54 protein-coding genes and 2 pseudogenes (1 of these 56 running past the window's edge) are annotated in these 54,899 nt (G+C 74.0%); 25 read left to right on the forward strand and 31 right to left on the reverse strand.

Going from position 1 to position 54,899, the window contains the following annotated elements; genetic code table 11:
* Positions 1 to 154: 154 nt before the first annotated feature.
* Positions 155 to 640 (forward strand): hypothetical protein, encoded by a 486-nt coding sequence (locus ACIRD3_RS12780; protein ID WP_402214761.1) that lies wholly within the window; start codon positions 155 to 157, stop codon positions 638 to 640.
* Between the two features lie 72 nt (positions 641 to 712).
* Complete coding sequence (locus ACIRD3_RS12785) at positions 713 to 979, forward strand: DUF2087 domain-containing protein (RefSeq protein ID WP_402214763.1); 267 nt, start codon at positions 713 to 715, stop codon at positions 977 to 979.
* Between the two features lie 239 nt (positions 980 to 1,218).
* On the opposite strand, the gene ACIRD3_RS12790 is transcribed toward ACIRD3_RS12785, so the two are convergent.
* Together ACIRD3_RS12790 and ACIRD3_RS12795 are read right to left on the reverse strand one after the other, a co-directional pair.
* On the reverse strand, positions 1,219 to 1,935 hold the full coding sequence (locus tag ACIRD3_RS12790) for a flavodoxin family protein (RefSeq protein ID WP_402214765.1): 717 nt from the start codon (positions 1,933 to 1,935) through the stop codon (positions 1,219 to 1,221).
* A gap of 547 nt (positions 1,936 to 2,482) precedes the next feature.
* Complete coding sequence (locus tag ACIRD3_RS12795; RefSeq protein WP_402214767.1) at positions 2,483 to 3,031, reverse strand: hypothetical protein; 549 nt, start codon at positions 3,029 to 3,031, stop codon at positions 2,483 to 2,485.
* A 134-nt stretch (positions 3,032 to 3,165) separates the two neighbouring features.
* Between ACIRD3_RS12795 and ACIRD3_RS12800 the strand changes: the two genes are divergently transcribed.
* Positions 3,166 to 4,071: an endonuclease/exonuclease/phosphatase family protein gene (locus ACIRD3_RS12800; protein WP_402214768.1), complete on the forward strand. Its 906-nt coding sequence runs from the start codon at positions 3,166 to 3,168 to the stop codon at positions 4,069 to 4,071.
* A 213-nt stretch (positions 4,072 to 4,284) separates the two neighbouring features.
* Here ACIRD3_RS12800 and ACIRD3_RS12805 read toward each other — a convergent pair whose 3' ends face one another.
* From ACIRD3_RS12805 to ACIRD3_RS12850, 10 genes are all read right to left on the reverse strand, one after another.
* The gene (locus tag ACIRD3_RS12805) at positions 4,285 to 6,603 is read right to left on the reverse strand and encodes an arylsulfatase (RefSeq protein WP_402214770.1); all 2,319 of its coding nucleotides are present in this window, start codon (positions 6,601 to 6,603) and stop codon (positions 4,285 to 4,287) included.
* Positions 6,600 to 8,198 carry an ABC transporter ATP-binding protein gene (locus ACIRD3_RS12810; RefSeq protein WP_402215546.1) on the reverse strand — a complete coding sequence of 533 codons (1,599 nt, stop codon included), beginning with the start codon at positions 8,196 to 8,198 and terminating at the stop codon, positions 6,600 to 6,602. The genes ACIRD3_RS12805 and ACIRD3_RS12810 overlap by 4 nt, the downstream gene beginning before the upstream one ends.
* 104 nt (positions 8,199 to 8,302) lie before the next feature.
* Positions 8,303 to 9,130 (reverse strand): ABC transporter permease, encoded by an 828-nt coding sequence (locus ACIRD3_RS12815; protein ID WP_402214772.1) that lies wholly within the window; start codon positions 9,128 to 9,130, stop codon positions 8,303 to 8,305.
* 1 nt (position 9,131) lies between these two features.
* A complete protein-coding gene (locus tag ACIRD3_RS12820) occupies positions 9,132 to 10,076 on the reverse strand; it encodes an ABC transporter permease (protein ID WP_402214774.1) in 945 nt (314 codons plus the stop codon).
* A gap of 4 nt (positions 10,077 to 10,080) precedes the next feature.
* Positions 10,081 to 11,649, reverse strand: coding sequence for an ABC transporter substrate-binding protein (locus ACIRD3_RS12825; protein ID WP_402214775.1), 1,569 nt, complete (start codon positions 11,647 to 11,649; stop codon positions 10,081 to 10,083).
* Between the two features lie 125 nt (positions 11,650 to 11,774).
* Entirely contained in the window at positions 11,775 to 12,734 is a 960-nt protein-coding gene (locus ACIRD3_RS12830; protein WP_402214777.1) for a TauD/TfdA dioxygenase family protein, read from the reverse strand.
* A 441-nt stretch (positions 12,735 to 13,175) separates the two neighbouring features.
* Positions 13,176 to 14,285, reverse strand: a complete 1,110-nt coding sequence (locus tag ACIRD3_RS12835) for an aryl-sulfate sulfotransferase (protein WP_402214779.1) — start codon at positions 14,283 to 14,285, stop codon at positions 13,176 to 13,178.
* 29 nt (positions 14,286 to 14,314) lie between these two features.
* A complete protein-coding gene (locus ACIRD3_RS12840; RefSeq protein ID WP_402214781.1) occupies positions 14,315 to 15,304 on the reverse strand; it encodes an ABC transporter substrate-binding protein in 990 nt (329 codons plus the stop codon).
* Positions 15,305 to 15,362: 58 nt separating this feature from the next.
* The gene (locus ACIRD3_RS12845; RefSeq protein ID WP_402214783.1) at positions 15,363 to 16,091 is read right to left on the reverse strand and encodes an ABC transporter ATP-binding protein; all 729 of its coding nucleotides are present in this window, start codon (positions 16,089 to 16,091) and stop codon (positions 15,363 to 15,365) included.
* Entirely contained in the window at positions 16,088 to 16,867 is a 780-nt protein-coding gene (locus ACIRD3_RS12850; protein ID WP_402214785.1) for an ABC transporter permease, read from the reverse strand. Before ACIRD3_RS12850 ends, ACIRD3_RS12845 begins: the two co-directional genes overlap by 4 nt.
* 150 nt (positions 16,868 to 17,017) lie before the next feature.
* On the opposite strand from ACIRD3_RS12850, the gene ACIRD3_RS12855 reads away from it, so the two are divergent.
* Positions 17,018 to 17,587, forward strand: coding sequence for a helix-turn-helix domain-containing protein (locus ACIRD3_RS12855; protein ID WP_402214787.1), 570 nt, complete (start codon positions 17,018 to 17,020; stop codon positions 17,585 to 17,587).
* Positions 17,588 to 17,651: 64 nt separating this feature from the next.
* Here ACIRD3_RS12855 and ACIRD3_RS12860 read toward each other — a convergent pair whose 3' ends face one another.
* Positions 17,652 to 18,116, reverse strand: a complete 465-nt coding sequence (locus ACIRD3_RS12860; protein ID WP_402214789.1) for a phage tail protein — start codon at positions 18,114 to 18,116, stop codon at positions 17,652 to 17,654.
* Positions 18,117 to 18,161: 45 nt separating this feature from the next.
* Complete coding sequence (locus tag ACIRD3_RS12865) at positions 18,162 to 18,947, reverse strand: class I SAM-dependent methyltransferase (protein ID WP_402214791.1); 786 nt, start codon at positions 18,945 to 18,947, stop codon at positions 18,162 to 18,164.
* Positions 18,948 to 19,249: 302 nt separating this feature from the next.
* Between ACIRD3_RS12865 and ACIRD3_RS12870 the strand changes: the two genes are divergently transcribed.
* The 3 genes from ACIRD3_RS12870 (at position 19,250) to ACIRD3_RS12880 (ending at position 24,899) form a co-directional block, all read left to right on the forward strand.
* Positions 19,250 to 21,010 (forward strand): RNA ligase family protein, encoded by a 1,761-nt coding sequence (locus ACIRD3_RS12870; RefSeq protein WP_402214793.1) that lies wholly within the window; start codon positions 19,250 to 19,252, stop codon positions 21,008 to 21,010.
* A complete protein-coding gene (locus ACIRD3_RS12875; protein WP_402214795.1) occupies positions 21,010 to 23,907 on the forward strand; it encodes an RNA repair domain-containing protein in 2,898 nt (965 codons plus the stop codon). Before ACIRD3_RS12870 ends, ACIRD3_RS12875 begins: the two co-directional genes overlap by 1 nt.
* Before the next feature lie 200 nt (positions 23,908 to 24,107).
* Positions 24,108 to 24,899, forward strand: a complete 792-nt coding sequence (locus ACIRD3_RS12880; RefSeq protein ID WP_402214796.1) for an isoprenyl transferase — start codon at positions 24,108 to 24,110, stop codon at positions 24,897 to 24,899.
* A 128-nt stretch (positions 24,900 to 25,027) separates the two neighbouring features.
* Here ACIRD3_RS12880 and ACIRD3_RS12885 read toward each other — a convergent pair whose 3' ends face one another.
* Genes ACIRD3_RS12885 through ACIRD3_RS12895 form a run of 3 tightly spaced genes read right to left on the reverse strand, consistent with a single transcriptional unit; the run spans position 25,028 to position 26,774 of the window.
* Entirely contained in the window at positions 25,028 to 25,771 is a 744-nt protein-coding gene (locus ACIRD3_RS12885) for a hypothetical protein (RefSeq protein ID WP_402214798.1), read from the reverse strand.
* A gap of 5 nt (positions 25,772 to 25,776) precedes the next feature.
* A complete protein-coding gene (locus tag ACIRD3_RS12890) occupies positions 25,777 to 26,577 on the reverse strand; it encodes a DUF6338 family protein (RefSeq protein WP_402214800.1) in 801 nt (266 codons plus the stop codon).
* Positions 26,460 to 26,774, reverse strand: a complete 315-nt coding sequence (locus ACIRD3_RS12895; RefSeq protein ID WP_402214802.1) for a hypothetical protein — start codon at positions 26,772 to 26,774, stop codon at positions 26,460 to 26,462. The genes ACIRD3_RS12890 and ACIRD3_RS12895 overlap by 118 nt, the downstream gene beginning before the upstream one ends.
* A 718-nt stretch (positions 26,775 to 27,492) precedes the next feature.
* Between ACIRD3_RS12895 and ACIRD3_RS12900 the strand changes: the two genes are divergently transcribed.
* The 3 genes from ACIRD3_RS12900 to ACIRD3_RS12910 are packed head-to-tail and all read left to right on the forward strand — an operon-like array spanning position 27,493 to position 30,442.
* Positions 27,493 to 28,353: an alpha/beta fold hydrolase gene (locus tag ACIRD3_RS12900; protein WP_402214804.1), complete on the forward strand. Its 861-nt coding sequence runs from the start codon at positions 27,493 to 27,495 to the stop codon at positions 28,351 to 28,353.
* Positions 28,341 to 29,582, forward strand: a complete 1,242-nt coding sequence (locus tag ACIRD3_RS12905) for a hypothetical protein (protein WP_402214806.1) — start codon at positions 28,341 to 28,343, stop codon at positions 29,580 to 29,582. The genes ACIRD3_RS12900 and ACIRD3_RS12905 overlap by 13 nt, the downstream gene beginning before the upstream one ends.
* Positions 29,579 to 30,442, forward strand: a complete 864-nt coding sequence (locus tag ACIRD3_RS12910; RefSeq protein ID WP_402214808.1) for a class I SAM-dependent methyltransferase — start codon at positions 29,579 to 29,581, stop codon at positions 30,440 to 30,442. Before ACIRD3_RS12905 ends, ACIRD3_RS12910 begins: the two co-directional genes overlap by 4 nt.
* A 134-nt stretch (positions 30,443 to 30,576) precedes the next feature.
* Here the strand turns inward: ACIRD3_RS12910 and ACIRD3_RS12915 are convergent, their stop codons facing one another.
* The 3 genes and pseudogenes from ACIRD3_RS12915 to ACIRD3_RS12925 all read right to left on the reverse strand — a co-directional run.
* Positions 30,577 to 31,632 (reverse strand): serine/threonine dehydratase, encoded by a 1,056-nt coding sequence (locus ACIRD3_RS12915; protein ID WP_402214810.1) that lies wholly within the window; start codon positions 31,630 to 31,632, stop codon positions 30,577 to 30,579.
* Positions 31,633 to 31,887: 255 nt separating this feature from the next.
* Positions 31,888 to 32,703: pseudogene (locus ACIRD3_RS12920) on the reverse strand (PP2C family protein-serine/threonine phosphatase); the annotation flags it as partial.
* Between the two features lie 384 nt (positions 32,704 to 33,087).
* Positions 33,088 to 33,975, reverse strand: a pseudogene (locus ACIRD3_RS12925) (serine/threonine-protein kinase); the annotation flags it as partial.
* A gap of 75 nt (positions 33,976 to 34,050) precedes the next feature.
* Between ACIRD3_RS12925 and ACIRD3_RS12930 the strand changes: the two are divergent.
* The 3 genes from ACIRD3_RS12930 to ACIRD3_RS12940 all read left to right on the forward strand — a co-directional run bounded on the left by ACIRD3_RS12930 (position 34,051) and on the right by ACIRD3_RS12940 (position 38,210).
* Positions 34,051 to 34,644, forward strand: a complete 594-nt coding sequence (locus ACIRD3_RS12930; protein WP_402214811.1) for a helix-turn-helix domain-containing protein — start codon at positions 34,051 to 34,053, stop codon at positions 34,642 to 34,644.
* A 110-nt stretch (positions 34,645 to 34,754) separates the two neighbouring features.
* The gene (locus tag ACIRD3_RS12935; RefSeq protein WP_402214813.1) at positions 34,755 to 36,098 is read left to right on the forward strand and encodes an MFS transporter; all 1,344 of its coding nucleotides are present in this window, start codon (positions 34,755 to 34,757) and stop codon (positions 36,096 to 36,098) included.
* Between the two features lie 36 nt (positions 36,099 to 36,134).
* Complete coding sequence (locus tag ACIRD3_RS12940) at positions 36,135 to 38,210, forward strand: HEAT repeat domain-containing protein (RefSeq protein ID WP_402214815.1); 2,076 nt, start codon at positions 36,135 to 36,137, stop codon at positions 38,208 to 38,210.
* Positions 38,211 to 38,287: 77 nt separating this feature from the next.
* On the opposite strand, the gene ACIRD3_RS12945 is transcribed toward ACIRD3_RS12940, so the two are convergent.
* The 3 genes from ACIRD3_RS12945 to ACIRD3_RS12955 all read right to left on the reverse strand — a co-directional run bounded on the left by ACIRD3_RS12945 (position 38,288) and on the right by ACIRD3_RS12955 (position 40,232).
* Positions 38,288 to 38,869 carry a suppressor of fused domain protein gene (locus ACIRD3_RS12945; RefSeq protein ID WP_402214817.1) on the reverse strand — a complete coding sequence of 194 codons (582 nt, stop codon included), beginning with the start codon at positions 38,867 to 38,869 and terminating at the stop codon, positions 38,288 to 38,290.
* A 357-nt stretch (positions 38,870 to 39,226) separates the two neighbouring features.
* A complete protein-coding gene (locus ACIRD3_RS12950) occupies positions 39,227 to 39,559 on the reverse strand; it encodes a hypothetical protein (RefSeq protein WP_402214818.1) in 333 nt (110 codons plus the stop codon).
* Positions 39,534 to 40,232, reverse strand: a complete 699-nt coding sequence (locus ACIRD3_RS12955) for a hypothetical protein (protein ID WP_402214820.1) — start codon at positions 40,230 to 40,232, stop codon at positions 39,534 to 39,536. Before ACIRD3_RS12955 ends, ACIRD3_RS12950 begins: the two co-directional genes overlap by 26 nt.
* A gap of 109 nt (positions 40,233 to 40,341) precedes the next feature.
* Between ACIRD3_RS12955 and ACIRD3_RS12960 the strand changes: the two genes are divergently transcribed.
* The 5 genes from ACIRD3_RS12960 to ACIRD3_RS12980 all read left to right on the forward strand — a co-directional run bounded on the left by ACIRD3_RS12960 (position 40,342) and on the right by ACIRD3_RS12980 (position 42,758).
* Positions 40,342 to 40,776, forward strand: coding sequence for an Hsp20/alpha crystallin family protein (locus ACIRD3_RS12960; RefSeq protein WP_402214822.1), 435 nt, complete (start codon positions 40,342 to 40,344; stop codon positions 40,774 to 40,776).
* 329 nt (positions 40,777 to 41,105) lie between these two features.
* The gene (locus tag ACIRD3_RS12965) at positions 41,106 to 41,510 is read left to right on the forward strand and encodes a DUF2267 domain-containing protein (RefSeq protein ID WP_402214824.1); all 405 of its coding nucleotides are present in this window, start codon (positions 41,106 to 41,108) and stop codon (positions 41,508 to 41,510) included.
* Positions 41,511 to 41,568: 58 nt separating this feature from the next.
* Positions 41,569 to 41,970, forward strand: a complete 402-nt coding sequence (locus ACIRD3_RS12970) for a DUF2267 domain-containing protein (protein ID WP_402214826.1) — start codon at positions 41,569 to 41,571, stop codon at positions 41,968 to 41,970.
* 136 nt (positions 41,971 to 42,106) lie between these two features.
* Complete coding sequence (locus ACIRD3_RS12975; protein ID WP_402214828.1) at positions 42,107 to 42,511, forward strand: STAS domain-containing protein; 405 nt, start codon at positions 42,107 to 42,109, stop codon at positions 42,509 to 42,511.
* 13 nt (positions 42,512 to 42,524) lie between these two features.
* A complete protein-coding gene (locus tag ACIRD3_RS12980; protein WP_402214830.1) occupies positions 42,525 to 42,758 on the forward strand; it encodes a DUF6296 family protein in 234 nt (77 codons plus the stop codon).
* Positions 42,759 to 42,847: 89 nt separating this feature from the next.
* Here ACIRD3_RS12980 and ACIRD3_RS12985 read toward each other — a convergent pair whose 3' ends face one another.
* The 5 genes from ACIRD3_RS12985 to ACIRD3_RS13005 form a co-directional block, all read right to left on the reverse strand.
* A complete protein-coding gene (locus ACIRD3_RS12985; protein ID WP_402214832.1) occupies positions 42,848 to 43,192 on the reverse strand; it encodes a hypothetical protein in 345 nt (114 codons plus the stop codon).
* A 63-nt stretch (positions 43,193 to 43,255) separates the two neighbouring features.
* On the reverse strand, positions 43,256 to 43,762 hold the full coding sequence (locus ACIRD3_RS12990; RefSeq protein ID WP_402214834.1) for a GNAT family N-acetyltransferase: 507 nt from the start codon (positions 43,760 to 43,762) through the stop codon (positions 43,256 to 43,258).
* Positions 43,759 to 44,196, reverse strand: coding sequence for an arsenate reductase ArsC (locus tag ACIRD3_RS12995; protein WP_402214836.1), 438 nt, complete (start codon positions 44,194 to 44,196; stop codon positions 43,759 to 43,761). Before ACIRD3_RS12995 ends, ACIRD3_RS12990 begins: the two co-directional genes overlap by 4 nt.
* 36 nt (positions 44,197 to 44,232) lie before the next feature.
* Complete coding sequence (locus tag ACIRD3_RS13000) at positions 44,233 to 44,979, reverse strand: aquaporin (RefSeq protein WP_402214838.1); 747 nt, start codon at positions 44,977 to 44,979, stop codon at positions 44,233 to 44,235.
* Positions 44,976 to 45,347, reverse strand: a complete 372-nt coding sequence (locus tag ACIRD3_RS13005; RefSeq protein ID WP_402214839.1) for an ArsR/SmtB family transcription factor — start codon at positions 45,345 to 45,347, stop codon at positions 44,976 to 44,978. Before ACIRD3_RS13005 ends, ACIRD3_RS13000 begins: the two co-directional genes overlap by 4 nt.
* Before the next feature lie 88 nt (positions 45,348 to 45,435).
* Between ACIRD3_RS13005 and ACIRD3_RS13010 the strand changes: the two genes are divergently transcribed.
* Positions 45,436 to 45,903: an ArsI/CadI family heavy metal resistance metalloenzyme gene (locus tag ACIRD3_RS13010; protein WP_402214841.1), complete on the forward strand. Its 468-nt coding sequence runs from the start codon at positions 45,436 to 45,438 to the stop codon at positions 45,901 to 45,903.
* 60 nt (positions 45,904 to 45,963) lie between these two features.
* Here the strand turns inward: ACIRD3_RS13010 and ACIRD3_RS13015 are convergent, their stop codons facing one another.
* Positions 45,964 to 46,890, reverse strand: coding sequence for a helix-turn-helix domain-containing protein (locus ACIRD3_RS13015; protein ID WP_402214843.1), 927 nt, complete (start codon positions 46,888 to 46,890; stop codon positions 45,964 to 45,966).
* A 155-nt stretch (positions 46,891 to 47,045) separates the two neighbouring features.
* Between ACIRD3_RS13015 and ACIRD3_RS13020 the strand changes: the two genes are divergently transcribed.
* Complete coding sequence (locus ACIRD3_RS13020) at positions 47,046 to 48,161, forward strand: serine hydrolase domain-containing protein (protein ID WP_402214844.1); 1,116 nt, start codon at positions 47,046 to 47,048, stop codon at positions 48,159 to 48,161.
* Positions 48,162 to 48,210: 49 nt separating this feature from the next.
* On the opposite strand, the gene ACIRD3_RS13025 is transcribed toward ACIRD3_RS13020, so the two are convergent.
* Positions 48,211 to 48,831, reverse strand: a complete 621-nt coding sequence (locus tag ACIRD3_RS13025) for a formylglycine-generating enzyme family protein (RefSeq protein ID WP_402214846.1) — start codon at positions 48,829 to 48,831, stop codon at positions 48,211 to 48,213.
* Positions 48,832 to 49,051: 220 nt separating this feature from the next.
* Here ACIRD3_RS13025 and ACIRD3_RS13030 point away from each other — a divergent pair, with 220 nt between their 5' ends.
* The gene (locus ACIRD3_RS13030; protein WP_402214848.1) at positions 49,052 to 50,515 is read left to right on the forward strand and encodes a pyridoxal phosphate-dependent decarboxylase family protein; all 1,464 of its coding nucleotides are present in this window, start codon (positions 49,052 to 49,054) and stop codon (positions 50,513 to 50,515) included.
* A 60-nt stretch (positions 50,516 to 50,575) separates the two neighbouring features.
* On the opposite strand, the gene ACIRD3_RS13035 is transcribed toward ACIRD3_RS13030, so the two are convergent.
* Complete coding sequence (locus ACIRD3_RS13035; RefSeq protein WP_402214850.1) at positions 50,576 to 51,079, reverse strand: DinB family protein; 504 nt, start codon at positions 51,077 to 51,079, stop codon at positions 50,576 to 50,578.
* Positions 51,080 to 51,533: 454 nt separating this feature from the next.
* Between ACIRD3_RS13035 and ACIRD3_RS13040 the strand changes: the two genes are divergently transcribed.
* The 4 genes from ACIRD3_RS13040 to ACIRD3_RS13055 all read left to right on the forward strand — a co-directional run.
* Positions 51,534 to 52,709: an ATP-grasp domain-containing protein gene (locus ACIRD3_RS13040; protein WP_402214852.1), complete on the forward strand. Its 1,176-nt coding sequence runs from the start codon at positions 51,534 to 51,536 to the stop codon at positions 52,707 to 52,709.
* Positions 52,706 to 53,980 carry an MFS transporter gene (locus tag ACIRD3_RS13045; RefSeq protein ID WP_402214854.1) on the forward strand — a complete coding sequence of 425 codons (1,275 nt, stop codon included), beginning with the start codon at positions 52,706 to 52,708 and terminating at the stop codon, positions 53,978 to 53,980. Before ACIRD3_RS13040 ends, ACIRD3_RS13045 begins: the two co-directional genes overlap by 4 nt.
* A 197-nt stretch (positions 53,981 to 54,177) precedes the next feature.
* Positions 54,178 to 54,774 (forward strand): DinB family protein, encoded by a 597-nt coding sequence (locus ACIRD3_RS13050; RefSeq protein ID WP_402214856.1) that lies wholly within the window; start codon positions 54,178 to 54,180, stop codon positions 54,772 to 54,774.
* A gap of 54 nt (positions 54,775 to 54,828) precedes the next feature.
* Positions 54,829 to 54,899: the 5' end (the start) of a Coenzyme F420 hydrogenase/dehydrogenase, beta subunit C-terminal domain gene (locus ACIRD3_RS13055; protein WP_402214858.1), read on the forward strand. Its footprint extends 1,129 nt past the window's final position; only the first 71 of its 1,200 coding nucleotides appear in the window; it begins with the start codon at positions 54,829 to 54,831; its stop codon lies beyond the right edge, outside the window.

Raw genomic sequence — 54,899 nt, forward strand, 5'->3', positions numbered from 1 at the left:
TTGTCCTATTTCTCGAGCGCCCGACCTGGGAGTCAAACCGCATCCAAACGGACACCCTGCCGCGGCCCCCAGCCTTGTGAAACAACCTTTAGGGCGGCTCGCCATCACCCAGGGCCGCAAAGGGTGCGGCCCCGTCCTGGCATGATCTGTGGCCATGGACCTGGAGACGCTGCTGCGCCGGCTCGCCGACGAGTACATCGAGGACCCCTGGGACCGGCCGGAGGAGTACCACCACGCCGGTGACGCGACCTTGCCCGGCCTGCCGCCGGGCTCGCACCCGGTGCACATCGGCGCCGAGATCATCGACAACGCCGCAGTCGGGGCGGAGGAGGCGTTCGTGGTCCTGCTGCTCGTCCAGCTGGGCCCGCCCGAGCGGATCGCCGAGGCCGAGTTCGTAACGGCCGCACCGCACTGGCAGGCTCTCAGCGCCGACCTCGGACTGCTGTGGGACGCCGCCACCATGGAGCACCGGACCGGACCGGGCCGCCACCAGCGCGTCTGGCTGGCCCGCCAGGTCACCCCGACCATCAGCCTGCCCGCTCTCCCGACCTTCGCCGAGAACGCCGTCTGCCGCGAGGGCCGCACGGCCGACGGGGCGCTGGTCGCCCTGCTCTTCACCCGCAGTCAGCAGCCGTTCTGACCGTCATTCAGTTGAGCGGACACTCGGCGGCATGCGAACCTCCCCGCGACGACGCCGATGTCAGGAGACCCCGTGACCAGTGCCCTCCCGCCCGAGGTGGCTTCCCTGTTCCGTGACGGGCGCCTGGAGGTCATCCCTCGCAAGGCCGCCCGCCGCGACCCGTTGCTCGACCACCTCGCCCCGACGCTCTTCGAGCCCGGCCGCGACTACCGCGAGGTCGAGGTCAACGAGGCCATCCGCACGGTGCACGACGACTTCCCGGCGCTGCGCCGCCACCTGGTCGAGAGCGGCCGGTTGAGCCGGGCCGAGGACGGCAGCAGCTACCGCCGCGCGAGCTGACGGCGAGCTCCGCCTCCGGGGCCGTGGACAGGGCAACGAACGGGACATCGACGTCTCGCCAGGCCGGATCATCGGCACCTGCACGGTCGAAACCCGTCAGCAGAGCGCCCTCTTCTGAGCGAAGGCCGAGGCCCGATGTGCGGCCGACGGACCTCCGCGCTGCTCTGCCACCGACGGGGACGCAGGGCACCAACCATCCGTGATGACAGCTGCCCCGCAGGCCCGCTGAGGCATGCGGTTCAGCGGTGTTCGGGGTTCTCGAAGTCGAAGCGGCAGCCGGCGTCCCACTCCGAGCGCTGGTTGCCGTGAGCCGGGATGCCTCCGGCATCCTTGAGCATGCGGGCCAGGTGGAGCTGGTTCCAGGTCATGAAGGTGGCGTTGCGGTTGGTGAAGTCGTTCTCGGGGCCGCCCGAGCCCTCGTCGAGGTAGGACGGGCCCGGGCCGGCCTCCCCCACCCAGCCGGCGTCGGCCTGCGGCGGGATGGTGTAGCCCAGGTGCTGCAGACTGTAGAGGACGTTCATCGCGCAATGCTTGGCGCCGTCCTCGTTGCCGGTGATCAGGCAGCCACCGACCCGGCCGTAGTAGGCGTACTGGCCCTCGGAGTTGAGGATCGACGAGCAGGCGTACAGGCGCTCGATGACCTTCTTCATCACTGACGAGTTATCCCCCAACCACACAGGCCCCGCTAACGTGAGGATGTCCGCGCTCATCACCTTCGAGTAGATGACCGGCCACTCGTCGGTCTCCCAGCCGTGCTCCGTCATGTCCGGCCAGACGCCCGTCGCGATGTCGATATCCACCGCGCGCAGGACGTCGACCTCGACGCCTTGGCGTTCCAGGATCCCGGTGCTGACGTCAATCAGTCCCTGCGTGTGGCTCCGCTCCGGGGAGCGCTTGAGCGTGCAGTTGATCACCAGGGCACACAGATCACGGTAGGACGTCGGCGGTTCCGACATGAACGCATCTCCTTCGTGCGGGGCCGCGCGCAGCGGTGTCCGACGCCGGTTCTCGCAGCTACTCTGCTGCCGTCCTCTCCTACTCCAGCAGACCCTGGACACCTTCGCCCGACACGTTCGGCCACCTGCTTGATGAGCCGGCCGTCGATCCCTTCGGGCACCACGGTGATCGCTCGGTCATTGACCTCACGGCCGTCAGCCAGGGAGCAACCTGACGGGCTCGATCCTCACCTGGCACTCGAATCGCCTACCGGGCTGGCGCAGGACGCGGTCGGGCGCCCGCCCACTCACCCGGTCCGGCGGGTGGAAACGGCGGACGCCGCACGCGGGCGGGGTGCCCGGGCGGGCCGACGATCACCCGGGTGGCCGCAGTGGTCGGCGTCGTCACACGAACCACACCTGACCCGCGCAGAAGAATCGCCTCGGCCGGGTGTCGCGAGGCGGTGCGGTCTGCGTACGCTCGCAGGCAATCCGGCCCGGTCCGCGGGCGTCCGGCGGTCATCGCCGCGATCCCGGTCATGCCGCAGCTATGGAAAGACCTCATGAGTTACTGCACGCCCTGCCAGCGCCACCTCAACGGCGCGCTCTCCTGCCCCGGCTGTGGGCGGGCCGCCGAACCCGTCGCCGGGGAGGCGGCGCAGCATGCGGCGGCGGGACCCGGCGAGGAGTCGTCCGTCGCGGCCGCGGCGCCGGGGCGCGCGGCGGCGCGTGCGGGGCGGGCTGCTCGGCGGCGGGGTGGCCGGCGGCGGGGTGCGGTCGTGGGGGTGTCGGCGGCCGGGGTGGTGGTCTGCGGGCTGGCCGCCGTCCTGGTGACGGGCGGCAGCTCGGACGGTGCGGTGGCCCCGGCCTCCGCGGGCGCCGAGTCGCCCTCGCCGAAGGCCTCGGCCGCTCCGACGGCACCGGCCGCACCGGTACCGGTCTCCACCACGACCACCGCCCGCCCGCAGCCGTCCACCACCACGGCCCGGCCCAAGCCGTCCGGCAGCACGACCACGACGGCCGCGACGCCGTCGGGCGCGCCCGTGCCCGTCTCCTCCCCCGTTCCGGCGGACCCGGCACCCGGGCAGCCCTCCCCGAGCGCGAGCAAGCCGAACACCGGGCCCTACCCGCCGACCTCGGCCACCCGGCAACCGCCCACCCCGACGGCCACGCCGACCTGTACGCGGGTGCTGTTCTGGTGCACCTGAGCCGCGCTCACCGGCCCGATCGCCGCTGTTGTACCGTCCCAGCGTGATCGGCTCAGCGCGGGTGCGCCTCGCGACCTTCAACGTCCTGCACGGGCAGCGGCTCACGACCGACGGCCGCCCGTCGGCGACGGACTGCGGCCCGGACTCCGGGCCCGCCTGCGTGCGGCCGCTGGTCGACGCCGTCGCCGCCCTGGACGCCGACGTGGTGGCGCTGCAGGAGCTCGACCGTTTCCAGGAGCGCTCGGGCCGGGTGGACCAGGCGCGGGCGGTCGCCGAGGCGACGGGTGCCGCGGACTGGCGCTACGCCTCGGCGTTCCACGCCCGGGCCGTACCGGGCCGGAGGTGGGTCCGCGACCGGTCGGAGCCGGGGCTGCGGGTGTACGGACCGGCGGGTGCGGGGCACGACGGGGAGACGCCCTCGCACGGTGTCGCGTTGCTGTCCCGGCTGCCGGTGCTGAGCTGGCGGGCCCGGCGGTTCGGCGCGCCTCCGGTCTCCGTGCCGTTGCCGGTGGCCGGCCGGGCGGGGCTCACGGTGATCCGGGACCACCCGCGGGTGGCGCTGGCCGCCGTCCTGCGGGGGCCACGCGGACCGTTCACGGCGGTGGCGCTGCACCTGTCCTTCGTCCCGGGGTGGAACGTCGGCCAACTCCTCGCGGTGCGGCGCTGGATCGCCGACCTGCCCCGGCCGCACGTCCTGCTGGGCGACTTCAACATCGTCGGCGTGGTGCCCGCCGCCGCGCTCGGTGCGGCCGGGCTGCTCTCGTCCTCGCCGCGCGCGTCGGGGTGGCGCCGACTGGCCCGGGTCCGGACCTTTCCGTCGCACCGCCCGCTGGCGCAGCTCGACCACGTCCTCGCGGCCGGTCTCGGGCCGCACCGGCCGGTCGTGGTGCGCGCGCCCCGGATGCCGGTCTCGGACCACCGGCCGGTGGTGGTCGAGCTGCCGCTGTAGGGACGTCGGGGACGCGGGTACGTCGGGGACGCCGGGAGGTCCACCCGCACGGAGGAACCCGGCGTCCCGGGAGAGGAAGCGCGCCGGGAGAGGAGGCGCGCCGGGTGGGACGCGGGGCGCACCCGTCCCGCCCGGTTCTGCGGGCGGGACGGGTGCTCCTGGACGGCCCGGGCAGACGGCGCACCCGACCCCGGACCGGGGGCGCCCAGCCGGTCACTCGAAGGCGGCGGCGGCCTCCCGCAGGGCTTGGGCGACGGTCTCCGGGTCGTAGGGGGCGGGTTCGCCCGGGAGGTAGGTGACCGTGTGGAGGCGGCCGGTGTAGCGGAAGCTGCGGTGGCGCTCGTACACCGGCCAGGAGACCGGGGACTTGCGGTCGACGCCGACGCTGATGCCCTGGAAGGGGGCCATGCCGATGAGCTGGTGCACCGGGCCGAGCCGGCCGGTCCGCGCGCCGTCGACGAGCAGGCGGAACTCCCACTTCAGGTCCGCCACCGCCGCGGCCTCGACGCGCACCGTGTGGGCCCCGGGCGGGAGTTCGCCGCCGTCCGCCTCGTACAGCTCGCCGTACTCGTTGTAGGCGAAGCGCAGCCGTCCGTCCTCGACGTAGAGGCTGTAGCCGCCGCCCTGGTCGCCGTGCGAGACCAGCACGCCGTGGTCATCGGCGCGGTGCTCGGCGAGGTCGACGACGATGTCGAAGGAGCGGAAAGAGATCAGCCGGGAGGAGCGGTAGCGCTCCAGCTCGGGCGTGCCGGCGAGCAGGGTGAGCGGCCGGCGCAGCCGGGCGTCCTCGGGGTGGCGCAGGGCGAGCGCGCCGGAGCCGTCGGCGAGCGGGAAGACGCCGTCGCGCCAGGCGGCGTTCTCCCAGGCCTCGGCCAACTCCTTGACGATCTCGGGGTGTTCCGCGGAGACGTCGTCGATCTCGGTCGGGTCGGCGCTCAGGTCGTAGAGGGCCCATTCACCGTCGTCGTAGGGGGTGCCGGGTCGGTGCAGGGTGACCAGCTTCCAGCCGTCGCGGTAGTAGCTGCGGTTGCCGGTCATCTCGCAGTACTGCTCGCTGTGGGTGGGGTCGGCGGCCGGGTCGCGCAGGACGGGGGCGAAGCTGACGCCGTCGAGCTCCTGGACGGGCCGGCCCTCGCGTTCCTCCGGCCGCTGGACGCCCGCCAGTTCGAGCAGGGTGGGGAGGATGTCCGTGACGTACTGGTACTGCTGCCGCACTCCGGTGTCGCCCTCGGCGCGCGGCAGTCCGGCCGGCCAGGACAGGACGAACGGGACGCGCACGCCGCCCGCGTAGGTCTGGCCCTTGTAGAGGCGGAAGGGCGTGTTGGAGGCCATGCCCCAGCCGCGCGGGTAGTGGACCAGGCTCTGCGGGCCGCCGATCAGGTCGATCTCGCGCTCGACGTCCGGGTTCCAGTCGGCGGGGAGCCGGGGGTGGTGGACGAAGCGGCTGAAGTAGCTGCGGGTGCCCTCGGGGCCGCCCTCGCCGGTGCCGCCGTTGTCGGAGGTGAACAGGATGATGGTGTTGTCGAGTTCGCCGAGGGCGGCGAGGGTGTCGGTGAGCCGGCCGAGGTTCTGGTCGACGTTGTCGACCATCGCCGCGTAGACCTCCATGTAGCGGGCGTACAACTTCTTCTGCACGTCCGTGAGTTCGGCCCACGGGCCGACGTCGAAGCCCTGCTCGGCGTTGCGTTCGGGCAGCCGGGTGCCGTCCGGGAAGTGGCCGGCGGCCAGTTGACGGGCGAAGCGGGCGGCCCGCAGCTCGTCCCAGCCGCCGTCGTAGCGGCCCTTGTGCCGGGCGAGGTCCTCCGGCTTGGCCTGGAGCGGGCCGTGCACGGCGTTGTGCGCGAGGTAGAGCAGGAACGGCTTGTCGGCGTCGTGGGCGCGCAGCGACTTGACCATGGCGATGGCCTGGTCGGTGAGGTCGTCGGTGTAGTAGTAGCCGTCGGGGAACTCGTCGATGTCCAGCGGGCTGTTGTCGCGCACCAGTTGGTGCGGGTGGAAGAGGCTGGTGAGGCCCTCCAGGACGCCGTAGTACTGGTCGAAGCCCTTCTGCAGCGGCCAGTTGGAGCGGTCGTTCGCCGCGTTGGAGGCGGAGTCGCGGGTGAGGTGCCACTTGCCGACGGCGTAGGTGGCGTAGCCGGCGTCGTGCAGCAGCTCGGCCAGGGTGGGGATGTCGCGGGCCACCTCCATGCCGTAGCCGGGGAAGCCGGGGTCGGCGTTGGCGACGAAGGAGTAGCCGACCCGGTGCGGGTTGAGGCCGGTGAGCAGCGCCGCGCGGGCGGGCGAGCAGAGCGGCATGGTGTGGTAGTTGGCGAGCCGGACGCCGGTCGCGGCGAGGTGGTCGAGGGTCGGGGTGGGGATCTCCGAGCCGAACGGGCCGATGTCGCTGTAGCCCATGTCGTCGATCAGCACGACGACGATGTTGGGCGCGCCCCGGCGGGCCCGGGCGCGGGCCGGCCAGGCGGCCGTGGACTCGCTGAAGGTGCGGCCGACGGTGCCGGGGAAGCCGTCGTACGGGTCGCGGCGGGTGGTCATGCGGTGCTCCGGGTGGTCAGGTGCGGTACGGCGGCCAGCAGGCCGGCGGTGTAGGGGTCCTGCGGGTCGGTGACGACGCGGTCGGCGGGGCCGGTCTCGACGATCCGCCCGCGGTGCATGACGGCGATCCGGTGGCTGACCTGCCGGACCACGGCGAGGTCGTGGGCGATGAAGAGGATCGCCAGGCCGAGTTCGCGCTGCAGGCGGGTGAGCAGGTCGAGCACCTGGGCCTGGACGGAGACGTCGAGGGCGGAGACGGGTTCGTCGCAGATCAGGACGGAGGGCCCGGGGGCGAGCGCGCGGGCGATGCCGATGCGCTGGCGCTGTCCGCCGGAGAAGGCGCGCGGGTGGCGGTCGGCGGCGGCCGGGTCCAGGCCGACCTGGGCGAGCAGCTCGGCGACCCGGGCCGCGCGCTGCGACCGGTCACCGAGGCCGTGGGCGATCAGCGGCTCGGCGAGGATCTGCCCGACCGTCATCCGGGGGTTGAGGGAGGAGTACGGGTCCTGGAAGACCATCTGGATCTCGCGCCGGGCGGCCCGGGAGGCCGCCAGGTCCTCACCCCGGTAGCGGATCTCGCCCGCGCTCGGGGCGTGGGCCCGGACCAGGGCGCGGGCCAGGGTGGACTTCCCGGAGCCGGACTCGCCGACCAGGCCGAGGGTCTCCCCCGGGCGCAGCACCAGGTCGACGCCGTCCAGGGCGGTGACCGGGCGGCGGCGCGGCCCGTACGCCTTGCGCAGTCCGCTGACGGTGAGCAGCGGCGCGCCGTCGGGGGTGGTGTGCGCGGCGGCTTCCGAGGGCGCGTCCAGGCGGGGGACGGCGGCCAGCAGCCGTTCGGTGTAGGGGTGTTCGGGGCGGGTGAGGACGTCCTCGGTGCGGCCGTGCTCGACCACGCGGCCCTGGTGCATGACCAGGATCCGCCGGCAGGTCTGGGCGATGACGCCGAGGTCGTGGCTGATCAGCACGAGTGCGGTGCCGCGTTCGCGGTTGATCCGCTCCAGCAGGCGGAGGATCTGCTGCTGGACGGTCGGGTCGAGGGCGGTGGTGGGTTCGTCGGCGACCAGCACGTCCGGGTCGCCGGCCAGGGCCAGCGCGATCATGATGCGCTGGCGTTGACCGCCGGAGAACTGGTGCGGGTGGTCGCGCAGGCGCTGCGCGGCGTCGGGGATGCCGACCAGGTCGAGGAGTTCGGCGGCCCGGGCGGTGCGCGCGGCGCGGCGGTCGGCGCCGTGGGCGCGCAGTGCCTCGTCGAGCTGGCGGCCGATGGTGAGCACCGGGTTGAGCGAGGACATCGGGTCCTGGAAGATCATCGCGATCCGGCGCCCCCGGACCTCGCGCAGGGCCGGTTCGGGGAGCGCGGCGAGGTCCCGGCCGTCCAGCAGCACCGAGCCGCCGGTGATCCGGCCGCCCACGGGCAGCATCCGCAGCAGCGCGAGGGCGGTGGTGGACTTGCCGGATCCGGACTCGCCGACGATGCCCAGGCTCTCCCCGGCGGCCAGCGCGAAGCCGACGCCGGAGACGGCCTCGGTCGCGCCGAACTCGACCGTCAGGTCCCGGACTTCGAGTACCGGATCGGTGCCCGTGGTGACGGCGTCCACGCCGCCCTCGGCGACGGCGATCACCCCCTCCGTCACGGCGTCCACGCCCCCGGCGCCCGCGTTGACGTCCTCGGCGACGGCGTTCACGTCCTTGGCCACGGCGTTCAACGGCGGATCCCCTCGTTCAGGGCCTCGGCGACCAGGGTGAGGCCGAGCACCAGGGCGGTGACCGCGACCAGCGGGGCGGCCGCGAAGGCGGGATGGGTGGCGAGGTAGGCCATCGACTGGCTGAGGATGCCGCCGAGCGAGGGCTCCGGGGGCCGGACGCCCACCCCCAGGAAGCTCATCGCGCCCTCGATGAAGACGGCGAGCGAGAGCGCGATGGCGCCCTGCACGATCAGCGGGTCGACGGCGTTGGGGAGGACGTGGCGGAGCAGCACCCGCAGCCGCGAGGCCCCGCCGACCCGGGCGGCGAGGGCGTACTCGCGCTCGCGCTGGACGAGGATCCCGGCGCGCAGCTGGCGGCCGAAGCCGGGGATCTCGGCGAGCGCGATCACGATGATCACCGGCCACCGCCCGGGCCCGAGGACGGCGGTGACGGCGAGCGCCAGGATCAGTCCGGGGAAGGCCAGCAGCAGGTCGAACACCCGCTGCACGGCGATGTCGGCCCACCGCGAGAGCGCGGACAGCAGGGCGAGCGCGCAGCCCAGCGCCGCGCCGACGGGCACGGCGGTGAGGCTGATCAGCAGGTCGGTGCGAATCCCGTACAGGACCCGGCTGAACAGGTCGCGGCCGAGGTCGTCGGTGCCGAAGGGGTGGTCCCCGCTCGGTGCGGCGAGGGCCAGTGCGCTCTGTGCGGTGGGGTCGACGGAGGTCAGCACGGGCGCGAGCAGCCCGGCCAGGACGACCACGCCGACCAGCGCGGTTCCGACGAGGCCGCGCGGGCCGCGCAGGCCGGCCGGCAGCGGGAGGCGAACAGCGAGGGTGGTCATGTCACTCCCACCTGATCCGGGGGTCGAGCCAGGCGTATGCCAGGTCGGTGAGCAGTTGGACGGCGACGTAGCCGGCGACGAGCAGCAGGAGCAGGTCCTGCACCACCGGGTAGTCGCGGCGCAGAACGCCCTGTTCGGCGAGCTGGCCGAGGCCGGGCCAGGCGAAGATGGCCTCCACCAGGACGGCCCCGCCGAGGAGTTGGCCGATCTGCAGGCCGAGCACGGTGACCGCGGAGGGCAGGGCGTTGGGCAGGGCGTGCAGCCAGACGATCCGGCGGCGGGCGACGCCGAGCGCGGTGGCGGTGCGGACGTAGTCCTCGGCGAGGGCGCGTTCCAGGCCGTCCTTGAGGTAGCGGGCCAGGACGGCGGCGCTGGGCAGGGCGAGGCAGAAGGCGGGCAGCAGCAGGTACTGCAGGCCGAGGTCGGGCTGGTCGAGGATCGATGCGTGCCCGCCGGGCGGCAGCAGCCGCAGGGTGACGGCGAAGACGAGGACGAGCAGCACGCCGGTGACGAAGGGCGGCACCGCCAGCGCGGCGGTGGTCAGCACCCGGACGGCGGCCGCCACCGGGCCGCGTCGCGCCGTCGCGCCGAGCACGCCGAGCGGCAGTGCGATCGCGATGACGAGCACCACCGCGCCGAGGGTGAGTTCGACGGTGGTGCCGAGCCCGTCGCCGATCAGGTCGGCGACCTGGCCGCCGATCGCGTAGCTCGGCCCGAGGTCTCCGGTGAGCAGGTCGCCGAGCCAGGTCAGGTACTGGCCGAGCAGCGGCTGGTCGAGCCCGAGCCGGGTGCGGACGGCGGCGACCGCCTCCGGTCCGGCGTCCGGTCCGGCGAGGCTGGTGGCGGGGTCGCCGGGGATGAGGCGCAGGATCAGGAAGACCAGGAAGGAGGCGGCGAGCAGGACCAGCAGCGCCGAGGGCAGGCGTTTGAGCAGGAAGGTGCGCATCGGCTCAGGCCGCCAGGTAGGCGTCGTCGAGGTTGAGGTAGTTGAACTTGTTGAGCGTCGCGCCGCGCAACCCGGCGGTGGCGACCTCGACCTCGCCGGCGATCGCGAGGTTGATGACGAACTCCTCGTCCAGCAGGGTGTCGGTGATCTGCCGGTAGAGCGCCGCGGCCTCGGCGCTGCCGCCGTCGGCTTCCGTACGGTTCCAGGCGCGCTGGACGATGTCGGTGTAGGCGGGCGAGGAGAAGTGCGAGCTGTTCTTCGCCTCGTTGAACGGGTAGGCGCTGACCGCCAGGGTGGCCGGGTGGAGCTGGGCGAAGCCGTGGCTGAGCGTCCACAGCGCGGGCATGGTCTGCGAGATCAGCTGCTTCTGCATGGTCGGCGAGTCGGTGGGCTGCAGTACGGTCTCGATGCCGACCTGCTTGAGGTCGTACTGCAGGATCTGGGCGATCGCGGTGCCCTCCGGGGTGGCCGAGTGCGCGAACGGCAGGGTGACACCACCGTCCAGACCGGCCTGTTTGAGCAACTCCCGTGCCTTGGCCGGGTCGTGCCGGTACCGGGTGGCACCGGCCTCGCTGTAGGCGGGCGAGGACTTGGGCCAGGGCGCGGAGGAGACGAGACCGTAGCCGCCGAGTGCCTGCTGCACCAGCCGGTCGCGGTCGACGGCCCAGGCGATCGCCTGGCGGACCCGCTTGTCCCCCACGTGCTCGGCGGTGACGTTGACGCCGATGTAGTAGGCGCCGGCGCCGGTGTCGTAGGGGGTGATCCGGAACCGGGGGTTGTCCTTGAGGGTGGCGATGTCCTTGCCCTGGATGCTGTAGGAGAGGTGGCTCTGCCCGGTCTTCAGCGAGGCGAGCAGGGAGTCGGCCTGCGGGATGATCCGGATCTCCACCCCGTCCAGGTAGGGGCGGCCGGGGTTCCAGTACCGCTCGTTGCGGGTGAAGCCGATCGAGGCGCCCGGCTTGCGCTCACCGAAGCGGAACGGCCCGGTGCCGATCAGCTGCTTGCCGGCGACGGCGTCCTCGACGGTGGCCGAATCCGCGATGATCATGAATTCGAAGAGGTCGAACAGATTGCTCACCGGGTGCGCCAGCACCAGGGTCAGCTCGTGGTCGCCGTTCTTGCGGAAGTCGGTGACGGCGGCCGCGGTGGCCCTCAACTGGGCCGAGCGGGACGGGTCCTGGAGGTTCTTGACGGCGAAGACGACGTCGTCGGCGGTGAACTGCCGTCCGTTGTGGAACAGCACGTCCTCGCGGAGCTTGAAGGTGATGCTCTTCCCGTCGTCCGCGAGCTTCCAGGAGGTGGCCAGTTCGGGCTGCGGCTTCAGCTGGTCGTCGTACCTGGTGAGGGTGTTGAAGACCAGCCGCTGGACGAGGGTGTTGGCGCTCTGCGCGAACAGCAGGCTCGGGGTGAAGTCGATGCCGGTCGCCACGGTGAGCGTGCCGCCGCGGCGGGGACTCGCGGAGGCGGCGGCGTTCGAGGCGGTCTCGGCGGCCGAGCGGCAGGCCGCCAGGGTGAGGAGACCGGCCCCGGCCAGGGAGCCACGCAGCAGGGAGCGGCGGGAGAGCGAGTGCATCGCTGGGAGTTCCTTCGGGTGTGTGGTGCGACGTGGACCTGGCGGGGCCGGGGTTCTCGGGCCCCTGACCGCCTGGCGGGGCCGGGGTCCCCGGCCCCTGACCGGCTGGCGGGGCCGGTTGTTCCTCAGACGGCCGGCAGGGCGGCCTCGAGCTGCTCGGCCGGCACGATGCCCGCGACGGCGGGCGGCTCGGTGGGCTCCAGCAGGCGGCTCGGGGTGCCGTCCACGCCGACCGGCAGGTCGCCGTCCAGGGTGATCCGGCGCACCAGGCGCGGCTGGTCGCCGTAGTCGTTGACGGCGTAGTGCTGGGTGGCCCGGTTGTCCCAGATCGCCACGTCCCCGACCTGCCAGTCCCAGCGGACGGTGTTCTCCAGCCGCTCGACGTAGCGCTGGAACAGCCCGATCAGCGCCTTGCTGTCGGCGCCCGACACGCCCTGGATCCGCTGGGCGAAGGCGCCCAGCAGCAGGCTGCGCTCGCCGGTCACCGGGTGGACCCGGACCAGCGGGTGCTCGGTCTTGAAGGCGGTCGAGACGAAGACCTGTCGGAACAGCTCGGCGATCTCGCGGTTCTCCGCCAGTTCGGGCGTCAGCGCGAGGGTGGCGGCGTAGTCGTAGTCGTTGGTGTGAACGGCGCGCAGGCTCTCGGCGAGCGTCTTCAGGGGCGCCGGCAGGTCCTGGTAGGCGGCCGCGGTGTTGGCCCACACCGTGGAGCCGCCGGCCTCCGGCAGCTCCAGGGCGCGCAGGATCGAGGCCTTCGGGTACGAGGGCACGAAGGTCACGTCGGTGTGCCAGTTGTTGGCGCGCACGCCCTTGGTGGCGTCGAGCTCGAAGACGTACCGGCCGTCGGCGCTCGGCACCGTCGGGTGGCCCACCGGCTGTCCGAGCAGCCGGGCGAAGGCCTCGTGCCCGGCGTCGTCCAGGTGCTGCTGGCCCCGGAAGAACAGCACCTTGTGCCGGTACAGGGCGGCCTCGATCGCGGCGACCGTCGCGGCGGGCAGGTCGCCGCCGAGGCGGACGTCGTGGACGATCGCGCCGATCCGGCCGGCGGCCGGGGTGAGACGCAGTTCGGTGATGGCAGTGGTCATGGCTGTCCCTCGGAGGTCGAGCGGGTAGGGGTGAGCGGCGCGGCGGGCGGAGGCCTCGGCGCGGCGGAAGGTGTGCGTGGAACGCGGGTCGCAGGTCGCAGGTCGCAGGTCGCGGATCGGCGGTAGCCGGTAGCGGATCGCGGATCGCGGATCGCCGGGAGGAGCGTCAGGAAGCGCAGCGACAGGAGGGGCACGCGGTACGGCAGCACATGGCGGTCATCGCCCCTCCTTCCGGTCTCGGCTGCGAGCAGGTCGTGGGCTCATGCTGGCGAGCCTCCGGGGTCCCTGTCAAACACCATCTCGCCTGGTGGGAGCGGGTGTTGCCGGTGTGTGACGCCGTGTTGCGGCCGATGGCCGCCGATGACGGCGGGCGGTCCGGGGGTGTCCCCGGACCGCCCGCGGGTCGCAGGTCAGCCCTGCGACGAGTGCCCCGGGAGGCGGTCAGAGCCAGGGGATCTGCTCGGCGGAGTAGCGGTAGGCCCGGAAGACGGCGTTCTGCGCGCCCCGGGAGGACTCCAGCCCGACGCCCCGGCCGAAGGCGCCGAACTCGGGGACGACGAACTCCCACACCACGTCGCCGTCCGGGGTGACCTCGAAGAGCCGGCCGAAGGAGCCCTCGGCGATGAAGGTGTTGCCGTTGGGCAGCCGCTGGGCGCTGGACATGTACGGGCTGTAGAAGTTCTGCGGCGGGTTGTCCTCGTAGGTCCACACCGTCCGGCCGTCCGTCGGGTCGATCTCGACCACCCGCGAGTAGGGCACCGAGGTGGTGTCCCGGTAGGTGCCGTTGTCGAAGGCCAGGATGTGCCCGTCCGGGAGCTCGTGCGGGTAGTGCTGCTGCGCGAGCACGTCCGGGCCGATCCGCCAGCGCACCGAGCCGTCCGTACGGTCGATCGCCACCGCGGTGGAGGCGCTGCGGAAGCCCACCACGACTCCGCCGTCCCGGAGCTCGTTGACGGTGTTGGCCATCGGCCAGTGCTCGCGCGCGAAGTGCGGGTTGAGCGGGGTCCGTTCGGGGTCGAGGTGGTCGATCGCGGCCCAGCGCCACACCACCTCGCCGTCCCAGGTCAGCTCGTACACGACGTCGCCGTGGATGACCCCGCCGGGAGCCTCGGAGCCGGGGATGCCACCGCGGATCCGGGCGGCGTCGGCGGGGTCGAGCGGTTCGACGCCGAGCACCAGCAGGTTGCCGTTGCGCAGCACGGAGGCGTCGTGGTGGTGGGAGGGGTGGCGGACTTCGCGCAGCACCGTGCCGTCGGGGGCGATCTCCTGGAGGATGCCGCCGTGGTAGACGTCCCAGATCGGGAAGAGGCTCGGGCCGGTGGTGTCCTTGGCCTGGTTGAAGAGGTTGCCGTTGGGGAGCAGCTGGGCGTGCCGGCCGGGCGGGTGCGGCAGCCGCCAGGTGTGGGCCGGGCGGCCCTCGATGTCCACGAGGTGGACGTCGCCGGGGCCGGCGATCGGGGTGTAGAGGGTGTAGCCGCCCCAGCTGCGCGCGGGATCGTGGGCGCGCAGGCCGAGGCCGCGCCGGCGGAGGGTGTTCTGGTCGACGGTCATCGTTCGACTCCTCGAAAGAGTGGGGGAATTCAGTGGACGGTCACGGCGGCCGGGTCGACGGCGGTGAGCGGGGCGGGGTGCAGCCGGCCCAGCAGTGCGGCGCGGTCGGCGGGGCCGGGCAGGCCCTGGGCGGCCTTGGCCCAGCCGGCCTCGTCCTGGAGCTGCTGGAGCAGCTCGGCGGAGAGTGTCGGCCGGTACTCGTAGGCGGGCTGGAAGGCGTCGACGTACCCGCCCTGCAGGGTGCCGCCGGACTGGGCGAGCACGGCGCGGCGGGCGGCGGCCGGGTCGGCGGTCAGCTCGGTCTGGGCCCGCAGCAGGGTGCGCAGGACGGCGGTGGTGGCGGTGTCGGTCGCGGCGGGGCCGGCGACCAGCAGGGTGCGGGCGGTGTAGCCGGCGAAGCGCAGTTCGGCGTAGCGCTCGCCGAGGGCGGTGCGGGTGGCGTCGTAGAAGCTGGGGAAGGTCGCACCGGCGTCGACGTCGCCGCGGGCGAGGGCGGCGGGGATCTGGTTGGGGGCGAGGTTGACGATCTGGACGTCGGCCGCGGTGAGTCCGGCCGAGGCGAGCATCCGGGAGAGCGCGTACTCGACGTTGGTGCCCTGGGGAAGGCCGATCCGGCGCCCCTTGAGCCGGTCGAAGCCGGTGAGGCCGCGGTCGGTGCGGGTGAGCAGCCGCCAGTCGGTGAAGCGGGACAGGTCCGCGACGACGCGCAGCTCGCGTCCGGTGAGGGCGGCGGTGACGGCGGGCAGGTCGCCGACGATGCCGAGCTGGGCCTGGCCCCCGAGGACGGCGTTGAGCGCGTCCCGGCCGGTCGGGAAGGCCTGCAGCTTCGCCTGGACGTGCTCGGCGGACCAGAGCCGGTGGTCCTCCGCGAGGTAGACGGGGGCGCCGCCCAGGTAGTCGCCGCCGGCGATGGTGACGGTCGGGTCCCCGGCCGCGGCGGGCGAGCTGGAGCAGGCGGTGGTGAGGGTGGTGAACAGGGCGGCCAGCAGCAGGGTGAGGACCGCACGGGGTCTGGACATGGTGAGGGTTTCCTTCGACGGACGGAGGTGGGGCGTTTCGGCGGGGAGCCGGGTCTTCTCAGGCGTCCGAGAGTTGACGGGCGATCAGCTCACGGAGCGCGGGATCGGGCGGGCCGGACGGAACGGCGTGGTCGGCGAGCACGCGGCCGGGCTTCCCGCCGAGCACCAGGACGCGTTCGGCCAGGGCGAGCGCTTCGTCGATGTCGTGGGTGACGAAGAGCACGGTGGTGCCGGTGCGCTGCCAGAGCCGGGTGAGCAGGTGCTGCATCCGGGCCCTGGTGAGGGCGTCGAGCGCGCCGAACGGCTCGTCCATGAGCAGGACTTCGGGTTCTGCGGCGAGTGCGCGGGCGAGCGCGACGCGCTGTTGCATGCCGCCGGAGAGCTCGGCGGGGTACTTCTCGGCGCCGTCGGCGAGCTCGACCTCCTCCAGCGCGGCCAGTGCCCTGCTCCGGCGCTCGGCGCGCGGGAGGCCGAGCCGCTTGAGGGCGAACTCGACGTTCCCGCGGGCGGTGAGCCACGGGAAGAGCGCGTAGTGCTGGAAGACCACGCCCCGGTCCGGGCCCGGCCCGGTGACCGGCCGGGCACCGACGAGCACCTGTCCGGCGGTGGGCCGGACGAAGCCGGCGACGGCGTTGAGGACGGTCGACTTGCCGCAGCCGCTCGGCCCGAGCAGCGCGGTGAACGAGCCTGCGGGGAGATCCAGTTCGGTGCGGTCGAGGACGGGTGCGCTGCGCCGGTGCGGACCGTAGCCGACGGTCAGGCCCTCCAGCCGGATGCTCTGGCTCATGCCGCGCTCCAGTGGACGATCCGACGGCCGAGCGCGGCCAGGGCGAGGTCGACGGCCACCCCGAGCAGGCCGAGGACCAGCAGCCCGGCGAACATCCGGTCGGTCCGCAGGAACTGCCCGTCCACCTGCAGCCGGTAGGCCAACCCGCTCTGCGCACCGCCGAGTTCGGCGGCGACCAGGGCCAGCAGGGCGACCGAGGCGCCGTACCGCAGCGCGGCGAGCAGGGCGGGCGCGGCGGCCGGCAGCAGCACCTCGACGAACCGGCGGCGCAGCGGCGCCCCGAGGGAGCGGGCGGCCCGCAGGTGGGCCGGGGGCACCCGGGACACCCCGTCGTGGACGTAGAGCCAGACGGCGAGCAGCACGGCGTAGGCGATCAGCAGGCGCTTGGCGGTCTCGCCGATGCCGAACCACGCGGTGGCCAGCGGCACCAGGGCGATCGCGGGGATGGGGCGCAGGAAGGACACCAGCGGGGTGACGGCGGCGGACAGCCGCGGCAGGTAGCCGGTGGCGAAGCCGAGCGCGCAGCCGACGGCCGCGCCGAGGAGGAATCCCTGCCCGGCCCGGCCGAGGCTGGCGGCGAGGTCGCTCCAGAGGGTGCCGGTGCGGGCGCTCTCGTCGAGGGCCCGCCAGGTGGCGGCGGGGGTGGGCAGCAGGCCCGGTGCCACCGCACCGGAGGACGCCAGGGCGGTCCAGCCGGCCAGCACGGCCAGGGCGGCCGCGAGTGGCGGGGCGAAGCGGACCAGGTTCCGCGGGGGCGGGGTCGGGAGGGGCTGCACGCGGACGTCTCCTTGGGAACACCGGGCGTCCACCCGGGCCGATATAAGTGACATCAATAATTGACCCCACTTATCAACGGCACGTTGCAGCCGTGCGAAACGTTTCCGCCGCCGCGACCCGCTCAAGGGCGATGGGGTACGTTCACCAGCGTGTCCCGACTCGAACCCTCCCCCGAGGCGCTGGCCGTGGGCCGACTGGTCCGCAGCCGCCGCAAGGAGCGCGGCGTGCCGATGGCCGAACTCGCCGCCCGCTCCGGTCTCTCCCAGCCGTTCCTCAGCCAGCTGGAGCGCGGGCTCACCACCCCGAGCCTCACCTCGATCTACCGGATCGCCGAGGCCCTGGACGTCCCGCCGGGGGCCTTCCTGCGCCCGCCCGCGCGCCCCGGCACCGTCAGCCACGAGAGCGACCCGCAGGTGATCCGGGTCAGCGAGGGCGCCGGCCAGATCGCCCGCGTGCTCATCCCCGGCGGGAGCAGCAGCCTGATGGAGGCCTACGAGCACCACTTCGAGCCCGGGCGGGGCGAGCGCGGCTGGTTCGAGCACCCCGGGGAGGACTTCCTCTACGTGCTGGAGGGAGAGGTCGTGCTGGAGATCGAGGGCGAGGAACCGCTCCCGCTCCGCGCCGGCCAGAGCGCCCACCACCGCGGCGACGTCCCCCACCGCTGCCGCCTGGCCGGCCCCGACCCGGCCCGCACCCTCCTCGTCATCGCCACTCCCTGACCCTGCGCGGAGGCGCCGGAAGAGGCGTGCCGTGCGTCAGTACTCGTTCCCGGCGTGCCGTGCGTCAGTACTCGTTCTTGACGACGAAGTACGAGCCGCGGATCGTGCCGGCCAGCTTCGACTTCTGCCGCGCGAACTTGAACCGCGAGGCCAGCTCCTCCGGGACCTCCATCCCGTCGGACAGCTTGAACCCGACCGCCCGCTTCCCGCCGTCCTCGACGGTGTACATCACGTTGACCGACAGGCCGCTCTCGTAGAACACGTACGCCATGCGGATGCCCTCGACCTCGAAGGCCGTGGCCTCCAACGGTCGGGAGGCGATGACGATCTCGCGTTCCTCCCGGAGGATGCGGTGGACCCACGCGATGACCTCCGCGGCGTCCTCCGCGGGATCCACCGTGAAGACGTGGTCGTACTTGTTCCGGAAGTAGCGGGCCTCGTTGGCCCGCAGACCGGCGAGCGCCTCCGCGACCGGCGACGACTCCAGACCGACGGTCGAGACGGTGGTGAAGTCCACGGTGTACGTCATGGCGGGTCCCTCCTCATGGACGTCGGCCCCGTCGCCCCCGGCGGGTCAGACGGCCGGGGCGCGACGGACGATCAGCATGTCCTGGGTGTGGCCGATGGCGTAGCCGCCGTCGGGGCGGGTGAAGTGGTCCTGCACGTAGGCGGTCAGCTCGGCGCGGCTGGGGCGGGGGTCGACAGCGGCGAGGTCGGCGACGTTGACCATGAACTCGGCGACGTCCACGGCCTCGGCGAGGTGGGGCGTGCGGTAGTGCAGGTCGAGGGATTCGAGGGCGAAGTCGTCCGCCGGGTGCTGTTCGCGCAGGCGGTCGGCGAGCGGCCCGAGGTCGTAGCGGACGCCGGTGAAGTGGGCGGCCATCCGCATGCAGGGGCTCTCCGGGTTCTGCAGGACGACCAGGAGGGTGCCGCCGGGAGCCGTCCACTCCAGGGCGCGGCTGACGGTGGCGGGCCAGTCCGGCTCGGGCACGTAGTAGAGCACGTGCGAGAGGTGGACGAGGTCGGCCGGCTCGGGCGGCCGGGCCTCGTCGAGCCGGTCCGGGAGGACCAGCGCCTCGGGGCAGGTCACGCGGAGCTTCTCGCGCATCGCCTCGCTGGGCTCGACGGCCACCGTGCGGTCGAAGTGCCGGGCCAGGTAGGCGGTGGTGCGGCCGTCGCCGGCGCCGAGGTCGAGCAGGACCCGGCGGTGCGGCAGGGCGGCGACGAGGTCGCTCAGCCGGGCGTGGGTGACGGGCTTCTCGTCCGTCCCGGCCAGGAACAGCTCGAACACCCGGCGGTAGTCGGCGCTCGCCACGTCCAGCACGCGGACCGGGTCCGCGTCCCTCGTCCTGGTCTCCACCGTGCGGCCTCCCTCTCGTTCCCTGACGACCTTCTCCGACGACGACCTTCTGCGACGTCGACCTTCTCCGACGACCCCCGGCCATTGCACCCCGGCGTACCGCCGTCCGGGTGCAGGGACGTTCCTGCCCGCGTGTCGCCCGGGCCGGTCGCCGGCGGCATCGCCGCACGTCGCGGCCGCGGCGGCGGCGCAGCGCGTCCCCCTCGCACCGGCCGCGCCCTCCCCCGCATAATCGGTGGCCCCGGCCGAACGGCGGCTCCTACAGTGTCCGGCGGATCACCACCGTTCACAGGAGCCCGGACATGCGCGTGCACTACCCCCGGACCCCGCATCTGCCCTGGTCCCCCGGGGCGTCCGCGGACGACGTACGGACCGGGGACCTCACCGCACTGGCCGGCGCGGAGGTCGTCGTCACCGAGAAGCTCGACGGCGAGAACACCACCCTCTACTCCGACGGCCTGCACGCCCGCTCGCTGGACTCGGCCCACCACCCCTCCCGCGCCTGGGTGAAGGGCCTGCAGGGCCGGATCGGCGCGCGGATCCCGGACGGCTGGCGGATCTGCGGCGAGAACCTGTTCGCCCGGCACTCGATCCCCTACGACGACCTGGAGAGCTGGTTCTACGGCTTCTCGGTCTGGACGGACCGCGACCAGTGCCTCGACTGGGACGACACCGTCCGCTTCCTGCGCCGCCTCGGTATCCCGGCGCCCCGGGTGCTGTGGCGCGGCCGCTACGACGAACGGGCCCTGCGCGCCCTGAGGTTGGACCTGGACCGGCAGGAGGGCTACGTCGTGCGGACCGTCCGCGGCTTCGCCCGTGAGGAGTTCGGCGAGCGGGTCGCCAAGTGGGTCCGCCCGCACCACGTACGCACCGACACCCACTGGATGCACGCCGCGGTGGTGGAGAACGGGCTCGGCCCGAGCGCCGCGCTCTGGTCCGTACGGTCCGGCGCGCTGCCCGAAGTCCCTTCGCTGGCCGCCGCCTTGGGAATGTCCGAACTCGCCTGCTCACCGGAGGAGTTGGCGGAGGTGTCGGCCCGGCTGGACGAGCTCGGCCGCGGCGGGGACGCCCGGCTGGCCGGCGTGCTCGCCACCGCGCTGCGCGGCGAGCGCCGCCCGTCACTCGCCCCCCGGCTGGCCGGGCCGCTCGGCCTGCCGCTGGCCCGCCGGGTCGCCGACCTGGTCGGGCTGCACCCCGGGCTGCACCAGCCGTACCCGGACGAGGAGCGCCGCGCCGGACTGGCCCGGCTCTCCTGCGCCGCCGACCTCGGGGTGCTGCACGCCGTCGCCGCGACCGCCGCCCCCGGGCAGCCGGAGCGCGAACAGGTCGCCTGGTCCGCGCTGCACGCCGAGGACGCCGGGCTGCTCGACGACTCCCCGCAGGCGCCGCTCGCCCGGTTGCGCACCGGCCTGCGCGAGGCGCTCGCCGACCTCGACCGGGACGCCGCCGACCGCTGCTGGGCGCAGGCCCGCGAGGCGTACGCGCTCGGCCGGCTCTCCACCGCCGAGGAGGCGGTCGCGGCCGCCTGGCGCTGGCGGGACGGCCGCTTCCCCCGACTGGTCCACCTGTGCGGCCCGTCCGGCAGCGGCAAGAGCAGCTTCGCCGCCGGGCTCACCGGCGCCACCGCCCGGATCAGCCTGGACGACCTGCGCGCCGCCCGGGGCTCCCGGGCCGACCAGCGCGACAACGCCGAGGTGCTCCGCGAGGGCCTGGTCCGGCTGGACGCCGCCCTCGCCGCCCCGGGGCCCGCCTCCGCCGACGGCGGCAGCGGGAGCACGACGGTCTGGGACGCCACCTCCCTCAACCGGCAGCAGCGCTCCCACGTCCACGCCGTCGCGCAGCGCCGCGACGCCCTGATCACCCAGGTGGTGCTGGTGGTCGGCGAGGACGAACTGCTGCGCCGCAACGCCGTACGCCCGCACCCGGTGCCGGCCGAGGTGCTCACCGCGCAGCTGTACCGCTTCAGCCCGCCCTACCCCGGCCAGGCGCACCGCACCTGGTACGTCGGCGCCGGTGGCACCGTGGAAGACACGGCGGGCACGCTCGACGCCGAGGAGGACTGATGCGTCCCATCGAACAGATCTGCCAGCGCATCCGCTGGGACGCCCGCTTCGACCCGGCCCGGTTCACCCTGGGCGTGCGCCAGCGCGACGACCGCACCAAGCGGGTCCCGCTGGAGGCCTTCGCCGCCTCCGGCGACATCCCGTGGCACCGGGTGCACTGGGTCGAGGCCGACGGCGTCGTGGTCTGGGACCGCGCCTCCGGCACCGACGTGCTCGACACCACCGAAGCCGGGCGCCGCACCGAACCGCGCCGGCTGCGCTCGCCGTTCTTCACGGCGACGACACCGTACCGCTGGCAGCCCGGCACCGGCCCCGGCCGTGAGCGCGATCGCGATCGCCGGCCGGTGTCAGAGTCGGAGTCGAACGGCGGCTGGCGCGCCACGACGCCGGAGACCGCCCCGAGCGCGGTCCGCACCAGCCTGCGCGTGGTCACCTGGAACACCCTGTGGGACCGCTACGACGCCCACCGGATCGCCACCGTCCGCCGCCGCCCGCTGCTCCTCGCCGCGCTGGAGGCCGCCGACGCCGACGTCATCGCCCTCCAGGAGGTCGAGCCCGCCCTGGTCACCCTGCTGCTGGCCGCACCCTGGGTCCGCGCCGGGTACACCCTCAACGCCGACCCACTCGGACGCGAGGTCGACGAGCACGGCCTGCTGCTGCTCAGCCGGCTGCCGGTGCTGGAGGCCGGCCGGCACGAGCTCGGCCCGCACAAGGCCGTCACCGCTATCACCGTGGCAACCGGCAGCGAGCCGCTCACCGTGGCCTGCGTCCACCTCAGCAGCGACCACTCTCCGAACGGGGAGGCCCGCCGCGCAGCCGAACTCGGCCGACTGGCCGAGGGATTGGCCGGCGTCGAGGGCGAACTGCTACTGCTCGGCGACTTCAACGACTCCCGCTCCGGCACCGACGGCCCCGCCGCCGCGCTCGGCCTGCGCGACGCCTGGACGCAACTGCACGGCCCCGCCGACCACACCCCCACCTTCGACCCCACCGCCAACCCGCTCGCCGCCGTCTCCTCGCTCACCGGCCGCCCGGGCCGCCTCGACCGCGTCCTGCACCGCGCCGACACCACCCGGATCACCGCCGCCGCCCTGCTCGGCGACCGCCCCACCCCTGACGGGCTGCACCCCTCCGACCACTACGGCGTGGCCGTGGACCTCACCCTCGACGGCACCAACCCGACGGCGGGCTCGGCCACCGGCGACGCCTCCGACTTCCTCGACGCCGCACCCACCGCCCGCACCGCCGTCGCCTGGCTGCCGCCCGAGGAGCTGTGGCCGCCGATCCAGCGACTCCGCGCCGCGCACGACCCGCAACTGCGCCGCTGGCCCCCGCACGTCAACCTGCTGTTCGGCTTCGTCCCGGAGGCCGAGTTCGACCGCGCCCTGCCGCTGCTCGGCGCGGCCGCCGCCGAAGTCGCCCCGTTCACGGCACGGCTGGACGGCGTGCACACCTTCGGTCACCGCGAGGACGCCACCGTCTGGCTGGACCCGGCCGCCGCCTCCGCCGAACCCTGGGCGGCGCTCCGCCACGCCCTGGAACGCCGCTTCCCGCGCTGCCGCGGCCGGGCCGAGGGCTTCACCCCGCACCTCACCCTCGGGCGCAGCACCGACCCGCAGCGGGTCGCCGCCGAGTGCGCGGCCCGGCTCACCGGAACCACGGCCCGGGTCGGCGAGCTGGTGGTGCTCTCCCGCCGGGGCACCGAACCGATGCGGCCGCGCGCGGTGATCTCGCTGGGCACCGGCGAGGTGCGCCCGCTGCCCGAGGAACCGGCCGCCTCACTGCGGCCCGAGTCGGCCGAACGCACGGCTGTGGCGCGCCACTTGGCTGACCGCATCACCGCGACGCTATCGGAGGGCGCCGTCCACGTCGTCGGCTCACGCCGGCTCGGCTGCCAGCTGGACGGCGCCGACCTGGACCTGGTCGCGGCCCTGCCCGGCCCGGCCGACCTGGCCGCCCTCCGGACCCGGATCGCCGCCGCACTCCCCGACGCCCGACACCTGCGCGAGGTGCGCGGTGCCCGCGTCCCCGGACTCCGCATGGAGGCGGACGGGCTCTCCGTCGACCTCGCGGTCGTCTTCACCGGCTCCCTCGACCCGGCCCAAGCCGTCGCCCGCCGCGCCGAGCTGGGCGCGGCGGAGGCCGTCGCCCTGAGCGCCGTCACGGACGCCGAGGCGATCCTGACGGCGCTCGGCGACCGCCACGACCGCTTCGTCCGCCTGGCCCGCCAGGTCAAGGCCTGGGCCCGGGCCAGAGGCCTGGACTCGGCCCCCTTCGGCCAACTCCCCTCCCTCGCCTGGTCGGTGCTCGCCGCACGCACCGTCCTGGACGACGACGGCACGGACGTCGACGACCTGTTCCCGCGCTTCACCGAAACCTGGGCGAGCCGGGACTGGCGCCAACCCGTCTCCCTCACCGGTGATCTGACGGCCAGTCATTCACCGATCACCATCCTCACCCCCTCCTCCCCCGTCCGCAGCTGCACCGCCCAGGTCAGCGCCGACACCCTCGACCTGCTCACCGAAGAGCTCTACCGCGCCTGGGAACTCACCGCCGAACTCGACGACCCCTGGCCCGCCCTGCTCGCCGCACCCCCGCTCCACCGCCGCCACGCCGCCTGGGCCGTGGTCACCACCGGCGACGAGTCCCTCGGCCTGGTCCGGGGCCGCCTGCGCACCCTCCTCGCCGCCCTGGAGGAAGCCGGCGCCACCCACCTCCACGCCTGGCCCCACCCGTACCGGACCCCGGACGGCCTCACCCACCACCCCATCGGCCTCGGTCCCACCCCCCTCACCGCCCACCAGCTCACCCCCATCGCCACCACCTGGTCCCGCCACCTCCCGGGCGTCCACATCCACCACACCGACGGCGGCACCGTCCCCACCCTCATCCGCTGACCCCTTGAACGCACGGCCCGCGCATCACCGTGCGCGCGCTCCCGCACCATCGCAGGCCGCATCACGCGATGTCGTCCAGCGCGGTGCACGTTCAACGGTTCGCAGGTGAGCACCGTGAATTCTCGCTTCGGGTGCGGAAGTTCGAGATCCGGCTGGTAGCGTCATGGGCCAGTTGATCCGGGTTCGCCCTTGGAGGAGCCATGCCACTTCTACCCCTGTGGGCGCGCAACGCCGCGATGCCGGTCTACGAGCGGCGTGTCCTGAAAGGCCTGGAGGGCCTGCCCAGGCCCCAACACGTCGGCATCATGCTGGACGGCAACCGCCGCTGGGCGCGGGCGAACGGGCACGGCCACGACGTCGCCGAGGGCTACCGCGTGGGCGGCGCCAAGGTCGAGGAGTTCCTCCGGTGGTGCGGTGAGGCGGGCGTGGGCCACGTCAGCCTCTTCATGCTCAGCGACGACAACCTGTCCGGCCGGCCGGAGCACGAGCTCGTCCCGCTGCTGGGCATCATCCAGGACACCGTGACCGGACTCGCGCAGCCCGGCAAGCCGTGGCGGGTCCAGGTCATCGGCTCCCTCGACCTCCTGCCCGGCGACCACGCACGCGCCCTGAAGGAGGCCGCGTCCGCGACCGCCGACCGGCACGGCCTGCTGGTCGACGTCGCCGTCGGGTACGGCGGGCGCCGCGAGATCGTGGACGCCGTGAAGGCCGCCTTCCGCCGCCACGTCGAGGACGGCGGAGACCCGGCCGCGTTCGGCGACACCCTCGACGCCGACGACATCAGCGCCAACCTCTACTCACCGGCCGGCGCCGACGCCACCGATCTGGTCATCCGCACCAGCGGCGAGCAGCGCCTGTCCGGGTTCCTGCTCTGGCAGTCGGCGTACTCCGAGTTCTACTTCGTGGACGTGAACTGGCCCGCCTTCCGCCGCGTCGACTTCCTCCGGGCCCTGCGCGCGTTCGCGGAGCGCGACCGCCGGTACGGCAAGTAGCCCCGGCGCCGGGCCGGTGACCGACCAGGCCCCATGCCGTTCGGGATCCATGTCCACGACTTCGAGGTCGCCAGCGAGGTCAGCGGCGAGGTCACCCGCGAGGTCACCCGCAGCGAGCGCCGCCCGTTTCAGCCGCCGACACCCACGTCGGCGAAGGACGCCGGATTCAAGCCGAGCGGGCCTCCGAAGGGCGAGTTCAAGGCGTAGATGAGGACGAGCATGAAGGCGATGAGACTGGTGAAGCCCAGGGCCAGCACCAGATGCGTGCCGGTGCGCTCGACCCCGAAGAGGAACATCAGGCCCAGGGTGAGCGCACCACCGGCGAGCAGGCCGAACCACATCACGCCCGACATGCCCCGGCCCCCGGCCACCTCACGGCCGTGGCGCGCCTGGTAGGCGACCGAGATCTGCCCGAACGCCAGCTGGCCCACCAGCTGTTGCGCGTTGGTGGTGGGCTCGAAGGACGTCCATGCGTTCTGCACGTTGTGCAGGAGGGTCCAGCCCTGCGTGCCCAGCGGCTTGTTCTGCTCCATCAGGGGCCATTCCTCGGTCCGGACGTAAGTGGCGTAGGCGTCCGCGGCCTGATGGACCTGCTGAGCGGCGGTCGGCGGCAGCCCGTCGGCGAGCAGATACGTCTGGTGCAGCGCGCCCGCCTCGGCGCTGATGTTCGTGTAGGCGTCGTCCTTGGCCTCCCACACCCAGACCAGCGCGACGCCCAGCACCAGGGCGTACAGGACGCCGACCATCATCGTCAGGTACTCGGCGGTGTCGTCGCGCGCTTCTCCGGCCGGCGCCGACCGCCTGGCCCTGCGGGCGTTGAGCAGGACGCCGCCCCCGGCGATGACGACGAATCCGGCGACGATGGCGAGCACTCCGACTACGTGTCCCACGGGCCCCTCGCGCTTCGGTCGGTCGGGCGGCGCCTACGGCGGCGACGCCACGCGATGGCCGCGGCGGCGATCGCGGGAACGAACAGGAACAGGAAGAACAGGACGACGGCGCTGCGCGGCAGCGGGGCGATGCCGTGGTCGAAGGGTCCGGAGCGCAGGAGGGGTGACGGCTGCCCCTGCCCTCCCCCGGCATGCACTCCGGGGGAGGCGGACGGCGTCGGCGACGCAGTACCGGAGGCGCTCGGCGAAGCGCTGGGCGAGGCGCTCGGCGAGGTCTTCCCGGGGTTTCGCCCGTTCCCGACCACCCCGGTACCGGGTGAGCCCGCTCCGGGCACTCTCGCTGCACCGGTAGGCCCCCCGACGGCGGGTACTCCGGCGGATCCCCCGGCTGCGGGAACTCCGACGGATGGCGCACCGGCCGCCAGGGCACCGGCGCCGGTTCCCGAAGCACCGGCTGCGGGTGCCCCGGCGGCAGCGGCACCAGCCGCAGCACCGCCTGCGGCACCGGGAGCACCAACCGCAGACCCGCCGGCCGCGGGCGCGCCTCCACCCCCAGGTCCCCCGGCGGCAACCGCACCACCGACGCCGGCACCGGCAGCTCCAGAGCCCGACGCGCCAGCTGCAGGTCCGCCCACAGCAGTGACACCCCCACCAGCTCCCGGCGCACCGGCTACGGGAACACCGACAGCACCGGCACCACCAGCAGCCGCACCCCCACCCGCAGGGGCACCAGGTACCCTCGCTCCGCCCGCAGGCTCCCCGGGCGCGGGAGCACCGGGCGCGGGCACCCCGGGCGCAGGACCACCAGGCCCGGGAACACCAGGCGCAGGAACGCCAGGCCCGGCGACACCGGGCCCAGGCACCCCAGGCGCAGGAGCCCCCGGCCCGGGAACACCAGGCCCAGGCACACCAGGAGCAGGAACACCGGCCGTCGGAACACCGGGCCCAGGAAGACCGGGCCCAGGAGCACCGGGCCCAGGAGCACCGGCCCCAGGCGCCTCAGTCCCGGGCACCCCAGGCGCAGGAGCGCCGGGCCCGGAACCCCCAGGCCCGGGAGCACCGGGCGTAGGAACACCGGGCGCAGGAACACCAGGCCCCGGAACGCCGACTACGCACGCAGGTGCTCCAGAAGCTGCCGAAGTGGCCAGTCCGCCCGCCCCCGGTCCGTCGGAGAGCCCGGCGACCGAACCGGCCGAAGGCGGACCCACGGCCGAGCCGGCCAGCACCAGGCCGGCGGCAGCCGTAGAGAGGGACAGTTTCCAGCCAGGCATATGATCTAGTTACGGTCGGGAGGGTGGCCTACGTCCTTCCGACACGCCTTCCCTCAGGCATCGAGCCGCGCCGATCACACCAACAGGGGTAAGTAGCGCGGCCACGTCGGCGGCCTGACCTCCTGCGGTCCCGCAGGTCCGGCAGCCGCTTCGCCGAGCGTCGCACCGGCCCGGGCCCGCGGCGCGACATCCGTCTGCGCGCCGCCCGCACCGCCGCCGACCACCACCCGCACCCGTCGACACTCGGCGCGATGTCCATCCGTCGGCGCCCCCGTCCGCCGCGGCTCCTCGTCCCGCCGGCCGGCGGCCCGTACCGCCGCTGGAGGGTCAGGTTCCGAGCAGCGGGTGCGCGCACCCGGCCCGCCACGGAGTCGGCTGCGGAGAGTATCATCTCGGTGACCCTCCGAAATCGCGACCCTCCTGGAGCGGGTGATGGCTGTGCTGGAGAGCGGCACCGTGGACGTGCCCGGTGCGCGGCTGTACGTGGAGGTCCGCGGCGCCGGGCCGCTGCTGCTGATGGTGCCCGGCGGGGCGTCGGACGCGGCCGTGTTCGAGGCGCTCGCCGGGCAGTTGGCCGCGCGCTACCGCGTCGTCAGTTACGACCCGCGCGGCATCTCCCGCAGCCCGCTGGACGGTCCGGCGGTCGACCAGCTCGTCGAGGTGCAGGCCCGGGACGCGCTGCGCCTGCTCGACCGGTACGCCGCGCCCGGTGAGCCGGTCCGCGTCTTCGGCAGCTGCGCCGGCGCGCTGGTGGCGCTCGAACTGCTGCGGCAGCACCCGGACCGGGTGGACGTGGTGGTCGCCCACGAGCCGCCGTCGATGCGCCTGTTGCCGGACGCCGATGCGCAACTCGCCTTCTTCGAGGACGTGCACCGGACCTACCTCCGCGAGGGGGTCACGGCGGCGATGCGGAGCCTGGCGGACGCCTTCGGCGGGCGGCCCGCACCCGCCCTGCCCGAAGTACGGGACAACAACGCGTTCTTCCTCGCCCACGTGATGCGCCCGACGACCGGCTTCCTGCCGGACCTGGCCGCGCTGACCCGGCTGGCCGGCCGGATCGTGCCGGCCGGCGGCGTGGAGTCGAGCGGCTACCTGATCCAGCGACCGGTGGCGGCGCTGGCCGCCGCCCTCGGGCGTGACCTCGTGCTCTTCCCCGGCGGCCACGCCGGCTACGCCAAGCACCCGGTGGCGTTCGCCCACCAGGTGAACGCCCTGCTGGCCGAGCTCCCCGCAACGGCGGAAGCGGACGCGGAAGTGGACGCGGAAACGGAGGCGGCGCCGTGCGACTCGTGATGGGGGCGCAGAACTGCGGCTTCGGGCCGGCCGCCGAACTGGTGGCGGTCTCCCGGGCGCTGCCCGACCACCACCGGACCTTCGTCGGCGACGGCGTGGCGGCCGAGTTCGCGCTGCGCAATCCGGACGCCTTCGACGAGCTCCGCGTCCCACCCCCGGCGCGGCGCGAACTGCACCACCTGCTGCGCGACTGCGACCGCGTGGTGTCCGTCATGGACGCCGACCTGGTGCTGCGCGCGGCTCTGGCGGACCGGCCGGTGATCCTCGTGGACAGCCTGTTCAGCTTCTGGCGCACGGACCGGCCGCTCGCCGACATCCGTCGGCTGTGCGCCAGCCTGCCGCGCACCGGCTTCGCGGCCGCCGACCGCCACCTCGCCGAACTCTCGCCGCACGAACGCGTGCTCGCCGCGCACCTGTTGGCCACCCACAGCGTGGTGCAGAACTTCCCCGGCGTCCGGCAGCGGATCGCCGAGTTCGCCGCCCTCGGGATCGGCCGGGTGCCGCGGACGAGCGGCGCGCTGATCGACCACGACGGGCTGCGGGCGACCGGCCGTACGGAGCCCTCGCGGAGTCCGGCCGCGTACGACCTCCTGGTCAACCTCGGGGGGTTCCGCAACTTCCTGCTCGACTTCGACGCCCACAACGACTACCTGCTGCTGATCGAGCGCTGGCTGCCGGACCTGCTGCGCGACTGGCCCCGGTTCCACAAGGTCCTCGTCTGCGGCGGGCCCTTCGGCGGCCACCGGGCCCGTACCGTCGAGCTGGCCGGACGGCAGGCCGACTGCCGGCTGGTTCCGCAGCGCGAACTGCTCCAGCACGTCGCCGTGACCCCGCACCACCTGATGACGCCCGGCCTGACCGCCCTCCACGAGGCGCTCGCGCTCGGCCGGCTCCCGCTCTGCCTGCCCGAACAGCACTACGCCCACCTGTTCACCGTCCGCCGCCTCGGCCAGACCCTGTTCGGCAAGACCGCCCTCAGCCTCACCGACCTGCTGCCCGACCACCCCGTCCCGGACGACGACTTCACGGGCACCGCAGCCCTCGTCGAGATGGCCGGACGGATCCGCCGCGACGACACCCACTACTCCCGCTTCCGACGCCGTCTCAACGAGCGCATCGAGCAGTACCTGGACCTCAGTCCCACCCAACACCTCTATGCCGTCGACGAGTTGCGTACCGCCCTGGACGGCCCGCCGCTCTCCGAGGTCCTCGCCGAGGTCCTGCGGTGACCGACCCCGCACCCGACCCCGCACCCGACCCCACGCCCGACCTCGTCGCCTACTTCGACCTGCGCACGCGCCTGCTCGGGCCGCTGCGCAACCAGCCGCTCACCTCCGACCAGCTGTGCGAGGTCGGCCGGATCCTCTCCGGCAGCCCCGACGGCCTCTCGCTCTACGACGTCCCCGCGCCCCGTATGGTGGACCGCGGGATCCGCCTGCTCGGCCGCACCGCACTGGAATGCGTCAAGGACCCCCACCCCGCGCTGGTCGCCACCGCCCTGACCGAGGTCCTGGCCGAAATCGGGACCGACGCCCGGACGGACGGCCTGACCGACGCCCGGACCGACCGGCCCGCCACCGGCCACCGCCCCCTGATCGCCGACCTGTTCTGCGGCTCGGGCAACCTCGGCCACCAACTCGGCCGCGCCCTCGGCCCGCGCTTCGGCCACCGGGTCCACGCCACCGAACTCGACCCCCTCGTCCACGACTTCACCCGGCACAACCTCGCGCTGATCGGCTCGCCGGTCCGGCTTCGCCACGCCGACTACCGCGAACTCCTGACCACATCCACCGCCCCGCACGGGCGGAGCCGGCAGGACGTCTACCTGGTGGAGCCGCCCTGGGACGCCGGATTCACCGCCACCGGCCTCGACCTCACCCGCACCACTCCCCCGGTCCCGGACATCCTCGACGACATCCGCCGCTCCCGCGGCGACCACCCGTGCGTGGTGGTCCTGAAGACCAGCGACCTGATCGCCCACGACACCCTCGCCGCCGCCCTCCGCGGCGCCACCCTGCTGCGCACCGTCTGCCCGCGCCCCGTCCGACCGCGGGGCATGAACGCGCGGTTCCACCTCTACCGGGTGTGACGACCTCCCCGAGCCGCACCCCCGGGCCGCACCCCGCCGCACGGCCCCTGCGGCGGCGAGCACGCCGCTTGCCCGGGATGACGAAGGGGCAGCCGGGCGGGTGTCCGCACGGCTACCCCCTTCCGGGCCGCCGGTCAGTGCTCGGCTGTCCGGGGTGCGAGGTCGGACGGGTCGGTGTTGGCCCCGCACAGGACAACGGCGATCTTCTCGCCGCCCGCCGGCCGGTAGCTGCGGCTCGTGGCGGCGGGACGGCTCGGCAGGTCGCGGTCGGGCCCGTGCCGGTCGGGGCCGGTCAGGGCCGCCAGGGCTGTGGCGGCGGCGTGCTCGACGGCCACCCTGCGGTGATCCCACAGTGCCTGCCTGGCCCGGACGATCTCGCCGTCCGGCACCAGCACGGACTGCACGCCGCCCCGCTGGGCGGCGGCGAGGGCCAGGGCGGAGGCACGGCGGGCGCCGAGGGAGTCGGCGGCGACGGAGTCCACCGTGACGTCGACCAGGTGGCCGGCCTCGGTCGCGGCATTGAGCGCGCGGCAGTTCTCCGGCTCGACCGCTACCGTGCGGATGCCGTGGTGCCGGGCGGCGGTGGCGACGCCGGCGAACAGACCGCCGCCGCCGACCGCGACCACGACGGTGTCCAGACCGGGGACCCGGGCGTGGATCTCCTCCAGCAGGGTGCCGGCGCCGGCGGCGATCAGCGGGTGGTCGTAGGCGTGCGAGGCCAGGGCGCCGGTGGCGGCGGCGAACTCCTCGCAGGCCGCCAGCGCCTCGGCGTACTCCGCGCCGACCAGCCGGACCTCGGCGCCGTAGCCGCGCAATCTGGCCACCTTCACCGCCGGAGCGGTCTCCGGGAGGAACACGGTCGCGCGCACGTCCTGCTGCCGGGCCGCCCAGGCGCACGCCAGCCCGGCATTGCCGCCCGAGGCGATGGTCACCCCGGAATCCGGCAACGTGCCGGCTTCGCGGTGGGCCTGGAGGAAGTTCTGCGCGCCGCGGGCCTTGAACGAGCCGGTGTGCTGCATGAACTCCAGGGCCAGCCACACCTCGCAGGGCTGCTCGGACCTCTCGCCCAGGAGTTCGCGGTGGGCGGTGCGGATCGCGCCCGGGTCGACCTGGGCCAGGGCGACGGGGCGGACGCGTCCGGCGATGCGGTCGGTGGCGGCCTTGATGTCGCCGTACGTGAGCTGGTGCACGTCGTCGCTCCTGTGATGAGGTGGTCCCGACCAGCCGACGCGCCGGCCGGCCGTGGTCAGGCCGAGGATGAACGCGAACGCGCTCCGGCGGCCAGGGGGTTCCACGCACCCGCGGAAGTTCGCCGGTTGCCCGGCAGGCCGTCGCCGGGCTGCGGAGTCGACCCGTCTCCGTGGAACCTGCGGCGTCTCACCGAGGACTGACCACTGCCGGTTCGTCTCGCCGAACCTTGACCGGCATGGTCAGAGCCTTGGCGGGTGGTCGAAGACGGCGCCGACCACCACCGGGACGTCGTTGAGCTGGCGGCTCATGGTGTCGGTGGCGCCGACGTCGATGACGTCGGCCACGATGCAGGTGATGTTGTCCGGACCGCCGCCGCGCAGCGCGAGCTCGATGAGCTCCTGCACGGTGTGCTCGGGCGAGTAGTAGCTGCCGAGGGTGTCCTGGAGGGTCTGGTGGCTGACCGGGCCGGAGAGGCCGTCGGAGCAGATCAGGTAGCGGTCGCCGGCCCGGACCTCGCGGATCGACAGGTCCGGCTCGACCCGGCCGCGCCCGTCCAGGGCGCGCAGCAGCAGCAGGCGCTGGGGGTGGGTCTCGGCTTCAGCGGCGGTGATCCGGCCCTCGTCGACCAGGCGCTGCACCCAGGTGTGGTCCTGGGTGATCCGGCTCAGCACGCCGTCGCGCAGCAGGTAGGCGCGGGAGTCCCCGACGTGCACCAGGCCCATCCGCTGACCGGTCCAGAGCATGGCGGTCAGCGTGCAGCGCATGCCCTCCAGTTGGGGGTCGGCCTCGACCATCTGCCGGAGCCGGTCGTCGGCGCCCTGGACGGCGTCGTCGAGCAGGGTCAGCAGGTCGCCGCCCGGCACGTCCTCGTCCAGCCGGATGATCGAGCCGAGCACCTCGGAGGACGCGACCTCGCCGGCCGCGGCTCCGCCCATGCCGTCGGCCACGGCCAGCAGCCGCGGCCCGGCGTAGCCGGAGTCCTCGTTCGCCTCCCGGATCAGTCCCTTGTGGGAGCCGGCGGCGAAGCGCAGGACGAGACCCCTCTGGCGGGAGGCGGCCTGGGGTGGCACACCTGCGCGGAGGGTGGTCGCCTCGGCTCCTCGCCCCGACCGACTCGGAGGTGTGTAGTGGTGGCCGGTCTGAACGGTCGCGGGGTGGTCGCCCAGCAGCGTCACGAGGGAGGCTTTGAGGTCCTGGGGCCAGACCGGTGCGGCGGTCTGGGCGAAGATCCATCGGCGGTCGCTGCGCTTCAGCCGGTCCACGGCGAACATGAGGACGTCCTCGTCGAACATCCACGGCTGTTCCTCGTAGGTCATCCTGCCGTGCAGATAGGCGAGCACCAGGCGGCGGTCGGCCCGGATGCGCGGGTCGGCGGGGACCAGGCCGTGGTCGCTGAGCGCCAGCCCGTGGTGGGGGGTGCCGAGGGGAATGCCGGGGGCGGCCAGTCGGTCGAGGACCGCGGCGAGGGAGGGCCGGGCGGCGTGCTCCTTGGCGAGGCAGGCGGAAATCAGGGCGGTGAGCTCAGGTGACAGGTCGTCGAGGCCGGTGAGCCTTGGCTGCTCGTGGACGATCCGGTAGAGGACGACGTCGGGGCGCCCGTGACCGAAGGGACCGGATCCGGTGGCCGCGTAGGCGAGGAGAGCACCCAGGCAGAACACGTCGCTCGCGGGGCCGACTCTCTGGCCGCGTACCTGTTCAGGGGACATGAAGCCGGGAGTTCCGATCACCGTGGCGCTGGTGGTGGCGTCCAGGGTGCGTGCGATACCGAAGTCGATGAGGCGGGGGCCATCGTCGGCGACGATCACGTTGCCCGGCTTGAGGTCGCGATGGACCAGGCCGCAGCGGTGGATCGCGGTCAGTCCCTCGGCGAGGCCGGCGCCCAGGAGCCGAAGCCCGTCCTCTCGCAGTGGTCCGTGCCCCTCGATGGCCTGGGCCAAGGAGGGCCCGTCGACGTACGCGGTGGCCATCCAGGGTGGGGTCGCGTCGGGGTCCGCGTCGACGACCTGGGCGGTGTAGAAACCACCCACCTGGCGAGCCGCGCGAACCTCGTGGGCGAAGCGGCGCCGGAACTCAGGATCCCGTGCCAGGTCTGAGCGGATCATCTTGACCGCGACCGGCCTGCCGCCCGGCGTGCGCCCGAGGAATACCCGGCCCATGCCCCCGCCGCCCAGGCGGGCCGTGAGGACGTAGGGACCCACCTTGTCCGGGTCACCGTCGTGCAGTGCTTCCACTCGTGCCTCCCCTGGACATCTCGGCCTCAGCCGTGGAGGTGATTCTTCCAGTGCTGTGGTGCTGTGCGGTACGCCGACGCCGGGCGCCGCCTGTGGGTGTCCTCGTCCCACCCGCGGTCGCCCGACTGCCGCGCGAGATCTGAAATTTTTATTGCGCAACTTTCCCTTCGGATCTACGGTGGGCCCATGCCGCAGAAGCCCGTGCCCGACCGGATCACCGATCTGTCCCGCCTCAAGGCGTTCACCAACCCGCTGCGGATGCAGCTCTACCGGCTGCTGTACGCGGCGGGCAGTGCCACGGCCTCGCAGCTCGCCGAGCAGGTCGGCGAGGCGCCCTCGTTGGTCAGCTACCACCTGCGCAAGCTGGCCGAGCACGACTTCGCGGTCGAGGCGAGCGGCCGGAGCAGTGACGGGCGGGAGCGGTGGTGGCAGGTCGCCTCCGAGGAGGGGTGGGGCTTCCGCGAGTCCGACCTCGCGGGCACTCCCGAGGGGGCAGCCGCCGTGGGTGCGGTCACCCGCGGGATGGTCGACTCCCGTGCCGCCCAGTACCGCGCCTACCTGGACCAGACCGCCGCCTGGGGCCGGGAGTGGACCGACGCGGCCTTCAGTGCCGAGTGGCTGCTCGACCTCAACCCGGCCGAACTCGCCGAACTCGGCGAGGAGTTGCAGCAGCTGTCGCGGCGCTGGCGGGAGCGCGGCAAGGCCGCCAGGGCGGCCGGTGACACCGAGAACCGCGAGCACGTGTCCGTCCACCTGTACGGGTTCCCGTTCCGCCCCTGAGAGCGCCGTCCGCGGCGCCGTCCGCGGCGCCGCTGAGAGCACCGCCGGAGAGCGCCGCACCCCCGCTCAGCCCCCGCGCCGGCCCCACCGCAGCGAATCGGAGCACCCCCATGACCGTCACGGACACCCTCCTCCCCCCGCCCGGCGCCGCCGCGCCGCCCGCGCACCGCGACGGGAACGTGCTGCGCTGGCTCGCCGCCTCCACCGCCTCGCTGGTCGGCGACGGTGTCTACTTCGTCGCGCTCGGCTGGTCGGCCCAGCGGGCGGCCGGCCCGGCCGAGGTCGGCCTGGTCATGGCCGCCGGGGCGCTGCCGCGCGCGGCGCTGATGCTGGGCGGCGGCGTGCTGGCGGACCGGCTGGACCCCCGGCGGGTGATCCTCGGCAGCGACGCCGTGCGCTGCGCGCTCATCCTCGCGGTGGCGGCCGGCATGGCCCTGACCGCACCCGCCCTGTGGCCGCTGGTCGCGGTGGCGCTGGTCTTCGGTGCCGTGGACGCGCTGTTCGTCCCCGCCGTCGGCGCCCTGCCGCCCCGGATCACCGGCCCGGACCAGCTCGCCCGGGTGACCGGCATGCGCGCGCTGTCGATGCGGTTCGGCCAGATCGCGGGCCCGCCGATCGGCGGCCTGGCGATGGGCCTGGGCGGCCCGGCCGCCGCGTTCGGCGTCGCCGGGTTGCTGTTCGCACTCTCCCTGCCGCTCCTGCTGACGCTCCGGATACGGCCCGCCGAGCCCGTCGCGCCCGTCGAACCCGTCGAGCCCGCCGACGCGCCGTCGGAGGGCACTTCGCCCCGGGGCGGCAGCGCACGCGCGGACCTGCTCGACGGCCTGCGCTACCTCCGCCGCCACCGCCTGATCGGACCGCTGGTCGCCATCGGCGCCGTCTGCGAGCTCGGCCTGGCCGGCACCCTCAACGTCGGCATGGTCCTCCTCAACGCCGAACGCGGCTGGGGCCCGTCCGGCTACGGCTGGATCGTCAGCTGCTTCGGCATCGGAGCCACCGCCGGCGCCGCGCTGCTCACCGTCCTCGGCCGGCTGCCCCGGGCCGGCCTGACCACGGCGGGCACCCTGCTCGTGGCCAGCGCGGGTGCGGCGGCGATGGGCCTGGTCCCGGGCCTGTGGACGGCCGCCGCACTGGCCGCCCTGGTCGGGCTGGCCGCCGGCACCTCCGGCAGCCTGACCCACGCGCTCATCCAGACGGCGACGGATCCCGGCTACCTCGGCCGGGTCACCTCCGTGGTGATGCTCGCCATGCTCGGGCTCGCCCCGCTCAGTTACCCGGTGGTCGGCGCCGCGATCGGCGCCTGGGGTGCGGCCCCGGTCTTCCTCGGCTGCGGCGCGCTCTCCGGTCTGGGCGCGGCCGCCGCCCTGACCTCCACCGCCGTCCGGCGCGCCGAACTTCCCCGGCGGCGGGCGGTGGCCGCAGCTGCGGCCTCCGCCACGGCCGCGAAAGCCTGATGATCCGACAGGGCGAGCGCGCTAAGGTCCTGGCCCATGGGGGACAGAGTGACGGACGGACTGACGGACGAGCCGGCGGACAGACTCACCGACGGACTGGACGCGATCGACTGGGCTGCGCTGCGGCACAACTACGGGTCGGCGGCGGACGTGCCCGCGCTGCTGCGGCGTTGCGCCGGCCCGGACCCCCACGACTCCTGGGACGCCGCGGCTGACTTGGACAACCTCCTGTTCCACCAGGGCGGTTGGGTCTGTGCCGCGGCGTCGGCCGTGCTGCCGTACGTGGTCCGGCTGGCCGCCTCGCCGTCGCACCTGCCGACCCGGCTGGAGTTGCTGGAGCTGCTGATCAGGCTGAGCGGCGAGGCCGCGATCCTCCCCGAGCAGCAGGTGGACGCGGGCTGGGGACCGGCATGGGAGCGGGCGCTGCCCGGGGTCCTGCTCCTGCTGGCCGATCCGGCGCCCGAGGTCCGCCGGGCCGCCGCGGATCTGGTCGGCGGCTGCGGCAGCGCCGGGGGCTCGACGCTACCGGCGCTCCTGGCGCGCTGGGACGCGGAGGAGGATCCCGCCACCCGCCTCGACCTGGTGATCGCCCTCGGCCGCGCCGCCCACGGGCAGCCGGCCTCCCACCAGCATCCGGCCGGCGAACTCTCCGCCCAGGCCCTGGACTCGGTGCGCGGCCTGCTCGACCGGCCCGACCCCCAGCTCCGGCTCGCCGCCCTCCACGCGCTCGCCCCGGCCGACCCCGAACTCCCCGCCCGGCATCTCGCTCTGGCCGTGGCCGCCGTCCGCGACCCGGGTGTCGAGCTCTGGCGCCAGACCAGCACGGCGGACTGCGGCGTCCTCGGCATGCAGGGCTGGACGGCCGACCTCTACCCCGGCCCCTCCCCCGCCTACGTCCTCGGCCTGCTCGCCGACCACCCCGACCCCGAGCACCGCACCGGCGCGCTGGCCCAGGCCGGCGGGCTGCTCGCCCAGTGGCGCTCCCCGGCGCCGGCCGTCCTGCCCGCCATCTCGGCGCGCCTCGACGATTCGAACGCCGAAGTCCGTTTCCGCGCAGCCGAGTTGATGGCCTGCCTCGGCACCGCCGCGATCGAGCACGCCGACCCGGTGGCCGCGCTGCTCGACGACACCGCCACCCGGAACGGCCGTACGGCCCGGGCCGAGACCGTCCGCGACGCGGCCGTGTGGGCCCTCGCCCGGATCGGCGACCCGCGCTGCCTGCCCGCCGTCACCGCCCTGCTCGCCGAGGCCGGCGGCAGCGGCGCCTTCGGCACGTCCTCCGCGCACCACTCCCGGCTCGGCACCCACCACCACCCGTACCTCCCCGGCGTCCACGAGCTGCTGATGCCGCTCCGCCCCTACGCGGACCGACTCCTGCCCGCCATCCGGGCACACCTGCGCCGCCCGGACCCCCGGCTGGCCCGCCCGCTCTGCGAGGTCCTCGCCGCCTGGGGTCCGGCCGCCGCACCCGCCGCGCCGGAGCTGCTCGACCTGCTCACGGAGGACGCGACCTGGGCACCGGCCGCCACCGCCCTGGCCACCCTCCGGCCACCGGTGGACGAGGCCACCCGGGACCTCCTGCTCACCCGCGCCACCGCCGCCACCACCGGCCCGGACGCCCAGCTCGCCGCCTGGGCCCACTGGCAGCTGGGCAGCGCGCCCGGGCCCGCGCTCGCCGTCCTCGGTCCGGCCGCCGTCGAGGGCGGCTTCGCCAACCACGCCCTGCGCAAGCTCGCCGACCTCGGCCCGCACGCCGCCCCGTACGCGGACCGTCTCCGCGTCCTGGCAGCCGGCCGGCCGGACTGGACGAGCGTCGAGGCCGCCCACGCCCTGTGGGCCGCCACCGGCGACAGCGACACCGCCGTGCCCGCCCTGCTCGCCGCCTGCCGGAGCCTCACCACCGGCACCTACTACCCGGTGATGCTCCAAGCCGTCCGCCACCTCACCCGCATCGGTGCCCCCGCCCACCCGGCCGCCACCGAGCTGGCCGAGGCCCTGACCCGCGACCATCGCCTCAGCACCGCCGGCGGCTGGCGCGCCTTCGCGGACGACGAGGCCATCCGCACCGCCGTCGCCGAACTGTGCGAGGCCACCGGCACCATCGCGCCGTAGGGCCGGGTCGCACTCAACGGCACGGTGAGGCCCGCCCCTCACGCCGCTGCCGGCTCGCCGCCGTCGCCGAGGAGCGGTCAGACCACGGAAGGACGCTTGGGATCCACGGGGTCGATCTCGTGTTCGTCGAAGAGCTGCTCCAGCGCTTCGTGGCCGTGTTCGCGGCGGAAGGCGATCTCGTTCGCCGTCACGGGAAGAGTCCAGAGGATGCGCGCGTGGCCGTTCGGCAAGGGGCAGTTCTCGAGGTCCGGCCCGTGGAGGTAAGGCAGGCTGACCAGCAGGTGGTCGCAGGAGGAGCCGGGGATCCACGGCTCACCGATCGGCATGCTGTGTTCAAGGTCGAGATGGTGCCCGGCGTGGTAGTACGCGATCTTCGCGAGGAGGTCGACGAAGCTCTCGTCGCCCGCTGGAGCGGTCAGCGCGAACTCCAGTCCGTGGCCGTGCTTCTCTGCTGTGGACCAGCAGCCGGCGGTGACGTACGTCCAGAGGTTGCCGCGCGGCCCCGGGCTGGTCGCGACTATGCGGAGACCCGGAACGGCCTCCCGTCGGCCAGGCCCGAGATCGTAGTCATGAGCCTGGATCTCGTGACCGGCGAAGAAGTTGCGGACGTGCGACTCGACAGCCGCAGTGGCCTGCTCCCTGCGCGTGGCTTCGAACATGTCGGCGATGATCTCACGCAGCCCGACAGGACAAGGACTCCGAGCAGCTCGAGGGCCGCGTCCCGTGACGCCGGCGTCAGCGGCAAGCCGGGATTCGTGTGGACCGCTCCGTACGAGAGGAGCGCCGGGCCCATCCTTCGGTGCACCCGGCCCCGGCCAGCCGGACCTCCCGGGGGACGCCGGTCGCAAGCAGCGGCGCGTTCGGTCCCAAGAGGTCGCGAGGGTCCTCTGCCGAGCCCTCGTCGAACACGGCCGCCAGGACGTCTCGTCCGTCGACGATCGGTCGGCATTCCGCGCCGGCCCTGGTTCCGGGCGGTGGCACGACGATGCGGAGGGACAACCGGTGCGGTTCTGTGGTCACGGCCCGATGGTTCCGGAGTCAGCGGCGGTTGTCAGTCGCATTTCTGCACGGGGAGACGGGGAGAGGAGACGGCCTCCGCCCGGGGTGGCCCTGTCCTGACGTGGCTGGATGGGTGTGGTCGAAGGGTCGGGGGCGGGGAGCAGCCAGGTGGGCCGGGCGAGGTGCCGGCGCAGGACGTCGAGCCGGGCGAGGTGGGCGTCGAGGGCGGCGTCGACGGCGCTCGTGGTGGCGGTCACGCGTGCTTCGAGGTCGTGGATCCGGTCCAGGAGGTCCTGCCAGCGCCTTTCGGCGGCGGCTACCAGGTCAGGCGCGGCGTCGGTCGCTGTCATCGCGGAGCCGGGTGGTGTGGTGCGTGAGGGCGTCGAGGCGGGAGGCGAGCTCTTCCTGGCCGGCGCCGAGGTGAGGGCGGACGGCCACGAGGGGCGCTATGAGGTCGGCCGGGTCGGTGGTGCCGAGGGCGGCGGTCAGGGCGGCCTGGGCGGGGCGGGCGCCGGGGTCGAGGGCGGTCACGGTGATCTGGGCGGCCAGGACGCGTAGCTCGGCGGCGTTGTCGCGGGCCCAGGCGGTGATCGTTCGGTCGGCGGCGCGGCGGTCGCGGACGGCCTTGACGCGTTCGGCGCCGGTAGCGGCCCGCCTCGTGCCGCCGGCCGCGGGCTTGAGGCGCAGGTAGCGGTTCTCGGCGGCCTGGCGACTGGCGACGCCCATGGGACGGGCCAGGTCGGCCCAGGTGGCGCCGGCGGCGCGGGCGGTCTCGACCAGGCCGGCTTCCCAGCCGGCGAGCTCGGCGCGCAGCTCGCGCAGCAGCACCAGGGCGGCCAGGGCCTGCTCGGGGCCGTCCTGCGCATCGGGGGCGGTCGAGGGCTGGGACGCGGGGTTGCGGGCGGCACGGACGGCGTCGTCGATGGCGGACAGTGCCGCCGCGGCCGCCAGGAACGAGGCGGGCTCGACCGGCTCGACCGGTCGGGAGGGGTCGGTGGCGGCTCTGCGGGACTTCTCACTCATGCAGTCACTCTAGCGGCGACAGCACGGCTTGTCATCGGATGGATGACGCGCTACAAAGGTGTCAGGTGAAGCGCACTGGCACCCAATCGATCAGTGGAGGTGTTTCGCGATGCTGCTGCGCACTGACCCGTTCCGCGAGCTGGACCGTCTGACCCAGCAGTTCCTGGGCAGCACGGGAACCTGGTCGCGTCCGGCACCGATGCCGCTGGACGCCTACCGGACCGGCGACGAGTACGTCATCTGCTTCGACCTGCCCGGCGTGGACCCGGACGCGATCGACATCGACGTCGAGCGGAACATGGTGACCGTCAAGGCCGAGCGCCGGCCCCGCCAGGAGGGCGAGGGCGTGAAGTGGGAGCTGTCCGAGCGCCCGCTCGGCGTGTTCTCCCGCCAGGTCATGCTCTCCGACACCCTCGACCCCGCCGGGATCACCGCCGACTACGACGCCGGCGTGCTGACCCTGAAGATCCCGGTCGCCGAGAAGGCCAAGCCCCGCAAGGTCGCGATCAGCCACAACGGCGACCGCAAGCAGATCCAGGCCTGACCGGCCCTCGATGCCGTTCCGCGCCTCCCCTGATCTCTCCCCCCTCGGTCGAAGGGGCGGCGCGGAACACCCCCTACCGCGTGGGCCCGGGCGCCCTCGTCCGGGCCCACACCCAGGCCTACCGCAGCGGCAGGCGGCCGACAGGCGTCCCGGTCCTGCGTGGCGCCGGCCGCTGCGTCGTCGGGCGGTGTCGTCCGGCCACCGGCGTCCGCCTGCTGAAGCCCACCGGCCCGCTCCGACGCCCGGCCGTCAAGCCCCGCCCGGGCACGAGTCGCACCAGTCACACCAGTCGCGCCGGCCGAGACGGCTGAGACGGAGGGAGATCCGCGGTGACTCTTCGATGGGAGGCGTTCCTGGACGAGGTCCAGGAACGCGGTGAGTACGACACCCCGCAGGAGGCCGAACGGGCCGCCCGGGTCGTCCTGGCCCTGCTCGGCGCCCACCTGGTCGGCGACGTGCGCGCGGAACTGGCCGCCCGCCTGCCGGAGACCATGGCCCTGATCCTGCTCAACCCCTTGCAGGCCGCCGAGCCGCTCAGCCAGGAACGCTTCGTGCGCGCGACCGCGGCCTGGATCGAGGGCGCCACCGAAACCACGGCCCTGTGGGACATCGGGGCCGTCCTGTCCACGGTGGCCGACGCCGCCGGCGACGACCTCACCCAGCGCGTCCTGCTGCAGCTGCCGCCCGGCTACGACCTCCTCTTCGGCCGCCCGAGCGCGGGCGAACGACCCTGACCACCCCCCGCACCGCCGCCGTCCCGCCGGCGGCCAGTCCCCGGAAGGCCTCACGGTCATGACCCGCTACCGCCACCTCCTCCAGCAGGTCCGCAACCTCGGCCGCTACCCCACCGACGAGGAAGCCGAACGGGTCCTCGACGCCGTTCTGACCCTCCTCGGCTCCCAGCTCACCGGCGACGAACGCTGCGACCTCGCCGCCGTCCTGCCCGGACGGGCCCGCACCGTCTTCGCCGCCCAGATCCCCCTGCCCCGTCCCGTCACCGCCCCGGCCTTCGTCGAAGGCCTCGCCCACACGCTGGGCACCAGCCTGACCGCCGCCCGCTGGGACGCCTCCTCCGTCCTGGCCGCCCTCACCACCCTCACCGACGACCACGACCTCACCGACCGCCTCCTCGCCCACCTGCCCCGCGGCTACGCCCTGCTGTTCGGCCGCGCGGACCTGGCCGCCGTCGCCTGACGCAGCGGGTCCGACCCGCCAGTGCGGGAGCGTCCACGTCGTGCCTTCGTTTCGGTGACGCCGGCCCCTCGGCCGAGGCCGCCGACCCGGGGCAGGCGCGCGAACAGACACCTTTCCCCGCCGGAAGGGAGCCCTCATGTCCCCTCGGAACGGCACACCCTCCGAGAACGCGGGTTTCTCCGTGCCGCTGCTGCGGATCACCACCACGACCATCAGCGGCACCGCCCAGGTCGTCCACCTCCACGGGGAGAGCGACCACGACGAGCGCCGGCGGCTGGAGAGCGCGCTCGAGCACGCCGTGGCCGCGTGCCCGCCCCGACTGGTCGTCGACCTCGCGGGGCTCACCTTCTGCGACTCCACGTGCCTCAACGCGCTCCTCAAGGCCCGGCTCGCCGCCCAGGCCGCCGGCCTTCCGCTGATGCTGGCCGCGCCCACCCCCCAGACCCGCCGGCTGCTGGAGATCACCGGCGCCGACGAGGTGCTCACCATCCACGACAGCGTCCCCGCCGCCCTGGCACGTACCGAACCGCACCCCGGATGAAGCGAGGCGACCGATGGACAGACCACAGCGCTACGCGGTCACCCTGCCCGCGCCGCCCGGCCGGCACCGGCCGCCCGAGGTCGTCGTCGTGCATCCCACCGGCACGTACACCGCTGCCGGGGCACCGGTGTACGCGGACGAGGCGGGCGCGTTCCGGGTGGCGATCGAAGGAGAGGCGGCCCGGCCGCTCACCGCGTTGCCGGGGCCCGTCCGCCACCCCTGCCTTCACGCCGTGCGACTGCCCTGACCGGGTGCGGTCGTCGAGGCGCTGCGGCCGAAGGCGAGGGCGGGGCCGGGCAGGGCCCCGCGTCACGAGCGTCGTCACCGGTGGAGGGTTCAACCTCGGAGGGTTTCTCCCTGGGGGTCGTAGCAGACGAGCCCGTGCGCGCGAGCCAGGGCGGCGGCGTACGCGGAGGCTTCCTCCGCCCTCCGGTAGGACATGACCAGGTAGACGATCGGGCCCGAGGCCTCGTCCATGACGGGCGGCGACGCCCAGGGGCTGCCGGGGACGTCGTCCGGATACCGCGCGAGGAGTGCTTCGACGTACGCCTCGATGCGCGGCGTCGGCTCCGCGGACACGTCCTCCGACTCGAGGTGACGCTCGCAGAGCTCCTCGTAGACCGCGGCCGCGTCCTCGTCGCGCGGCCGCTCTCCCTCCCACACCGCCAGGTCGTAGCTCATGAGTGGATGATCGCAGGTCCCGACCTGACCGAGGTCGAGAGGACCAGGGGGTCGGCCCGTGGGTCAGTCGACCGTCGGGCTGCGGCGTTCGAGGAGGACGACGTCGCGCCAGCGGCCGTGGTGCTTGCCGATCCGTTCGCGGATTCCGATCACCCGGAACCCGGCCCGCTCGTGGAGGGCGAGGCTGGCGGTGTTCTCCGGGAAGATCCCGGACTGGATGGTCCAGATCCCGGCCGCCTCGGTGGAGGCGATCAGCGCGTCCAGCAGGAGAGCGCCGATGCCCTGGCCGCGCGCGTGGGGATGGACGTAGACGGAGTGCTCGACGACGCCGGCGTACGCGCACCGGTCGGAGACCGCCACGACGGCGGCCCAGCCGAGCACCCGGCCCGCCCGGTCGACGGCGACCAGGCGATGCCCGGCGAGGCGGGCGGCGTCGAAGGCCTCCCAGCTCGGGGCGGCTTCCTCGAAGGTCGCGTCGCCGCCGTCGATGCCGAGCTGGTAGATCGCCAGCACCTGCTCGGCGTGTTCGGGCAGCATGCCCGTCACGCGGACCGCGGCGGGGCCGGTCATGCCCGGGCCGGGATGCCGAGGTCGGCGAGCAGGCCGCGGACCCGCCGTTCGATCCCGTCGCGGATCGGACGGACGGCGTCGACGCCCTGGCCGGCCGGGTCGTCGAGCTTCCAGTCCAGGTACCGCTTGCCGGGGAAGTACGGGCAGGCGTCGCCGCAGCCCATGGTGATCACCACGTCGGAGGCCTGGACGGCCTCGGTGGTGAGCACCTTCGGGGTCTCGGCGGAGATGTCGATCCCGACCTCGGCCAGGGCCTGGACCACGGCCGGGTTCACGGTGTCCGCCGGGGCGGAGCCGGCCGACCGGACCTCGACCCGGTCGCCGCCGAGGCGGGTGAGGAAGGCGGCGGCCATCTGGGAACGGCCGGCGTTGTGCACGCAGACGAACAGCACGGACGGGACGGACGGGAGAGACGGGACGGCGGGAGTGCTCACGGAAGGGTCCTTGGGTCTTCGAGGCGGAAGGCTGCGTCAGCGGGCGGCTTCGGCCGGGTGGTGGTCGGCGTGCGGGATGACGAGGTCCTCGGCGGCCGGGGTCGGTCGCCCGAACAGCACGGCGACCAGCGCGACACCGACGGCCAGGCCGACGAGCTGGGCGGCGATGAACGGCAGCACGGAGGCGGGGGCGATACCGGCGAAGGTGTCGGTGAACGCGCGACCGATGGTCACCGCGGGGTTGGCGAAGCTGGTCGAGGAGGTGAACCAGTAGGCGGCGCCGATGAAGGAGGCGACCGCGACCGGGGCGACGTGCGCGCGGCCGACCCGGGCCAGGCCGAGGATCAGCAGGATCAGGCCGGCCGTCGCGACGACCTCGCCCAGCCACAGGTGCGGTGCCCAGCGGTCATGGGTCGACCAGGCAGCGAGCGGCTCGGCGAACATCGCGTCCGCGAGCACCGAGCCGCCGATGGCGCCGGCGATCTGGGCCGGGACGTAGGCCGCGACCTCACGCAGCTCGGGGCCCGTGCCGGCGCGGCGGCCGGTCCACCAGGCCGCCAGGGTCACGGCCGGGTTGAAGTGGGCGCCGGAGACGGGGCCGAGGAGCACGATCAGCACGCCGAGGCCGAACACGGTCGCGAGCGAGTTGGCCAGCAGCTGGACGCCGACGTCCTGGGAGAGCTTGGTCGCCTGGATGCCGGAGCCGACCACGACGGCCACGAGTGCGCCCGTCCCGAGGAACTCGGCGGCCGTCCGGCGGCCGAGCAGCGCCGTCTCGGTCATCTGGACCCTCCGGCGGGGGTCTGGAGCAGGGCCGAGAGCCTGGCCAGCGCGGCGGGCAGCACCCAGTAGTACACCCAGGTACCGCGGCGCTCGGAGCCGACCAGCCCGGCCTCGCGCAGCACCTTGAGGTGGTGGGAGATGGTCGGCTGGGACACGTCGAAGGGGCCGGTCAGGTCGCAGACGCAGGCCTCGCCGCCCTCGTGCGAGGCGATCAGCGACAGCAGCCGCAGCCGCACCGGGTCCGACAAGGCCTTGAACATCTTCGCCAGGTCGAGGGCGGCGTCCTCGCCCAGGGGTTCGCGGACCATCGGCGAGCAGCACGCGGCCGCGTCGTCCCGGCCGAGCACCGGCAGTTCCAGATTCGACATACGTCTATGTTGACATCCATCTATGCGGGTGGCAACGTCATCCATATCGACATCCATCGAATCAAGAAACGGATCGGGGAGAACCGCCATGTCCCGCGTACAGCTCGCCCTGCGCGTCGCCGACCTCGAAGGCTCGATCGCCTTCTACTCCAAGCTGTTCGGCGTCGAGCCCGCCAAGCGCCGGCCCGGCTACGCGAACTTCGCCATTGCCGAACCCCCGCTCAAGCTCGTCCTCATCGAGGGCGAGCCGGGTGACGACACCCGTCTGGACCACCTCGGCGTCGAGGTCGAGAGCACCGGGCAGGTCACCGCCGCCACCACGCGCCTCAAGGACGCCGGCCTCGCGACGTTCGAGGAGAACGACACCTCCTGCTGCTACGCCCTCCAGGACAAGGTCTGGGTCCACGGGCCCGGCAAGGAGCCCTGGGAGGTCTACGTCGTCAAGGCCGACGCCGACACCCTCGGCAAGAGCGCCGCCGCGCCCAGCACCTGCTGCGCCGGCACCGACCGGACCACCGAACCCCCCGCCGTTGCCACCGGATGCGCCTGCGGCTGACCCCATCGACGACTGACGGCCCCGGCCCGAGGGGGCTGAGGCCCGTGGTCACGACCGTGGTCACGGCCGGGATCCGCTCCCGCCGGTGCGCTCGACCGGGATCCACAGCTGGGAGTCGGTCTCCGCGCCGATCTCCACGGGCCGGGTCCGCAGGAGCTCCGGACCCGGCCGGCTCTCGTACGGGTTCGACGGGAACCACTGCGTGAACACGTCCCGCCACAGGTCCTGGAGGGCGTGCGGATAGGGCCCTCGGTTGTCGAACACCGCCCAGGTCCCGGCGGGTACGCCGAGGGCGTCGAGGGCGTCGGGTTCCCCGGCGTCCTCCGCGGCCGCCTCGGGGCCGGCCACCACGCCGATCCAGTAGTCCGCCTCGGCGCCGTCCTCGCGGCTGTCGGTCCGGTGCACCGCCGCCGACAGGATCCCCCGCGGCTCCCGGTCGGACCGCTCCGCCAGCTCCTTCATCCGGACGACCGTCCGCTCGTCCAGGCCCTTCAGGTGCGCCGTGGCGGCCGCGTTGACCCCCCGGTGCACGAGCGGCACCCGCGCTCTCCTGCCGAGGACCCGGAACGCCGCCTTCTCCACGATCCGGTACCGCATGGTCGTGCTGCCCTCGACGACGACGCGGAAGGACATCCGGGGCTGCGCCGTGAGCACCGCGCCCGTGCGCCGGGCCTCGCCCGGACCGACGCCGTGCACCGACCGGAACGCCCGGGCGAAGGCCTCGCCCGAGCCGTACCCGTAGCGCACCGCGACGTCGAGCAGGGTGAGCTCCCCGGCCAGCACCTCGGCCCCGGCGAGCGTCATCCGCCGGCGCCGCAGGTAGACCGCGAGCGGCATCCCGGCGAGGGTGGAGAACAGCCGCCGGAAGTGGTACTCCGACATCGCGGCGATCCGGGCCGCCTCGGCGACCTCGGCCTCCCGGTCGGGGCCGGCCTCCGAGAGGCGGGCCTCCAGGTGGTCCAACGCCTCGTTCAGCCGCTCCAGCACGCGTGTCCGTCCTTTCGCGCCGCCCGACCGAAGCCGCCCGACCGACCGAAACGGCCCGACCGACCGAAACCGCCCAACCGACCGAAAGCCGCCCGACCGAAATGGTGCGGGAACTGTCGGGCGCAAGGCCCCGGCGTGGCCCGAGGCTGGTACCCATGATCGATGTTAAGGGACTCTGCGAGCCACGCTTCGCCGCGGTCCGTGCGGCGCTCGCCGCCTCGCTCGGCAAGGACGACGTGGGCGCCTCGGTCGCCGTCATGCTCGACGGCGAGCCGGTGGTGGACCTCTGGGGCGGCTACGCCGACGCGGACCGCTCGGCCCCCTGGGAGCGCTCCACCCTCACCTGCGTGAACTCCACGACCAAGAACATGACCGCCCTGTGCGCGCTGATCCTGGCCGACCGGGGCCGGCTCGACCTGTCCGCGCCCGTCGCCGGCTACTGGCCCGAGTTCGGCGCGGCCGGGAAGGAGGGCGTGCTGGTGCGGCACGTGCTGTCCCACACCGCGGGGCTGCCGGCGCCGGCCGGGCTGACCGCGGTCGAGGACCTCTACGACTGGGAGAAGGTGACGGCGGGTCTGGCCGCGCAGGCCCCCGCCTGGGAGCCCGGCACGGCCGCCGGCTATCACGCCCTCACCTTCGGGTTCCTCGTCGGCGAGCTCGTCCGCCGCGTCACCGGCCGCGGCATCGGCGAGTTCTTCGCCGAGGAGGTGGCCGGTCCGCTGGGCGCGGACTTCCACATCGGGCTCCCCGCCGAGCACGACCACCGCGTCGCACCGCTCATCCCGCCGCCGTCACTGACCGACGAGTACGCCGCCGACGCGCCGCCCGGCCGGGACGGCGCACCCCGGCAGACCGGTGGCGCCGCGATCCGGGTCCGGGACGTCAACTCGGTGGCGTGGCGCCGTGCGCAGCTCCCCGCCGTGAACGGCTTCGGCAACGCCCGGTCGGTCGCCCTCGTCCACTCGGTGCTGGCGAACCGGGGTACGGCCGGCGGCGTGCGGCTGCTGTCCGCCCGGGGCTGCGAGCCCGCGTGGCAGGAGCTGTTCCGCGGCGAGGACCGCGTCCTCGGCACGCCGATGTGCTGGACGGCGGGCTTCGGCAAGTTCGGCACCACCTTCGGCTGGGGCGGCTGGGGCGGCTCGCTGGTCGCGAGCGACCCCGAGGCGCGGATGACGGTGGCCTACGTCATGAACCGCATGATCGACCGCGACCGCCAGGACGACGACCGCGGCATGGAGATCGTCATGGCCGCCTACAGCGGCCTGCGCTGACGATCGCCGGGACGGACGGCCTGGCCGGGCCGGGCCGACGGGCGCCCTCTCACCCACCGATCGAGCGCGCGAGCCGGAATCCCACGTCGTCGATCCGCAGCGTCGGGTGGCTGCGGCGGCGGACGGAGGCGCGGCAGCTCCAGTGCTCGTCGAACCAGCCGCCGCCGCGCAGGACGCGGTAGCCGCCGTACACCTCGGCGTCGTACACGTCCCAGCACCACTCCCACACGTTGCCGAGCAGGTCGTACAACCCGTAGGCGTTGGGGAGGAGTCGGCCCACCTCCCGGAGGCGTTCGCCGGAGTTGCCCCGGTGCCAGGCGACCTCGTCCAGGGGGCCGTAGCGCGGGCCGTCCGTCCCGGCGCGGCAGGCGTGTTCCCACTCGGCCTCGGTGGGCAGCCGGTAGCCGTCGGCGGAGCGGTTCCACGTGACGTCCTCGCCGTCCCACCGGTAGGCGGGGGCGAGGCCCTCACGCGCGGAGAGCTCGTTGCAGTACCGGACGGCGTCGAACCACGAGACGCTGTGCGCGGGGTGCCGGTCGCCGGCCACGCCTTCGTACTGCTCGCGGGTGACCGGACAGTCGGCCAGCTCGAACGGTGCGACGTCGAGGGCCCAACTGCGCTGGGTGCGACGGTCGGAGAGCGTGACTCGGCCTGCCGGAACGGTGATCATCCGGTGATCCTACGGTTTCACTGCGGCTCTCCTACGGCGAGCCGGTGACCCTGCGGCCCGCACGCCCGCGGGCGGGCCGCACCGGCGGCGCGCCCCAGGACACCGGCAGCGCCCGCCAGGACACCGGCGCGCTGACCAGGCCACCGGGAGCGGATTGGCCCCGGACAGCGCGCGGGGCCCCGCACTAGGCTCGGGCGGAGTCGATCAACGGAGAAGTCCCATGCACCCCGAACTCGCCGCCGATCTCCGGCGGTTGCCCGAGCTCCTGGAGGAGACCCGGCAGCAGGCCCTCACCTTCCTCGGCGGCCTGGACCGGCGGCCCGTCGTGACGCGGGCGGCTCAGCCCGGCGCCGGGTCCGCCGGGTCCGCCGCGGCAGCCGAGGGGGCCGGCTTCGCCGAGGAGGGCGGAGGGCTGGCGGCGGCGCTGGCGGAGTACGCCGAGCGGTGGGAGCCCCGGCTGTCGGCGAGTGCCGGGCCGCGCTACTTCGGCTTCGTGACCGGTGGCGCGACCCCGGCGGCGCTGGCGGGCGACTGGCTGACCTCCACCGTCGACCAGAACGCCAACTCCTCGCTGGATCCGGCCGGTCAGCACCTGGAGCGGGAGACGGTCGGCCGTCTGCGCGAGCTGTTCGGACTCTCGGCGGCGCACCACGGCACCTTCGTCAGCGGCGCGACCATGTCGAACACGGTCGGGCTGGCGATCGCCCGCGAGTGGCTGGGCGAGCGGCTCGGGGTGGACGTCGCCGAGGACGGGGTCGGCGCGCTCGGCCAGGTGCGGGTGCTGTCCGGCAGCGCGCACTCCTCCGTCGCCAAGGCGCTGTCGGTGCTCGGCCTCGGCCGGACGGCGCTGCGGACCGTACCCGTCCTGCCGGGCCGGGAGGCGGTGGACGTGGCCGCGCTGGAGCGGGCGCTGGCCGGGGCCGACGGGCCGTGCGTCGTGGTGGCCAACGCGGGCACGGTGAACACCGTCGACTTCGACGACCTGCGCGCGATCGCGGACCTGCGCGAGCGGTACGGGTTCTGGCTGCACGTGGACGCCGCGTTCGGCGCCTTCGCCGCGCTGTCGCCGGACCACGCCGGGCTGGTGGCCGGCCTGGACCTCGCCGACTCGGTCTGCGTCGACCTGCACAAGTGGCTCAACGTGCCGTACGACAGCGCGGTGCAGTTCACCCGCCGCCCCGACCTGCAGACCCGGGTGTTCCGCAACGCCGCCGTCTACCTCGGTCCCGCGCCGTCCGCCGGCCCGAGCCAGGAGGGTGAGCACCCCGACCTGGTCCACCTCACCCCGGAGAACTCGCACCGGCTGCGCGCCCTCGCCGCCTGGTTCACCCTGCGCGCGTACGGGCGCGCCGGCCACCGGGAGATCGTGGAGCGCAACATCGCGGGCGCCCGGGCGCTCGGCGCGGCGGTGGAACGGATCGACGGCCTGCGGCTGCTCGCCCCGGTGCGGCTGAACGTCGTCTGCTTCACGCTGGACACGGACCCGACCGCCGAACGGCTCGCCGCCCTCACCGCCGAGCTGGCCGAGGACGCCTTCGTCACCCCCACCCGCTACGCCGACCGGCCCGCCCTGCGCGCGGCGTTCAGCAACTGGCGCACCACGGAGGCGGACGTCCGGCGCACGGCGGAGGCGCTGGCCCGAGCCGTACGGAAGCTGACCGGCGATCAGGACTTCCGCGCCTGACCGACCCCGGGGCCGGTGCCGTTCCCCCGCGCGGCCGGGGGCGCGCACCGGGCTCCCGGGTCAGCCGCGGTCGTGGTCCCCCGTCCCGCCGTCGATCAGCTCCCGCAGGATGTCCAGGTGGCCGGCGTGCCGCGCGGTCTCCGTCGTCATGTGGATCAGCACCCAGCGCAGCGTGACGGTGTTGCCCGACCAGGACGTCCCGAGGTCGTCCAGCGCCAGTTCGTGGATCACCTCGTCCGCGGCGGCCCGCGCCCGGGCGTAGAAGGCCAGGACGTCGGCCGTCGACTCGTGCGGCTCCACCCGCATGTCCGAGGAATCGTCGGCGTCGATGTCGAACGGCAGCGGCCCCGTCTCCCGCCCGAAGGTCTCGCGGAACCAGCCGAGTTCGGCACCGCCGAGGTGCTTCACCAGGCCCAGCAGGTTCGTGCCCGACGGCGTCATCGGACGGCGCAGCTGCTCGTCGTCCAGCCCCTCCACCTTCCACAGCACCGCGTCGCGGTGCCGGTCCAGCGCCGCGTGCAGGCTTTCCTTCTCCCCACCCGTGAAGGGCACTCGTTTGCTCATGCGCGGACCGTAGCAGCCGCCACCGACACACCCGACGCGCGCGCGAGGCGGCCCCGCTCACGGGCGGACCGGCCCTGTTCACGGAGCGGGGCGGCGCCGTTCACGTGACGAGAACCGGCGCCGGGGCGGGATTCGGCCATCCGTACGACACCCCGTACGGACCGCCTCCAGCTGGCCTGATGGCGCCCCCACCGCGCCGGGCCACGAGAAGTCACAGGTGGCGTGCGGGCGGTGTTGGCTCAAAAGGCGCGGAATGATCTCAGCTTCCGAGAATCTCATTGCCCGTGCAGGTGCGCTGATTGAGGATCACTACCGCTTGCCTGTACATGACTACGGCCGACCGTCCGGGCTCCCGCCCGGCGTCCGGCTTCCCGGGGGGATCTCTATGTCGCGGGTGCTCGTTGTTGGCGGTGGCTCCGGTCTTCAGCCGCGGTTGCGCCGGATCGCCCAGGGGGTGACCACCGTCGTCCTGTGCCGGGCGTCGGTCCTGCAGTGGGTGCACCGGTTGGAGGAGAACGAGGCCGTCATCGTGCTCAACGACGCGGCCCCGCTGGAGGCCTGGCTCGCCGCCGCGCGCCACCTGCACCAGGAGTGGCCGATCGACACCGTGGCCTCGCTCGCCGAGATCGACCAGGACAAGGCCGCCGCGATCGCCGAGCACCTCGGCATCGACTTCCACTCCCCCGAGGTCGTGCGCCGCTGCCACGACAAGACCACCATGCGCGAGCAGCTCAACGCCTCCGGCGTGGAGAAGACGCCCTTCCGCCAGGTGGCGAGCGCGGGCGAGCTCGCGGAGTTCTACGCCGAGGTGGGCCCCCCGCTGCTGGTCAAGCCGAGCAAGGGCCGGGCCAGTGCCGGCATCGCCGTGGTCCGCTCCGAGGCCGATGTCGAGCGGGCCTTCACCACCAGCCACGACGCCAGGGCGCCTCGCCTCGAGCACTCCTTGCCGCTGGCCGAACGCTTCATCGAGGGCCCGGAGTTCAGTGTCGAGGTGGTCACCCACCAGGGGCACCACTACGTCTTCGCGATCACCGAGAAGTTCAAGGACGAGGCCACCAAGGTCGAGCTCGGCCACGTGGTGCCCGCCCGCATACCCGACGTCGACGCCGACCGGATCCTGGCCCATGTGCGCGCCTGTCTGACCGCCCTCGGCATCACCAGCGGCATCACCCACACCGAGGTCATTCTCGGAGCCGACGGGCCGGTGCTCGTCGAGACGCACCTGCGCCAGGCCGGGGACGAGATCGCGGAGCTGGTGGAGATCGCGACCGGCGTCGACATCACCGAACTGTTCCTGCGCCAGCTCGCGGGCGAGTCCATCGCCGACCGCGAGGAGGTCGCCTCCCGCGCCGAGCGCCCCCACTACCTGGCTGCCGGGGCGATCCGTTACCTCGCCCCGCCGCAGTCCGGCCGGCTCGCCGGCATCGACGGCCTGGCGGAGGCCCGCGCCCTCGAGGGCGTGCAGGACGTCACCCAGCTCGTCGAGGACGGCTCCGCGCTCAGCGGCCTGCACAGCTCCTACTCCCGCCTCGCCTCGGCCCGGGTCGCGGCCTCCGACGCCGACACCGCCGTCCGCCGTGCCGAGGAGGCCGTGGCCGTCCTCGGCGTCCGCGTGGCAGAAGAGGCATGAGCGCGCGCCTCTCCCCCCGTGCCTCCGTCGTCACCTACCTCACCGGCTTCTTCCTCACCAACATCGGCGTCGGCGGCTTCACCCTGGCCACCGGCCTGGCCTTCTACCAACAGACCGGCAGTGCCTCCACCTTCGGGTTCCTCGTCGCCGTCGAGTACGCCCTCGGCTTCGTCGGCCAGATGGTCGGCGGCAGCATCCTCGACCGCCGCAGTGTGCTCGGGGTGGCGCTGACGTCCAACGCCGTGCGCGGCACGGCGGTCCTGGCCGGCGGCGCCCTGCTGTGGGCGGGCGGCGGACGGCTGCCGCTGGTCGCGGTGTTCCTGGTGTCCGCGTTCATCCGTCCGCTCTACCGCTCGGCCAGCTTCGTCCTGGGGCGCATGGTCAGCCCGCCCGAGGAGCTGGCCCGGGTCAACGCCCTGCGGTTCGGCCTGCTCCAGGCGGCCCAGCTGTGCGGGCTCGGCGTGGTCGCCGGGCTGTACGCCGTCCTCCCGCCCGGTGCGGTGGTCTGTGCCACCGGTGCCTTGCTGCTGGCCGGTACGGCGACCCTGGTCCTGCTGCGGGGGACGGTCGGCGGCGGACCCGAGCGCGGCACCGACGAAGCCCCGGCCGCCGTCTCCTTCTCGGAGAACTGGCGCCAGCTGGGGCGTGTCCTGGCCGACAACCCCGGGCTGCGGGTGCACCTGGTGCTGGGCGGCATGCCCCCCGTGGTGACCTCGCTGGCGACCGTCCTGGTCGCTCCGGTCAACGACGCCGTGCACGGCGGCTCGTTCGGCATCGCCGTGCTGGACGGCAGCGCCTCGGCCGGCGCACTGCTCACCATCCTGGCCGTGCGGCGTCTGGACCAGCGGCGCTCGGCCCTGGTCGGTGTCGCCTGCGCCCTGGCCCTGTGCGGGCTGGTGGCCCTGGCCGTCGGCCGGTCGCTCGTGGTGGCGGGGTTCGCCTTCCTGCTGCTGGGCATCGCCGCCGCCCTGGGCGCCACCAGCCTGGACACCCTGCTGCAGACCCGCGCTTCGGTCGCCATCCTGGGCCGGCTGTCCATCACCCAGGAGTGCGCGACCTCAGTGACCGCCATCGCACTGATCCCGCTGTCCGGACCCTTGCTCCAGGACATCGGGCTGCACGGTGCAGCCCTGCTCTACGGCGGCGTCATCGCCTGTTACCTGGTGGCCTTCGCCCTGGCCACCGCCACCCTGCGCGACCGGCTCTTCGGCCAGGGCGTCGACCCGCGCCCCACCATCAGCCAAGGCGTCGGCCCGCGCCCCACCACCTGAGCCGCACACCACCACCGTCCCCGACCGACCGCCTTCCCCTGCCCGCAGACGGCCGCGCGCCACCCTCGCCCGCGCCGGCCCGCCCGCATGCCTGCCCGCCGACGCGCCGACGTGCCGGGCTCGGGAAGCGCAGCACCCCTCAAGACGGCCACGGCCGTCGTCGCCCGCCACAGAACCCGGAAAGAGGTAGGGAAGCCATGACCGCACTGGACTGGGCCGCCGTCCTGGATCGGCTCTTCGACGCTCCGAACGACCCGCAGGCCCGCGAGTGGGCCGAGCAGGCCGTGGCGGAGGACCGCTGCACCCCCGGCCAGCGCCGGGCCTTCGGGCTGCTCACCGCCGGGAAGGACATCCTGGACCTGCTCACCGAGACCCCCGCCGCGGTGCGCAAGCTCGTCGAGGAGACCGACCCCGAGCGGCTGTCCCTCGCGCCCGCCCCGGGAGAGTGGAGCGCCGGCCAGGTGGTGCACCACTTCGCCGACAACGAGGCCGTCAACGCCGTCCGCATCCGCTCCATCCTCACCGAGGACACCCCGGAGATCTTCGGCTACGACTCCGACCCCTGGACCCGCTTCTTCGACATCGAGCCGGTCGAGGACGCCCTCGCGCGCTTCGAGACCGCCCGCCGCAACACCGTCGCGCTGGCCCGCTCGCTCAGCCCCCAGGACCTGGACCGCCGGGGCGTGCTGTCCTACCGCGGCGCCGAGTCCGTCCGGGTCCTGCTCGCGGTGCTCGCCGGCCACGACAAGGACCACCTCGACCAGCTGCGGTCCGCGGTCGGCGCCTCGCGATGAACCGCGCCGTGACCGCACCCCCGTCCGACTCTTCCGTGCGAAGGACGTGAGTCCATGACGTTCAGCGAACTGCGGCGCAGCGTGCTCGACGCCGACCTGTGCGCCAGCTGCGGCGCCTGCGCGGC

It is taken from the genome of Kitasatospora sp. NPDC093550, from assembly GCF_044764985.1.
In the GTDB taxonomy this organism is placed as follows: domain Bacteria; phylum Actinomycetota; class Actinomycetes; order Streptomycetales; family Streptomycetaceae; genus Kitasatospora.

Coding starts and splice junctions, on each gene's coding strand:
- ACIRD3_RS12815 (WP_402214772.1), bottom strand. CDS start 9,130: ATGACCACCCTCGCTGTTCGCCTCCCGCTGCCGGCCGGCCTGCGCGGC.
- ACIRD3_RS12875 (WP_402214795.1), top strand. CDS start 21,010: ATGCGTCCCATCGAACAGATCTGCCAGCGCATCCGCTGGGACGCCCGC.
- ACIRD3_RS12960 (WP_402214822.1), top strand. CDS start 40,342: ATGCTGCTGCGCACTGACCCGTTCCGCGAGCTGGACCGTCTGACCCAG.
- ACIRD3_RS12900 (WP_402214804.1), top strand. CDS start 27,493: ATGGCTGTGCTGGAGAGCGGCACCGTGGACGTGCCCGGTGCGCGGCTG.
- ACIRD3_RS13035 (WP_402214850.1), bottom strand. CDS start 51,079: ATGAGCAAACGAGTGCCCTTCACGGGTGGGGAGAAGGAAAGCCTGCAC.
- ACIRD3_RS12840 (WP_402214781.1), bottom strand. CDS start 15,304: ATGTCCAGACCCCGTGCGGTCCTCACCCTGCTGCTGGCCGCCCTGTTC.
- ACIRD3_RS12860 (WP_402214789.1), bottom strand. CDS start 18,116: ATGACGTACACCGTGGACTTCACCACCGTCTCGACCGTCGGTCTGGAG.
- ACIRD3_RS13045 (WP_402214854.1), top strand. CDS start 52,706: ATGAGCGCGCGCCTCTCCCCCCGTGCCTCCGTCGTCACCTACCTCACC.
- ACIRD3_RS12950 (WP_402214818.1), bottom strand. CDS start 39,559: ATGACAGCGACCGACGCCGCGCCTGACCTGGTAGCCGCCGCCGAAAGG.
- ACIRD3_RS12780 (WP_402214761.1), top strand. CDS start 155: ATGGACCTGGAGACGCTGCTGCGCCGGCTCGCCGACGAGTACATCGAG.
- ACIRD3_RS12985 (WP_402214832.1), bottom strand. CDS start 43,192: ATGAGCTACGACCTGGCGGTGTGGGAGGGAGAGCGGCCGCGCGACGAG.
- ACIRD3_RS12835 (WP_402214779.1), bottom strand. CDS start 14,285: ATGACCGTCGACCAGAACACCCTCCGCCGGCGCGGCCTCGGCCTGCGC.
- ACIRD3_RS12825 (WP_402214775.1), bottom strand. CDS start 11,649: ATGCACTCGCTCTCCCGCCGCTCCCTGCTGCGTGGCTCCCTGGCCGGG.
- ACIRD3_RS13025 (WP_402214846.1), bottom strand. CDS start 48,831: ATGATCACCGTTCCGGCAGGCCGAGTCACGCTCTCCGACCGTCGCACC.
- ACIRD3_RS12945 (WP_402214817.1), bottom strand. CDS start 38,869: ATGTTCGAAGCCACGCGCAGGGAGCAGGCCACTGCGGCTGTCGAGTCG.
- ACIRD3_RS12870 (WP_402214793.1), top strand. CDS start 19,250: ATGCGCGTGCACTACCCCCGGACCCCGCATCTGCCCTGGTCCCCCGGG.
- ACIRD3_RS12955 (WP_402214820.1), bottom strand. CDS start 40,232: ATGAGTGAGAAGTCCCGCAGAGCCGCCACCGACCCCTCCCGACCGGTC.
- ACIRD3_RS13020 (WP_402214844.1), top strand. CDS start 47,046: ATGATCGATGTTAAGGGACTCTGCGAGCCACGCTTCGCCGCGGTCCGT.
- ACIRD3_RS12820 (WP_402214774.1), bottom strand. CDS start 10,076: ATGCGCACCTTCCTGCTCAAACGCCTGCCCTCGGCGCTGCTGGTCCTG.
- ACIRD3_RS12830 (WP_402214777.1), bottom strand. CDS start 12,734: ATGACCACTGCCATCACCGAACTGCGTCTCACCCCGGCCGCCGGCCGG.
- ACIRD3_RS12845 (WP_402214783.1), bottom strand. CDS start 16,091: ATGAGCCAGAGCATCCGGCTGGAGGGCCTGACCGTCGGCTACGGTCCG.
- ACIRD3_RS12990 (WP_402214834.1), bottom strand. CDS start 43,762: ATGACCGGCCCCGCCGCGGTCCGCGTGACGGGCATGCTGCCCGAACAC.
- ACIRD3_RS12940 (WP_402214815.1), top strand. CDS start 36,135: ATGGGGGACAGAGTGACGGACGGACTGACGGACGAGCCGGCGGACAGA.
- ACIRD3_RS12935 (WP_402214813.1), top strand. CDS start 34,755: ATGACCGTCACGGACACCCTCCTCCCCCCGCCCGGCGCCGCCGCGCCG.
- ACIRD3_RS13010 (WP_402214841.1), top strand. CDS start 45,436: ATGTCCCGCGTACAGCTCGCCCTGCGCGTCGCCGACCTCGAAGGCTCG.
- ACIRD3_RS13050 (WP_402214856.1), top strand. CDS start 54,178: ATGACCGCACTGGACTGGGCCGCCGTCCTGGATCGGCTCTTCGACGCT.
- ACIRD3_RS12930 (WP_402214811.1), top strand. CDS start 34,051: ATGCCGCAGAAGCCCGTGCCCGACCGGATCACCGATCTGTCCCGCCTC.
- ACIRD3_RS13030 (WP_402214848.1), top strand. CDS start 49,052: ATGCACCCCGAACTCGCCGCCGATCTCCGGCGGTTGCCCGAGCTCCTG.
- ACIRD3_RS13005 (WP_402214839.1), bottom strand. CDS start 45,347: ATGTCGAATCTGGAACTGCCGGTGCTCGGCCGGGACGACGCGGCCGCG.
- ACIRD3_RS12790 (WP_402214765.1), bottom strand. CDS start 1,935: ATGTCGGAACCGCCGACGTCCTACCGTGATCTGTGTGCCCTGGTGATC.
- ACIRD3_RS12975 (WP_402214828.1), top strand. CDS start 42,107: ATGTCCCCTCGGAACGGCACACCCTCCGAGAACGCGGGTTTCTCCGTG.
- ACIRD3_RS12980 (WP_402214830.1), top strand. CDS start 42,525: ATGGACAGACCACAGCGCTACGCGGTCACCCTGCCCGCGCCGCCCGGC.
- ACIRD3_RS12880 (WP_402214796.1), top strand. CDS start 24,108: ATGCCACTTCTACCCCTGTGGGCGCGCAACGCCGCGATGCCGGTCTAC.
- ACIRD3_RS13000 (WP_402214838.1), bottom strand. CDS start 44,979: ATGACCGAGACGGCGCTGCTCGGCCGCCGGACGGCCGCCGAGTTCCTC.
- ACIRD3_RS12805 (WP_402214770.1), bottom strand. CDS start 6,603: ATGACCACCCGCCGCGACCCGTACGACGGCTTCCCCGGCACCGTCGGC.
- ACIRD3_RS12970 (WP_402214826.1), top strand. CDS start 41,569: ATGACCCGCTACCGCCACCTCCTCCAGCAGGTCCGCAACCTCGGCCGC.